The organism is Pseudomonas sp. H11T01 (assembly GCF_048515765.1).
Classification (GTDB): Bacteria; Pseudomonadota; Gammaproteobacteria; order Pseudomonadales; family Pseudomonadaceae; genus Aquipseudomonas.
In genome coordinates this window covers 1-50,918 of the sequence record NZ_JBLYED010000041.1, presented here as the reverse complement: position 1 = coordinate 50,918, position 50,918 = coordinate 1, and the positions used below count along the sequence as shown (strand labels likewise).

53 protein-coding genes and 1 pseudogene are annotated in these 50,918 nt (G+C 58.9%); 20 read left to right on the top strand and 34 right to left on the bottom strand.

What is annotated here, in order from left to right:
* Nucleotides 1-308: 308 nt before the first annotated feature.
* Entirely contained in the window at nt 309-1,031 is a 723-nt protein-coding gene (locus ACN1C3_RS31585; RefSeq protein ID WP_419119648.1) for a lysophospholipid acyltransferase family protein, read from the top strand.
* Nucleotides 1,032-1,092: 61 nt separating this feature from the next.
* Here the strand turns inward: ACN1C3_RS31585 and ACN1C3_RS31580 are convergent, their stop codons facing one another.
* The gene (locus tag ACN1C3_RS31580; protein ID WP_419119647.1) at nt 1,093-1,464 is read right to left on the bottom strand and encodes a hypothetical protein; all 372 of its coding nucleotides are present in this window, start codon (nt 1,462-1,464) and stop codon (nt 1,093-1,095) included.
* Between the two features lie 234 nt (nt 1,465-1,698).
* Here ACN1C3_RS31580 and ACN1C3_RS31575 point away from each other — a divergent pair, with 234 nt between their 5' ends.
* Both ACN1C3_RS31575 and ACN1C3_RS31570 read left to right on the top strand, forming a co-directional pair.
* A complete protein-coding gene (locus ACN1C3_RS31575) occupies nt 1,699-2,997 on the top strand; it encodes a serine/threonine protein kinase (protein ID WP_419119646.1) in 1,299 nt (432 codons plus the stop codon).
* Complete coding sequence (locus ACN1C3_RS31570) at nt 2,990-3,778, top strand: VacJ family lipoprotein (RefSeq protein WP_419119645.1); 789 nt, start codon at nt 2,990-2,992, stop codon at nt 3,776-3,778. The genes ACN1C3_RS31575 and ACN1C3_RS31570 overlap by 8 nt, the downstream gene beginning before the upstream one ends.
* 97 nt (nt 3,779-3,875) lie before the next feature.
* Here the strand turns inward: ACN1C3_RS31570 and ACN1C3_RS31565 are convergent, their stop codons facing one another.
* On the bottom strand, nt 3,876-4,790 hold the full coding sequence (locus ACN1C3_RS31565) for a DUF808 domain-containing protein (RefSeq protein WP_419119644.1): 915 nt from the start codon (nt 4,788-4,790) through the stop codon (nt 3,876-3,878).
* A 134-nt stretch (nt 4,791-4,924) separates the two neighbouring features.
* Between ACN1C3_RS31565 and ACN1C3_RS31560 the strand changes: the two genes are divergently transcribed.
* Nucleotides 4,925-5,530 (top strand): TetR/AcrR family transcriptional regulator, encoded by a 606-nt coding sequence (locus ACN1C3_RS31560; protein WP_419119643.1) that lies wholly within the window; start codon nt 4,925-4,927, stop codon nt 5,528-5,530.
* Nucleotides 5,531-5,661: 131 nt separating this feature from the next.
* Here ACN1C3_RS31560 and ACN1C3_RS31555 read toward each other — a convergent pair whose 3' ends face one another.
* Both ACN1C3_RS31555 and ACN1C3_RS31550 read right to left on the bottom strand, forming a co-directional pair.
* Nucleotides 5,662-6,120, bottom strand: a complete 459-nt coding sequence (locus ACN1C3_RS31555) for an REP-associated tyrosine transposase (RefSeq protein ID WP_419119642.1) — start codon at nt 6,118-6,120, stop codon at nt 5,662-5,664.
* A gap of 211 nt (nt 6,121-6,331) precedes the next feature.
* The gene (locus tag ACN1C3_RS31550; RefSeq protein WP_419119641.1) at nt 6,332-6,772 is read right to left on the bottom strand and encodes a GlcG/HbpS family heme-binding protein; all 441 of its coding nucleotides are present in this window, start codon (nt 6,770-6,772) and stop codon (nt 6,332-6,334) included.
* 265 nt (nt 6,773-7,037) lie between these two features.
* On the opposite strand from ACN1C3_RS31550, the gene gcl reads away from it, so the two are divergent.
* From gcl to ACN1C3_RS31510, 8 genes are all read left to right on the top strand, one after another.
* Entirely contained in the window at nt 7,038-8,813 is a 1,776-nt protein-coding gene (gcl, locus tag ACN1C3_RS31545; protein ID WP_419119640.1) for a glyoxylate carboligase, read from the top strand.
* 136 nt (nt 8,814-8,949) lie between these two features.
* On the top strand, nt 8,950-9,765 hold the full coding sequence (hyi, locus tag ACN1C3_RS31540; RefSeq protein ID WP_419119639.1) for a hydroxypyruvate isomerase: 816 nt from the start codon (nt 8,950-8,952) through the stop codon (nt 9,763-9,765).
* 88 nt (nt 9,766-9,853) lie between these two features.
* A complete protein-coding gene (locus ACN1C3_RS31535) occupies nt 9,854-10,744 on the top strand; it encodes a 2-hydroxy-3-oxopropionate reductase (protein ID WP_419119638.1) in 891 nt (296 codons plus the stop codon).
* A gap of 154 nt (nt 10,745-10,898) precedes the next feature.
* Nucleotides 10,899-12,179, top strand: coding sequence for a glycerate kinase type-2 family protein (locus ACN1C3_RS31530; protein WP_419119637.1), 1,281 nt, complete (start codon nt 10,899-10,901; stop codon nt 12,177-12,179).
* Entirely contained in the window at nt 12,169-13,584 is a 1,416-nt protein-coding gene (gene pyk / locus ACN1C3_RS31525) for a pyruvate kinase (RefSeq protein WP_419119636.1), read from the top strand. The genes ACN1C3_RS31530 and pyk overlap by 11 nt, the downstream gene beginning before the upstream one ends.
* 155 nt (nt 13,585-13,739) lie before the next feature.
* Complete coding sequence (locus tag ACN1C3_RS31520) at nt 13,740-14,660, top strand: urea transporter (RefSeq protein WP_419119635.1); 921 nt, start codon at nt 13,740-13,742, stop codon at nt 14,658-14,660.
* 21 nt (nt 14,661-14,681) lie between these two features.
* A complete protein-coding gene (locus ACN1C3_RS31515) occupies nt 14,682-15,506 on the top strand; it encodes an ion transporter (RefSeq protein WP_419119634.1) in 825 nt (274 codons plus the stop codon).
* A 90-nt stretch (nt 15,507-15,596) separates the two neighbouring features.
* Complete coding sequence (locus ACN1C3_RS31510; RefSeq protein ID WP_419119633.1) at nt 15,597-16,595, top strand: sulfate ABC transporter substrate-binding protein; 999 nt, start codon at nt 15,597-15,599, stop codon at nt 16,593-16,595.
* Nucleotides 16,596-16,655: 60 nt separating this feature from the next.
* Here the strand turns inward: ACN1C3_RS31510 and ACN1C3_RS31505 are convergent, their stop codons facing one another.
* From ACN1C3_RS31505 to ACN1C3_RS31495, 3 genes are all read right to left on the bottom strand, one after another.
* Nucleotides 16,656-17,273, bottom strand: a complete 618-nt coding sequence (locus tag ACN1C3_RS31505; protein WP_419119650.1) for a DUF5666 domain-containing protein — start codon at nt 17,271-17,273, stop codon at nt 16,656-16,658.
* A 78-nt stretch (nt 17,274-17,351) separates the two neighbouring features.
* Nucleotides 17,352-18,110, bottom strand: a complete 759-nt coding sequence (locus ACN1C3_RS31500) for a molybdopterin-dependent oxidoreductase (RefSeq protein WP_419119632.1) — start codon at nt 18,108-18,110, stop codon at nt 17,352-17,354.
* Nucleotides 18,103-18,711 (bottom strand): cytochrome b/b6 domain-containing protein, encoded by a 609-nt coding sequence (locus tag ACN1C3_RS31495; RefSeq protein WP_419119649.1) that lies wholly within the window; start codon nt 18,709-18,711, stop codon nt 18,103-18,105. Before ACN1C3_RS31495 ends, ACN1C3_RS31500 begins: the two co-directional genes overlap by 8 nt.
* A 222-nt stretch (nt 18,712-18,933) precedes the next feature.
* On the opposite strand from ACN1C3_RS31495, the gene ACN1C3_RS31490 reads away from it, so the two are divergent.
* Nucleotides 18,934-20,142 carry an MFS transporter gene (locus ACN1C3_RS31490; RefSeq protein WP_419119631.1) on the top strand — a complete coding sequence of 403 codons (1,209 nt, stop codon included), beginning with the start codon at nt 18,934-18,936 and terminating at the stop codon, nt 20,140-20,142.
* A 106-nt stretch (nt 20,143-20,248) separates the two neighbouring features.
* Here ACN1C3_RS31490 and ACN1C3_RS31485 read toward each other — a convergent pair whose 3' ends face one another.
* Nucleotides 20,249-20,653: a type II toxin-antitoxin system HicB family antitoxin gene (locus ACN1C3_RS31485; protein ID WP_419119630.1), complete on the bottom strand. Its 405-nt coding sequence runs from the start codon at nt 20,651-20,653 to the stop codon at nt 20,249-20,251.
* A gap of 249 nt (nt 20,654-20,902) precedes the next feature.
* Between ACN1C3_RS31485 and ACN1C3_RS31480 the strand changes: the two genes are divergently transcribed.
* Nucleotides 20,903-21,559, top strand: a complete 657-nt coding sequence (locus tag ACN1C3_RS31480) for a peroxiredoxin-like family protein (protein WP_419119629.1) — start codon at nt 20,903-20,905, stop codon at nt 21,557-21,559.
* Between the two features lie 40 nt (nt 21,560-21,599).
* Nucleotides 21,600-22,487 carry a LysR family transcriptional regulator gene (locus ACN1C3_RS31475; protein ID WP_419119628.1) on the top strand — a complete coding sequence of 296 codons (888 nt, stop codon included), beginning with the start codon at nt 21,600-21,602 and terminating at the stop codon, nt 22,485-22,487.
* Between the two features lie 156 nt (nt 22,488-22,643).
* Here ACN1C3_RS31475 and ACN1C3_RS31470 read toward each other — a convergent pair.
* From ACN1C3_RS31470 to ccmA, 12 genes and pseudogenes are all read right to left on the bottom strand, one after another.
* A pseudogene (locus ACN1C3_RS31470) lies at nt 22,644-22,874 on the bottom strand (hypothetical protein); the annotation flags it as partial.
* A gap of 290 nt (nt 22,875-23,164) precedes the next feature.
* Complete coding sequence (locus ACN1C3_RS31465; RefSeq protein ID WP_419119627.1) at nt 23,165-23,566, bottom strand: RidA family protein; 402 nt, start codon at nt 23,564-23,566, stop codon at nt 23,165-23,167.
* A gap of 191 nt (nt 23,567-23,757) precedes the next feature.
* Complete coding sequence (locus ACN1C3_RS31460) at nt 23,758-24,162, bottom strand: hypothetical protein (RefSeq protein WP_419119626.1); 405 nt, start codon at nt 24,160-24,162, stop codon at nt 23,758-23,760.
* A 14-nt stretch (nt 24,163-24,176) separates the two neighbouring features.
* Nucleotides 24,177-25,385 carry a c-type cytochrome biogenesis protein CcmI gene (ccmI, locus tag ACN1C3_RS31455; RefSeq protein ID WP_419119625.1) on the bottom strand — a complete coding sequence of 403 codons (1,209 nt, stop codon included), beginning with the start codon at nt 25,383-25,385 and terminating at the stop codon, nt 24,177-24,179.
* Nucleotides 25,378-25,851: a cytochrome c-type biogenesis protein gene (locus tag ACN1C3_RS31450; protein ID WP_419119624.1), complete on the bottom strand. Its 474-nt coding sequence runs from the start codon at nt 25,849-25,851 to the stop codon at nt 25,378-25,380. The genes ccmI and ACN1C3_RS31450 overlap by 8 nt, the downstream gene beginning before the upstream one ends.
* Nucleotides 25,848-26,384, bottom strand: a complete 537-nt coding sequence (locus ACN1C3_RS31445) for a DsbE family thiol:disulfide interchange protein (protein ID WP_419119623.1) — start codon at nt 26,382-26,384, stop codon at nt 25,848-25,850. The genes ACN1C3_RS31450 and ACN1C3_RS31445 overlap by 4 nt, the downstream gene beginning before the upstream one ends.
* Nucleotides 26,381-28,369: a heme lyase CcmF/NrfE family subunit gene (locus ACN1C3_RS31440; protein WP_419119622.1), complete on the bottom strand. Its 1,989-nt coding sequence runs from the start codon at nt 28,367-28,369 to the stop codon at nt 26,381-26,383. The genes ACN1C3_RS31445 and ACN1C3_RS31440 overlap by 4 nt, the downstream gene beginning before the upstream one ends.
* 3 nt (nt 28,370-28,372) lie before the next feature.
* Nucleotides 28,373-28,828 (bottom strand): cytochrome c maturation protein CcmE, encoded by a 456-nt coding sequence (gene ccmE, locus ACN1C3_RS31435; RefSeq protein WP_419119621.1) that lies wholly within the window; start codon nt 28,826-28,828, stop codon nt 28,373-28,375.
* Entirely contained in the window at nt 28,825-29,001 is a 177-nt protein-coding gene (gene ccmD / locus ACN1C3_RS31430) for a heme exporter protein CcmD (protein WP_419119620.1), read from the bottom strand. Before ccmD ends, ccmE begins: the two co-directional genes overlap by 4 nt.
* On the bottom strand, nt 28,998-29,753 hold the full coding sequence (locus ACN1C3_RS31425; RefSeq protein ID WP_419119619.1) for a heme ABC transporter permease: 756 nt from the start codon (nt 29,751-29,753) through the stop codon (nt 28,998-29,000). Before ACN1C3_RS31425 ends, ccmD begins: the two co-directional genes overlap by 4 nt.
* A 76-nt stretch (nt 29,754-29,829) precedes the next feature.
* The gene (gene ccmB / locus ACN1C3_RS31420; RefSeq protein WP_419119618.1) at nt 29,830-30,498 is read right to left on the bottom strand and encodes a heme exporter protein CcmB; all 669 of its coding nucleotides are present in this window, start codon (nt 30,496-30,498) and stop codon (nt 29,830-29,832) included.
* Nucleotides 30,495-31,076, bottom strand: coding sequence for a cytochrome c biogenesis heme-transporting ATPase CcmA (gene ccmA / locus ACN1C3_RS31415; protein WP_419119617.1), 582 nt, complete (start codon nt 31,074-31,076; stop codon nt 30,495-30,497). The genes ccmB and ccmA overlap by 4 nt, the downstream gene beginning before the upstream one ends.
* A gap of 249 nt (nt 31,077-31,325) precedes the next feature.
* Between ccmA and ACN1C3_RS31410 the strand changes: the two genes are divergently transcribed.
* Together ACN1C3_RS31410 and ACN1C3_RS31405 are read left to right on the top strand one after the other, a co-directional pair.
* Nucleotides 31,326-32,897, top strand: coding sequence for a flagellar hook-length control protein FliK (locus tag ACN1C3_RS31410; RefSeq protein WP_419119616.1), 1,572 nt, complete (start codon nt 31,326-31,328; stop codon nt 32,895-32,897).
* Nucleotides 32,894-33,223, top strand: a complete 330-nt coding sequence (locus ACN1C3_RS31405) for an EscU/YscU/HrcU family type III secretion system export apparatus switch protein (RefSeq protein WP_419119615.1) — start codon at nt 32,894-32,896, stop codon at nt 33,221-33,223. Before ACN1C3_RS31410 ends, ACN1C3_RS31405 begins: the two co-directional genes overlap by 4 nt.
* Nucleotides 33,224-33,520: 297 nt before the next feature.
* On the opposite strand, the gene ACN1C3_RS31400 is transcribed toward ACN1C3_RS31405, so the two are convergent.
* From ACN1C3_RS31400 to flhA, 14 genes are all read right to left on the bottom strand, one after another.
* Nucleotides 33,521-33,913, bottom strand: coding sequence for a DUF2802 domain-containing protein (locus ACN1C3_RS31400; protein ID WP_419119614.1), 393 nt, complete (start codon nt 33,911-33,913; stop codon nt 33,521-33,523).
* Nucleotides 33,914-34,396: a chemotaxis protein CheW gene (locus tag ACN1C3_RS31395; RefSeq protein WP_419119613.1), complete on the bottom strand. Its 483-nt coding sequence runs from the start codon at nt 34,394-34,396 to the stop codon at nt 33,914-33,916.
* Between the two features lie 77 nt (nt 34,397-34,473).
* Nucleotides 34,474-35,349, bottom strand: coding sequence for a CheW domain-containing protein (locus ACN1C3_RS31390; RefSeq protein WP_419119612.1), 876 nt, complete (start codon nt 35,347-35,349; stop codon nt 34,474-34,476).
* A 34-nt stretch (nt 35,350-35,383) separates the two neighbouring features.
* Nucleotides 35,384-36,172, bottom strand: a complete 789-nt coding sequence (locus tag ACN1C3_RS31385) for a ParA family protein (protein ID WP_419119611.1) — start codon at nt 36,170-36,172, stop codon at nt 35,384-35,386.
* 50 nt (nt 36,173-36,222) lie between these two features.
* Nucleotides 36,223-37,110, bottom strand: a complete 888-nt coding sequence (gene motD / locus ACN1C3_RS31380; RefSeq protein WP_419119610.1) for a flagellar motor protein MotD — start codon at nt 37,108-37,110, stop codon at nt 36,223-36,225.
* Between the two features lie 15 nt (nt 37,111-37,125).
* A complete protein-coding gene (locus tag ACN1C3_RS31375; RefSeq protein WP_419119609.1) occupies nt 37,126-37,866 on the bottom strand; it encodes a flagellar motor protein in 741 nt (246 codons plus the stop codon).
* Nucleotides 37,866-38,993: a protein-glutamate methylesterase/protein-glutamine glutaminase gene (locus ACN1C3_RS31370; RefSeq protein WP_419119608.1), complete on the bottom strand. Its 1,128-nt coding sequence runs from the start codon at nt 38,991-38,993 to the stop codon at nt 37,866-37,868. Before ACN1C3_RS31370 ends, ACN1C3_RS31375 begins: the two co-directional genes overlap by 1 nt.
* A gap of 49 nt (nt 38,994-39,042) precedes the next feature.
* Complete coding sequence (locus tag ACN1C3_RS31365) at nt 39,043-41,283, bottom strand: chemotaxis protein CheA (protein WP_419119607.1); 2,241 nt, start codon at nt 41,281-41,283, stop codon at nt 39,043-39,045.
* A gap of 27 nt (nt 41,284-41,310) precedes the next feature.
* A complete protein-coding gene (locus ACN1C3_RS31360) occupies nt 41,311-42,099 on the bottom strand; it encodes a protein phosphatase CheZ (protein WP_419119606.1) in 789 nt (262 codons plus the stop codon).
* Between the two features lie 22 nt (nt 42,100-42,121).
* Nucleotides 42,122-42,493, bottom strand: coding sequence for a chemotaxis response regulator CheY (locus tag ACN1C3_RS31355; RefSeq protein WP_003183998.1), 372 nt, complete (start codon nt 42,491-42,493; stop codon nt 42,122-42,124).
* A 169-nt stretch (nt 42,494-42,662) separates the two neighbouring features.
* A complete protein-coding gene (fliA, locus tag ACN1C3_RS31350; RefSeq protein WP_419119605.1) occupies nt 42,663-43,403 on the bottom strand; it encodes an RNA polymerase sigma factor FliA in 741 nt (246 codons plus the stop codon).
* Nucleotides 43,400-44,230 carry a flagellar synthesis regulator FleN gene (gene fleN / locus ACN1C3_RS31345; protein ID WP_419119604.1) on the bottom strand — a complete coding sequence of 277 codons (831 nt, stop codon included), beginning with the start codon at nt 44,228-44,230 and terminating at the stop codon, nt 43,400-43,402. Before fleN ends, fliA begins: the two co-directional genes overlap by 4 nt.
* A 119-nt stretch (nt 44,231-44,349) precedes the next feature.
* Complete coding sequence (flhF, locus tag ACN1C3_RS31340) at nt 44,350-45,669, bottom strand: flagellar biosynthesis protein FlhF (RefSeq protein ID WP_419119603.1); 1,320 nt, start codon at nt 45,667-45,669, stop codon at nt 44,350-44,352.
* An 11-nt stretch (nt 45,670-45,680) separates the two neighbouring features.
* Nucleotides 45,681-47,810, bottom strand: coding sequence for a flagellar biosynthesis protein FlhA (flhA, locus tag ACN1C3_RS31335; RefSeq protein ID WP_419119602.1), 2,130 nt, complete (start codon nt 47,808-47,810; stop codon nt 45,681-45,683).
* Nucleotides 47,811-48,390: 580 nt separating this feature from the next.
* Here flhA and ACN1C3_RS31330 point away from each other — a divergent pair.
* The 3 genes from ACN1C3_RS31330 to ACN1C3_RS31320 all read left to right on the top strand — a co-directional run.
* Nucleotides 48,391-48,660 carry a DUF6124 family protein gene (locus ACN1C3_RS31330; RefSeq protein WP_419119601.1) on the top strand — a complete coding sequence of 90 codons (270 nt, stop codon included), beginning with the start codon at nt 48,391-48,393 and terminating at the stop codon, nt 48,658-48,660.
* Between the two features lie 391 nt (nt 48,661-49,051).
* Nucleotides 49,052-50,059, top strand: coding sequence for an RHS repeat-associated core domain-containing protein (locus ACN1C3_RS31325; RefSeq protein ID WP_419119600.1), 1,008 nt, complete (start codon nt 49,052-49,054; stop codon nt 50,057-50,059).
* A gap of 678 nt (nt 50,060-50,737) precedes the next feature.
* Nucleotides 50,738-50,918, top strand: a 181-nt coding sequence (locus ACN1C3_RS31320; RefSeq protein ID WP_419119599.1) for a hypothetical protein, incomplete at its 3' end; no start/stop codon positions are given.

The following is a 50,918-nucleotide window of genomic DNA, read 5'->3' as shown; positions in this document are numbered from 1 at the left end:
CTGGAAACAGTGCCCCCTGGCAGCGATCTTCACCTTGGATATAGCGCATAAGAAAAATGCCCGCATCTTGCGATGCGGGCATTTTCTTGAACCGGAGAGCAGATTGCTAGGTTTTCACACAATCTGCTTGAGTCGGGCTTTTTCTTGGGCTTTCGTTTAACCCCCCTCGGCCGCTCTAAACCGCATCTGACGCTCCGGGTCGGAAACATGCGCTCAAACATCGGCTATCTCCCGCCTCTATACAGCTAATTGCCGAATACAGTGCACATCCGTACACTGCGCCACCTTTTATCCCGGCGGGCCTGTAAATGCTGTATCTGTTTCGTATGTTATTGATGAGCCTGCATTTTATTGCTGCGGGAGTGCTCGGGGTGGTGCTGGGGCTATGTCGGCCGTTCAATCCGGATAACAGCCGTTTGTGCGCACGCCTCTATGCCTGGCCGGCCATGTGCATTTTGCGTCTGCGAGTAAAGGCCGAGGTCGGCCCGCTGATGGACAAACCACCAGGCTGCGTGATCATTGCCAATCACCAGTCCAACTATGATTTGTTCGTGCTCGGCAATGTGGTGCCACGGCGCACGGTGTGCATCGGCAAGAAGAGTCTGAAATGGGTGCCGCTGTTCGGGCAATTGTTTTGGCTCGCCGGCAACGTGTTGATTGACCGAGGCAATGCGCACAAGGCACGCCAATCAATGCTGACCACCACACACACCTTGCGACACAAGGACACGTCGATCTGGGTATTCCCTGAAGGCACGCGCAACCTTGGTGAAGCGTTGCTGCCGTTCAAGAAAGGCGCGTTTCAGATGGCGATTGCCGCCGGGGTGCCGATCGTTCCGGTGTGCGTCAGCAGCTACATCAAGCATATGCGCCTGAACCGCTGGCGCAGTGGCGAAATTCTGATCCGCTCGCTGCCGGCAATCCCTACCGCCGGGTTGAGCCTGGACGATATGCCGATGCTGATGGCTCAGTGTCGCGAGCAGATGCGTCAGTGCATCGAGTCGATGGATCGACAGTTGCAACCGGCCTGACAGGCCGAAGCAAGACGGCGGGGAGCACATCCCGCCTCCTCCGCTATCTCGCGATTTGTGCTCAAGCAGCGACGCGCGGCGCCCTGACCAACCGCAGTGCCGCAATTACTACCGCAAACACCGCAAGACTGACGTTATAAAACGCCAACGCCGGAAAGCCGATCAACAGCGCCAGCACCGCCAGCCTCCATCCGGCCCGCCCCGGCACCAGGAACGCGATGATTGCCGCCGACAGCGCTGCCCAGCCCATGACTTTGAAATGAATCAGAAGCCCCAGCGTCGAGCGCGCCTGGCACTCCCAACGGCTGGCCTCATCGACACAGATGCCAACCCATTGGGCATCCTCCATCAATCCGTAACGCACGCCATAAACGGCAGCCAGCCATAACGGCAAAACAATGAGCAGCAAAATCACGGGCAGGCGGCGGGACATGAAGTACTCCGATAAACGAAAACGGCGCACAGCTTAATCGCCCGACGACGGTATGCAAGGGTGTTGCACAGATAACTGTTCACGAAATGGCCGCAAAGTGTATCGTCCAGCTACTATTATCCCGATTATGGCTGTTTGAACCGACTTTTTGTGCCGATGCATGGCACTTTGGTTACAGCACGGTGGTCATAGCCTGCGTACCTCACTCGGCACCTTCCTCTCAGGGATTTAGTCATGTTCCGTTCCTTGCGCTTCGCTGCCTTGTTTGGCGGCCTTATCTTGAGTGCGTCCGCACTGGCAGTCGATGTCGACGCGGTCAGTTATGGCTACCCGCTGACCAATCCGTTCGAGGCGACCATTGCCACGACACCACCGGATCTACGGCCAGAGCTGCCGGCCGATGAGGATATCAACCAAGGGGACTACACCCTGACGTTGCGCCCGGAGCGTGAGTTCAACCTGCCGGACAACTTCTGGGCAGTGAAAAAGCTCACCTACCGCATGGCCAAACAGGATCATCCCGCACCGCTGATTTTCCTGATTTCCGGTACGGGTGCGCCCTACAACAGCAGCATCAACGAATACCTGAAAAAGCTCTATTACAAAGCCGGCTACCATGTGGTGCAACTGTCGTCGCCGACCAGTTTCGACTTCATGAGCGCCGCCTCGCGCTTTGCCACACCTGGCGTGACCAAGGACGACGCCGAGGACCTGTACCGCGTCATGCAAGCCGTACGTGCGCAAAACCCGAAACTGCCGATCACCGAGTTCTACCTCACCGGTTATAGCCTGGGCGCTTTGGATGCGGCGTTTGTCAGCAAGCTGGATGAAACCCGGCGCAGCTTCAACTTCAAGAAAGTCTTGCTGCTCAATCCACCGGTCAATCTCTACACCTCGATCACCAACCTGGACAAGCTGGTACAAACGGAAGTCAAGGGCATCAACAACAGCACCACGTTTTATGAATTGGTGCTGAACAAACTGACCCGCTACTTCCAGCAAAAAGGCTATATCGACCTCAACGACGCCCTGGTCTACGACTTTCAACAGTCCAAACAGCATCTGAGCAATGAGCAGATGGCCATGCTGATCGGCACCTCGTTCCGCTTCTCGGCGGCCGACATTGCCTTCACCTCGGACCTGATCAACCGTCGTGGCCTGATTACCCCGCCCAAGTACCCGATCACTGAAGGCACCAGCCTTACACCGTTCCTCAAGCGCGCCTTGCAATGCGACTTCGATTGTTACATCACCGAGCAGTTGATCCCGATGTGGCGCGCCCGCACCGATGGCGGCAGCGTGCTGCAACTGATTGACCAAGTCAGTCTGTACGCGCTCAAGGACTATCTGCACGACAGTCCGAAGATCGCCGTGATGCACAACGCTGACGATCTGATTCTCGGCCCGGGCGACCTCGGTTTTCTGCGTAAAACCTTCGGCGACCGTCTGACCGTTTACCCTCACGGCGGCCATTGCGGCAACCTCAACTACCGCGTCAACAGCGACGCCATGCTGGAGTTCTTCCGTGGTTAAACCTCTCCTGCTAATCGCTGCGTTACTCTGCGCAGGCTATGCCAACGCCGACAACAGCAAGGCCAACACCACCACCGTGGTCGATCAGGACGGCTTCACCGAGCCCATGACCAAACTCAAGTTCAACCCGGGGCTGGACCAACGCGAATTCGAACGCTCGACTTTGAACGCGCTGAATGTCTATGACCCGCTGGAGTCGTGGAACCGCCGGGTCTATCACTTCAACTACCGCTTTGATCAGTGGGTGTTCCTGCCGGTGGTCGATGGCTATCGCTACATCACCCCAGGCTTCCTGCGCAGCGGGGTCAGCAACTTCTTCAACAACCTTGGGGATGTGCCCAACCTGGTGAACAGCCTGCTGCAGCTCAAAGGCAAGCGCTCCATGGAGACCACCGGCCGCCTGCTGCTCAACACCACCATCGGCATCGCCGGTTTGTGGGACCCGGCAACCATGATGGGCCTGCCACGCCAGAACGAAGACTTCGGCCAGACCCTGGGCTTCTATGGCGTCCCAGGTGGTGCCTACATTGTCCTGCCGATCCTCGGCCCGTCGAACCTGCGTGATACCGGCGGCCTGGTGTTCGACTTCACGGCAGAATCGCAGATCAACTTCTTGAACGTCTCGCAGGTCAGCGGGAATCATCCGGAGATCTGGGTCCTGCGCGGCATCGACAAGCGCTATCAGACCAGATTCCGCTATGGGCAGACGAACTCGCCGTTCGAGTACGAAAAAGTGCGTTACGTCTACACCGAGGCGCGCAAGCTGCAGATTGCCGAGTAACGCGATCTGCGGGACAAGGGTAAAGAAAAAGGCCATTCGACTAAACCGAATGGCCTTTTTTGTTTCGAGACCGCTTACGTGTATTGATCCGCAATCTTCAAGCCTTCGCCACCCGCCAGACCTCGCCGACCGCCATCACCCCCATCAAAACCACCGCCCCGGCAATAATCCCGGCCACCGCATTAAGCAGTGTCGGCACGATCAGCGAAAAGCCGCCTGTGCTCTGGCTCACGCTTTCGATCCAGTGATGAACCGCCGGCACGCCGTGGGTCAGAATCCCGCCGCCGACCATGAACATCGCCGCAGTACCGATCACCGACAGGCTTTTCATCATGTACGGCGCGGCACGCAGGATGGCGCCGCCGATGCTTTTGGCCATCTGCCCCGGCTTCTGGGTCAGCCATAGCCCGAGGTCGTCGAGTTTGACGATGCCGCCCACCAGACCATAGACGCCGACGGTCATAACGATGGCGATGCCCGACAGCACGATGACTTGCTGCATCAGCGGCGCATCGGCCACGATGCCCAGCGTGATGGCGATAATTTCCGCCGAAAGAATAAAGTCGGTGCGCACAGCGCCTTTGATCTTGTCCTTCTCGAAGGCCACCAGATCGGTCTTGGGATCGGCCACGGCTTCGATCAACTGATCGTGCTCGGCCTGATCTTCGGCTTTGCTATGCAGGAACTTATGGGCGAGCTTTTCAAAACCTTCGAAACACAGGTACGCCCCGCCGAGCATCAACAGCGGCGTCACCAGCCACGGTGCGAAGGCGCTGATGGCCAGCGCGGCAGGAACGAGGATCAACTTGTTGCGAAACGAACCCTTGGCAACCGCCCAGACTACCGGCAATTCTCGCTCGGCGCGTACACCCGACACCTGCTGGGCATTGAGTGCCAGATCGTCACCCAGGACGCCGGCGGTCTTTTTCGCCGCCATCTTGGTCATCAAGGCGACATCGTCGAGCACGGCGGCGATGTCGTCGATCAGCACCAGCAAACTGCTTCCTGCCATGGGTCAGGCTTCCTTCGGTCATAAATTTTGCCGAGCATAACGCGGCATAACGCGCCGTGGGGCATTCTTGAGCCCCGCGCAAAGCCGGTGCTACCATGCGCAACCGCCAGAACAGGCAAGGAATCACCTGGTTTATGAGCACCATCCGCGAGCGCAATAAAGAACTGATCCTGCGTGCAGCCAGTGAAGAGTTTGCCGACAAAGGCTTCGCTGCGACCAAAACCAGTGACATCGCGGCCAAGGCGGGGTTGCCCAAGCCCAACGTTTACTACTACTTCAAGTCCAAGGAAAACCTCTATCGCGAGGTGTTGGAAAGTATCATCGAGCCGATCCTGCAGGCCTCGACGCCGTTTAATGCCGACGGCGTGCCCAGCGAAGTGCTGAGTGGCTATATCCGCTCGAAAATTCGCATCTCCCGCGATCTGCCGTTTGCTTCCAAGGTGTTCGCCAGCGAAATCATGCATGGCGCACCGCACCTGAGCCCTGATCAGGTCGAGCAGCTCAACGCTCAGGCCAAACATAATATCGACTGCATCCAGACCTGGATCGACCGCGGCCAGATCGCCCCGATCGACCCCAATCACCTGATGTTCAGCATCTGGGCCGCGACCCAGACTTACGCCGACTTCGACTGGCAAATCTCAGCCGTCACCGGCAAAGCCAAGCTCGATGAAGCCGATTATGAAGCGGCGGCGCAGACGATTATCCGGCTGGTGCTCAAGGGGTGTGAGCCAGACTGATAGACCGTGGTGCGGCGATTCGCGAGCAAGCCCGCTCCCACACGGGATCTTCGGCGTACACAAATCCAGTGAACACCAGAGACCCAATGTGGGAGCGGGCTTGCTCGCGAAGGGGGCAACTCGGTTTCGGATCAAATCCAAATCGCATCCCACAGTGGATAGTCGCCAAGCCGCTTTACCAACCCTGCCCGCAAAGGGTTAGCCACGACATACCGGGCAACTCTGACCAAGCTTTCTTCTTGCCGCAATGAATGATCATGATACCCCTGCTGCCAGAGGCTGCCTGTCCTGCCAGCCGCTGCATTGACTGTTCGAGCACTCAAGGATTTGGTCTGGCACATCAATTCACCCAGTGACCCTTTTTGCAATTGCACAAGCCAGTGAAAATGATCAGGCATGACTACCCACGCCAAGGAGTCGGCAAAACCCTGGTCCTGTGCTTGCTTAAACTGGTGTACCACCATCCTGCCAAGGGTGAAATCCCTGAAAACCGGCTCCCGCTTAAGGGGGTTGGCCGTCAGGAGATAGATCCGGTTTTGCTCCGCATAGCGACCAATGCGCAAGCGATGTGAAGCTGACAGCTCAAGCATTCCTTTGCCCTCTTATGATGAACTCATGAAAAGGCTAGACCTGCGAATGCCGAATGGTAGAGCAGACTTTTAGCTGGATGTGTCTGGAAGATTGCTTTCGCGAGCAAGCCCGCGCCCACATTTGGTCTCTGGCGTTCACAAAATTTGTGTACTCAGGAGATCCCTGTGGGAGCGAGCTTGCTCGCGATAGCGGTAGATCAGTCAGCTCAGATCAAGCGGTTACCCCCGCATCCGCCTGCAACCCCTGCGCTTCGATGGCGCTGATTGCGCATTGCTCGTCGATGTCTGAAGTATCGCCGCTGATGCCGATGGCGCCGATCACCACGCCCTCCTGATCGCGAATCAACACCCCGCCCGGTGCTGGCACCACGCTGCCCTGCCCCAGACTATTGAGGGCTGCGATAAACGCCGGCCGCTGTTGCGCATCCAGCGCCAACAGGCGTGAACCCTTGCCCAGCGCGATCGCGCCCCAGGCTTTGCCGATAGCGATCTGCGGCCGTAGCAGGCTCGCGCCGTCTTCACGCTGCAAGGTGACTAGATGCCCGCCGGCATCAAGTACTGCGATGGTCAGCGGTGCCGCGGCGATCTTGCGCCCCGCGACTATGGCTCGACCGGTCAGGCTGACTGCGACTTTCAAGGTTAAAGCGCTCATGGGTGCCGTCCTTATTTTGTTATGGGGAAAGCCTTTGGAATTCGGCAAAGCGAAATCCGATACGACAAATAGAACACAATGAGTTATTTTTTTGTATACAATAATTCTCGAAAAGCTGCTCATGCGACGAAAAGCCACAGTACTTCAGGCTTCTGACGAATGAAACAGCCGCTTGAGAAAATGGATTGACCTGCGCCGTCCGCCGTGAATACACTCTGCGCAAAGCCACTTGTATACAATTACAAAACGTAAGAGGCACAAAACCATGAGCAAAATGAGAGCAATCGAAGCCGCCGTTCTGGTGATGCGCCGTGAAGGGGTTGATACCGCTTTTGGCATCCCTGGTGCAGCCATCAACCCGCTGTACTCCGCCCTGCAGAAGGTCGGCGGCATAGATCACGTCCTCGCTCGCCACGTTGAAGGCGCCTCGCACATGGCCGAGGGCTACACCCGCACTAAAGCCGGCAACATCGGCGTGTGCATCGGTACTTCCGGGCCAGCCGGTACCGACATGGTCACCGGGCTCTACAGCGCCTCGGCCGACTCGATTCCGATCCTTTGCATCACTGGCCAGGCACCCCGGGCCCGTATGCACAAGGAAGACTTCCAGGCTGTCGACATCACCAGCATCGTCAAGCCAGTGACCAAGTGGGCGACCACCGTTCTGGAGCCGGGCCAGGTGCCTTACGCCTTCCAGAAAGCCTTTTTCGAAATGCGCTCCGGCCGTCCTGGCCCAGTGCTGATCGACCTGCCGTTCGACGTACAAATGGCAGAAATCGAATTCGACATCGACGCCTACGAACCACTGCCGCTGGCCAAGCCAACGGCTAATCGGGTGCAGGTCGAGAAAGCCCTGGCCATGCTCGATCAGGCTGAACGTCCGTTGCTGGTCGCCGGTGGCGGCATCATCAATGCCGACGCCAGTGACTTGCTGGTGGAGTTCGCTGAGCTGACCGGTATCCCGGTCATTCCGACCCTGATGGGCTGGGGCACCATTCCTGACGATCACCCGCTGATGGTCGGCATGGTTGGTCTGCAAACCTCGCACCGTTATGGCAACGCGACCATGCTCAAATCCGACGTGGTGCTGGGTGTTGGTAACCGTTGGGCTAACCGTCACACCGGCTCGGTGGACGTTTACACCGAAGGTCGTCGCTTCATTCACGTCGACATTGAACCGACTCAAATCGGCCGCGTATTCACCCCTGACCTGGGCATCGTTTCCGACGCGGGCCTGGCACTGAAAGTGTTCATCGAAGTTGCCCGCGAGTGGAAAGCCGCCGGCAAACTGAAGGACCGCAGTGCCTGGCTGAAAGACTGCCAGCAGCGTAAAGCCAGCCTGCACCGCAAGACTCACTTCGACAACGTGCCGGTCAAACCGCAACGCGTGTACGAAGAGATGAACCAGGTGTTCGGCAAAGATACCTGCTACGTCAGCACCATCGGTCTGTCGCAGATTGCCGGCGCGCAATTCCTGCACGTCTACAAGCCGCGTCACTGGATCAACTGCGGTCAGGCCGGCCCCTTGGGCTGGACCATTCCGGCGGCGTTGGGCGTGGTCAAGGCTGACCCGAGCCGCAAGGTCGTTGCCTTGTCCGGCGACTACGACTTCCAGTTCATGATCGAAGAGCTGGCGGTGGGCGCGCAGTTCAAACTGCCGTACATCCACGTGGTGGTGAACAACTCGTACCTGGGGCTGATCCGTCAGGCGCAGCGCGGTTTCGACATGGACTTCTGCGTGCAGCTGTCCTTCGACAACCTCAACGCCCCGGAGCTGAACGGTTACGGCGTCGACCACGTCGCGGTTGCCGAAGGCCTGGGTTGCAAGGCCCTGCGGGTCTTCGAACCGGCGCAGATCCAGCCGGCACTGCGCAAGGCTCAGGAAATGATCGAAGAGTTCAAGGTTCCGGTGATCGTCGAGATCATTCTGGAGCGCGTGACCAACATTTCCATGGGCACCGAGATCAACGCCGTCAACGAATTCGAAGACCTGGCGCTGGTCGGCAGCGATGCGCCGACGGCGATTTCGCTGCTGGATTAACTATTGATCGCACCCCTGTGGGAGCGAGCCTGCTCGCGAAGGCGGTTTTACATCCGACAAAGATGTTGGCCGACACACCGCTTTCGCGAGCAGGCTCGCTCCCACAGGAGGCCTCACACATATACAGGAGACCACCATGCCGCGTTTCGCAGCCAACCTGTCCATGCTGTTTACCGAGCAGGATTTTCTTGCCCGCTTCGAAGCTGCCGCCAAGGCCGGCTTCAGTGGTGTCGAATACCTGTTCCCCTACGACTTCAGCTCCGCCGAGATCAAGGCCCAGCTCGATGCCCACGGCCTGACCCAGGTGCTGTTCAACCTGCCGGCCGGTGACTGGGCCAAGGGCGAACGCGGTATCGCGTGCCTGCCGGATCGGGTTGAAGAGTTCCGTGCCGGGGTCGACCTGGCGATTGCCTACGCACACGTTCTGGGCAACACCCAGATCAACTGCCTGGCCGGCATCCGCCCACAAGGCGTCGACGATGCCATCGTGGAAAAAACCTTCGTCGACAACCTCAAGTACGCCGCCGACAAGCTGCAAGCAGCGGGTATCAAACTGGTGATGGAAGCGATCAACACCCGCGACATCCCGGGCTTCTACCTGAACAACACCGCTCAGGCTCTGTCGATTCGCGAACAAGTGGGCAGCGCCAACCTGTTCCTGCAATACGACATCTACCACATGCAAATCATGGAGGGCGATCTGGCCCGGACCATGGCCAACCATCTGGACGAGATCAATCACATCCAGCTCGCCGACAACCCGGGGCGCAATGAGCCGGGCACTGGCGAGATCAACTACCGCTTCCTGTTCGAACACCTGGACCGCATCGGTTACCAGGGCTGGGTCGGCTGCGAATACAAGCCGCTGACCACGACTGAAGCAGGTCTGGGCTGGTTGAAAACCCATGTGGGAGCGGGCTTGCCCGCGAAAGCCACACCTCAGTGTGCCTGACTCACCCCAGTGTCTAATTCGCGGGCAAGCCCGCTCCCACATAAAGCCTCATCGCCTGCTAATAGCATAAAAACAAGAGGATTTTCTCATGGCTAAAATCGGATTCATCGGCACCGGCATCATGGGCCACCCAATGGCGTTGAACCTGCAAAAAGCCGGTCACAGCCTGTTCCTGTCGGCGCACCACGATCCTGCCCCTGCTGACTTGGTGGCCGCGGGTGCGATCGCTCTGGCGACCCCGAAAGAAGTCGCTCAGGAAGCCGAGTTCATCATCGTCATGGTTCCGGATACCCCGCAGGTCGAAGACGTGCTGTTCCGCGCCGACGGCGTGGCTGCCGGTGTCGGCCCAGGCAAGATCGTGATCGACATGAGCTCGATTTCGCCGACCGCAACCAAAGCCTTCGCTGCGAAAATCAACGAAAAAGGCGCGCAATACCTCGACGCCCCGGTGTCCGGTGGTGAAGTCGGCGCCAAGGCTGCCACCTTGAGCATCATGATCGGCGGCGACAGCCAGGCCTTCGAACGCGCTCTGCCGCTGTTCCAGAGCATGGGCAAGAACATCACCCTGGTCGGTGGCAATGGCGACGGTCAAACCGCCAAAGTGGCGAACCAGATCATCGTCGCGCTGAACATCCAGGCCGTTGCTGAAGCCCTGCTGTTCGCTTCGAAAAACGGTGCCGATCCAGCCAAGGTCCGTGAAGCGCTGATGGGTGGTTTCGCTTCGTCGAAGATCCTCGAAGTCCACGGCGAACGCATGATCAAAGGCACCTTCGATCCAGGTTTCCGCATCAGCCTGCACCAGAAGGACCTCAACCTGGCCCTGGCCGGCGCTCGCGAGCTGGGCATCAACTTGCCCAACACCGCCAACACCCAGCAAGTGTTCAGCACCTGCGCGGCCATCGGCGGCAGCAACTGGGACCACTCGGCGCTGATCAAAGGCCTCGAGCACATGGCGAACTTCTCGATTCGCGATAAGTAACATCACGGATCGTTCCCACGCTCTGCGTGGGAATGCAGCCCGTGACGCTCCGCGTCACAAAAGCGGACGCAGAGCGTCCAGTGAGGCATTCCCACGCGGAGCGTGGGAACGATCATGTAGCCCTACCCAATAACAAGAAACTCGGGAGCCCGCCATGTCGGTCGATCCGCAACAATTCCTGCGTGAGCTGTTCGCCACAGCCATCGATGCCGCCCATCCGCAGCAAGTCCTTGAAGCGCATTTACCCAGTGATCGCAGCGGTCGAGTGATCGTCATCGGCGCTGGCAAAGCGGCGGCGGCCATGGCACAAGTGGTCGAGCGTTGCTGGCACGGCGACGTCTCGGGACTGGTCGTGACCCGCTACGGCCACGGTGCCCCTTGCAACAAAATCGAAGTGGTCGAGGCCGCCCACCCGGTGCCTGATGCTGCCGGCCTGGCCGTGGCGAAACGGGTACTTGAACTGGTCAGCAACCTGAGCGAAGACGACCGGGTGATCTTCCTGCTCTCGGGCGGTGGCTCGGCATTGCTGGCACTGCCAGCGGCCGGCATCACCCTTGCCGACAAACAGTCGATCAACAAAGCCCTACTCAAATCCGGCGCCACCATCGGCGAGATGAACTGCGTACGCAAACACCTCTCGGCGATCAAGGGCGGCCGTCTGGCGAAGGCCTGCTGGCCAGCCACTGTCTACACCTATGCGATTTCCGATGTACCGGGCGACCTCGCGACCGTGATCGCTTCCGGTCCGACCGTGGCTGACCCGAGTACCTCGGCCGAAGCCCTGGCCATTCTCAAACGTTACGCCATTGAGGTGCCGGCGACGGTGCGCAGCTGGCTGCAAAGCGCGGAATCGGAGACGGTCAAACCCGGTGATCCGAGCCTCGCCCGCAGTCACTTCCAGCTGATCGCTCGCCCCCAGCAATCCCTGGAAGCGGCGGCGGTGAAAGCTCGTCAGGCGGGTTTCAGCCCATTGATTCTCGGCGATCTGGAAGGCGAGTCCCGCGAGGTGGCCAAGGTCCACGCGGGCATCGCCCGTCAGGTGGTCTTGCACGGTCAGCCACTGGCTGCACCTTGCGTGATTCTCTCGGGCGGTGAAACCACCGTCACCGTACGCGGCACGGGTCGCGGCGGACGCAACGCCGAGTTCCTCTTGAGCCTCACCGACAGCCTCAAGGGGCTGCCGGGCGTTTATGCACTGGCCGGCGACACCGACGGTATCGACGGCTCCGAAGACAACGCCGGCGCCATCATGACCCCGGACAGCTACGCCCGCGCCGCCGCCCTGGGCCTGAGCGCCAGCGATGAGCTGGATAACAACAACGGTTATGGCTACTTCGCCGCGCTGGATGGGTTGATCGTCACCGAACCGACCCGCACCAACGTCAACGACTTCCGCGCCATCCTGATCCTCGAGAGCCCTAAACATGACGCCTGACAAGAAAGTCAAAATCCTCGCCACCCTCGGCCCTGCCGCAGACGGGATCGACGCTATCCGTGAGCTGGTCGAAGCCGGGGTGAACATCTTTCGCCTCAATTTCAGCCATGGCGATCACGCCGACCACGCTCAGCGTTACCAGTGGATTCGTGAAGTCGAGAAACAGCTGAATTACCCGCTGGGGATTCTGATGGACCTGCAAGGCCCGAAACTGCGGGTCGGGAAATTTGCCCAGGGCAAGGTTCAACTGGTGCGCGGTCAAGCGTTGCGTCTGGACCTGGACGCGACACTTGGTGACCAACGCCGGGTCAACCTGCCCCACCCGGAAATCATCGCCGCGCTGGAACCGGGCATGGACCTGCTGCTGGACGATGGCAAGCTGCGCCTGCGGGTAACCGCCAAACACGCCGACGCCATCGACACCACCGTGCTCAACGGCGGCGAGCTGTCTGACCGCAAGGGCGTCAACGTCCCGCAAGCCTTGCTCGAACTAAGCCCGTTGACCGCCAAGGACCGCCGTGACCTGAGCTTCGGCCTGGAACTGGGTGTGGACTGGGTCGCGCTGTCGTTTGTGCAGCGTCCGGCAGACATCCTCGAAGCCCGCGAGCTGATCGGCGACAAAGCCTTTCTGATGGCGAAAATCGAGAAGCCGTCGGCCGTCGAACACTTGCGCGAAATCGCCGAGCTGAGCGACGCGATCATGGTTGCCCGGGGTGACCTGGGCGTGGAAGTCCCGGCCGAAAGCGTGCCGCAGATTCAGAAGAACATCATCAGCATCTGCCGCCAGCTCGGCAAACCGGTGGTGGTGGCGACGCAGATGCTCGAGTCGATGCGCTTCTCCCCGGCACCCACTCGCGCTGAAGTCACCGACGTCGCCAACGCCGTGGCCGAAGGTGCCGATGCGGTGATGCTTTCGGCAGAAACCGCCTCTGGAGATTACCCACTGGAAGCCGTGCAGATGATGAGCAAGATCATCCGCCAGGTCGAAAATGGCCCGGATTATCAAGCGCAACTGGACGTCAGCCGACCACAGGCCGAAGCCACGGTGTCGGACGCCATCAGCTGCGCGATCCGCCGCATCAGCAGCATTCTGCCGGTGGCCGTGCTGGTGAACTACAGCGAATCCGGCAGCTCCAGTTTGCGGGCTGCGCGGGAACGACCAACAGTGCCGATTCTCAACCTGACGCCAAACCTGCAAACCGCCCGCCGCCTGACCGTGGCCTGGGGTGTGCACTCGGTGGTCAATGATCGGCTGCGTCAGGTTGATGAGGTCTGCTCCACCGCCCTGGAAATCGCCCAGGCACAAGGCATGGCCAAGCGTGGCGATACCTTATTAATCACTGCGGGTGTGCCTTTTGGTCAGCCTGGGTCGACCAATTCGCTACGGATCGAGACGTTAATTTAGCGCCTGCACTGGCCCCATCGCGAGCAGGCTCGCTCCCACATTGAATTCCTACTGTTCACAATATTTGCGTGCACAGGAGATCTAATGTGGGAGCGAGCCTGCTCGCGATGGGGACACCGCGGTTTATCAGGCATCCCCCTTTCACAGACACCACCATGTCCACACACCACTTCAACACTCACTGCCCCGACTGGGCCACAGCCCTGCTCAACGGCTTCAGCCAGATTTTCCTTCAGCGCGATCCGCTGTGCGGCCTGCTGTGTCTGTTGGCGATTCTGCTCACGGCCCCGACGCTGTTGGGCGGTGCATTACTGGGCGGTGTCGCCGGCTTGCTCACCGCGCAACGTCGCGGCTATGCCAAGGTCGATCGACAGGCCGGACTCTTCAGTTACAACGGCGTCTTGCTCGGCTTGCTGCTGAGCCAGCAATTCGCCTGGTCAGCCATGCTGCCGCTGCTGATCATCGCCAGTGGTGGTCTCAGTGCGATCCTCACCCAGCAATGGCTCAAACGCACCCGCACCCCTCATTGTCTGCCGGCTTACACCGCACCTTTCGTGGGTTTGAGCTGGTTGCTGCTCAGCTTCGCAGCTCCCCATCAGACCGCGCCCCTCCAGTTACCCGAACTCAATACCCTCAACCTGCTCAGCGCCGAGTTCAAAGGGCTGGGGCAGATCATGCTGCTCGATAACCCGTTGGCCGGTGCATTGATCGCTGCCGGACTGATGATTGCCAACCGTCGCGCCGCCGCTTGGGCGCTGGTGGGCGCAGGTGCCGGATTGACGTGCGCTTTACTGCTTAACGAGTCTTCAACCGCGCTGCTTGGTTTGAACGGCTATAACCCGGCATTGGCCGCCCTCGCTTTCAGCCAGCAACGTCGCCAACCCTGGTTGCCTGTGTTCGGCATTGCGCTGGCCATCCTGCTGACACCCGGCTTCAACGCGCTGGGTCTATCGGCCCTCACCGCCCCCTTCATCCTCGCCTGCTGGCTGGTCCGTGCCGGCACTCGAGTGTTGCGCCAGGCCGCCGTGGACAGTGCGCCTTGCACTATCAGGGAGAATCCCCCTAGGCTTCGCTGATCATTGGTTCAGGCGCTCCCCATGAACAGCAGCAACAACTGGCGTGAACAGCTTTACGTCATGATTTTCCAGACTGACACGGTGGCCGGGCGACGTTTCGACAGCGCACTGCTGTTGATCATTCTCGCCAGCCTGGTGATTGTGATCCTCGACAGCATCGACAGCGTTCACCAGAACTACGCCAACGTTCTGGCCTATATCGAATGGGCCTTTACCGTGGTCTTTGTTATCGAGTACGGCCTGCGCCTGTACTGCTCGCCCAAGCCAATGCGCTATGCCTTCAGTTTCTACGGGCTGGTGGACCTGCTGGCGATTGTCCCGGGGATCCTTGCGCTGTATTACGCCGATGCCCAATTCCTGCTGATCATCCGCATCATCCGGATGCTGCGGATCTTCCGCGTACTCAAGCTCAGCCCGTACCTCAAGCAAGCCAACTATTTGATGTCAGCCTTGCGCGGCAGCAAACAAAAAATCATCGTATTCCTGCTCACCGTGTCGACCCTGGTCACGGTATTCGGGACCTTGATGTACGTGGTCGAAGGCCCCGAGCACGGGTTCACCAGCATTCCCAAGGGCATTTATTGGGCGATCGTCACCCTGACCACCGTCGGCTTCGGCGACATCGTGCCCAAAACGCCACTGGGCCAGGTCATTTCATCACTGGTGATGATCACCGGTTACTCGATCATCGCCGTGCCCACCGGGATCTTCACCGCCGAACTGGCCAACGCCATGCGTGGCGAACAACTGCAGCACGACTGCCCGGTGTGCAAGAAAAACAGTCACGAACATGGCGCGGCATTTTGCTCGCGCTGCGGCAATGTACTGTTTAAGAAAATAGAATAAGCACAGTACTTTTTAATCTTTAAAGAGATATGCAGCCACGGCTATAGTCGCTGGCAAATTGCCCACTTTTACTAGAACAAGGATTGCGCAGTGAAAAAACTCTTTAGCGCCTCACTTTTGGCCGCTGGCCTGGCCTTGAGCAGCGTGGCTCAGGCCGCACCGACCCTGCTTAACGTTTCCTACGACGTGATGCGAGATTTCTATAAGGACTACAACACTGCCTTCCAGAAACACTGGCAAGCCGAGCACAACGAAAACATCATCCTGCAGATGTCCTTCGGCGGCTCCAGTAAACAAGCCCGTTCGGTCATCGACGGCCTGCCGGCTGATGTCATCACCATGAACATGGCCACCGACATCAACGCCCTCGCCGACAACGGCAAACTGGTTCCCGAAAACTGGGTCACTCGCCTGCCGGACCACAGCGCGCCGTTCACCTCGGCCACCGTGTTCATCGTCCGTAAGGGCAACCCGAAAGCCCTGAAAGACTGGCCGGACCTGCTCAAGGACGGCGTGCAAGTCATCGTGCCAAACCCGAAAACCTCCGGTAACGGTCGCTATACCTACCTGTCGGCCTGGGGCTACGTGCTGAAAAACGGCGGTGACGAGAACAAGGCCAAAGACTTCGTCGGCAAGCTGTTCAAGCAAGCGCCGGTACTCGACACCGGTGGCCGCGCCGCCACCACGACCTTCATGACCAACCAGATTGGCGACGTGCTGGTGACCTTCGAAAACGAAGCCGAAATGATCGCCCGCGAATTCGGTCGCGATCAGTTCGAAGTGATCTACCCAAGCGTCTCCGCCGAAGCCGAACCGCCGGTGAGCGTGGTCGACAAAGTCGTCGACAAGAAAGGCACCCGCGCCGTGGCCGAGGAATACCTGAAATACCTCTGGTCTCCAGAAGGCCAGGAAATCGCCGCCGCCAACTACCTGCGTCCGCGTGACCCTGCTGTGCTGGCCAAATACACCGACCGCTTCCCGAAAGTCGACTTCCTCTCGGTAGAGAAAACCTTCGGTGACTGGCGCACCGTGCAAAAAACCCACTTCAATGATGGTGGGATTTTTGATCAGATTTACAGCGGGCAATAAGCGCTGGGCTCAAATGAATAAGGCGACCTTCAGGTCGCCTTTTTTATGCCGGATAGATACTCACATTGGCGGCGTCATGCCATCCTTGCCGGCCGAGATGAATTGCGCCGTCAGGCTGCCATCCGCAGCTTTTTGGGCGAATAATACGACTTTAACGCCGGGCTTGAGCAGGCTGCGGTCGCCGGCCACCAGATTGACGATCGGTACGTCGTCCGGCACCACGATGGTTTTTTTGCCGCCCTTGTAGTTGACGGTCATGGTTCGGCCGTTGCTGGTCACCAGATCGCCGACGCTGCCGTTGGTCATGCTGCTGTCCTTGGTCAGATCAAACGGACGGTGGCCGTCGCCGGTACCGGCCATGTCTGGCGGGAACACGTGGACTTCCAACGCCTTCAAGGTGCCATCGGGCAGCGGCACGGCAGCCGAACCGACGTAGCTGCCGGGCTTGATGTCAGAGATTTGCGCCAACGTCACGCCGCGAACCTGAGTGTCCTGGGTCAGGTTGACGGTCACGTCGCCGTCGCGGTTGGTGTGGACTTTCATCACGTCACCGTCCAGTGCGGTGATCGCTCCACGCACACCGATACGCTGTGCTGGCGCGTCTTGCGCCTGAGCCGTGCCGATGGCCATCAGGGCTGTAACGGCGATGGCTGAAGCCAATACGCTGACACGCGACATCTTGCCAAAAATCGAAGTCATTTAAGGGGTTTTCCTGTGCTGAGGTGCTGAGGTGCTGGGCATCGAACCGATGCTTATTTAAATTCCGCTGAACCAGTTATAGCCCTGATCTTCCCAGTAACCTCCCGGGTATTCATTGGTGACGACGATGGCGCCAATGTGTTTGGGATTTTTGAAACCCAGTTTGGTCGGCACCCGCAGGCGCAACGGATAACCGTATTGGGGTGGCAGTGCGACCTTGCCAAAGTCCAGCGCCAGCAGCGTCTGCGGATGCAAAGCGGTTGGCATGTCGATACTGGAGTAATACCGATCGGCGCATTTGAAGGCGACGTACTTGGCCGTCAGGTCAGCACCGATGTGTTCCAGGAAGGTGCGCAACGGCACGCCGCCCCACTGACCGATGGCGCTCCAGCCTTCAACACAGATCAAGCGGGTGATATCGCTGCGTTGTGGCAGCCGACGCAGGTCTTCGAGGGTCCAGTTCTGTTTATCGCGGACCAGTCCCGAGACCTCGACCCGGTAATCGCTGAGATCGATGTCGGGAACATCGGTTTCTTCGTAATAGGCATTGAACGGAAACGGCCGGGTCAGCTTCGCTTCACTATAGACCGGCGCCAGCCGCTGACCGCTGAAGAGCCAGGCCTGAACCTTGTCGTTCCAGCGCGACATGGCCCACAACACTTTGTCGACTTGATCGCCGTCCTCCAGGTTACAGCCGCTGAGCATAGACATCGCGCCAATGGTCAGCCCCGAGCGCAGGAACAGCCGTCGCTGCACATCGACCAATTGCGTGCGCTGCGCGGGCTCGAGTTTCACCGGTGGTTTGCGCTCACTCATGGGAATTCTCCCGGGTGCGGCCAGTAATCATCGGCAACAAGGTCCGCGGCACCAGCACCACCAGCACAATATGGATCACCACAAACAGACCGATCCCGCTCATGGCGAAGAAATGCACGTAGCGCGCCATGTCGTAACCCCCCATCAATTGCACCAGATCCTGCAGCTGCACCGGTTTCCAGATCGCCAGCCCGGAAAGCACCACCAGTACACCCAACAGCAGCACCAACCAATACAACACGCGCTGAACGGCGTTGTAATGCCCCAAGTGGTGAGTGAGCTTAAGGTGCAGCGCATCGCTCAGGTCCTGCTTGATGGCGGGCACCGAAATGGGCAATAACTGACGGCGGAAATGCCGACTGACCAGGCCATACGCCAGATAAATCAGGCCGTTGACGACCAGCAGCCACATGACCGCTAGATGCACGGCAATCGAGCCTCCGAGCCAGCCGCCGAGGGTTGACCAGTGCGGGAACCGGAAGGCGAACAAGGGCGAGGCGTTGTAGATCCCCCAGCCGCTCATGATCATGCAGGGCATGCCCACCGCATTGATCCAATGGGTGAGCCGGACGGGCAATGGATGAACGCGACGAGTGTTGATAACGGACTCCTTACGAGGCAACGCACTCGCTGAGGCAGTAGATATCAGTAAAGTTATCATCAAGCTTTCACGCAAGGTTTCACGTTTTCGTGATCTTTTCGATCAGTACCGCTCACTCATTCCTATTGGGCATAAAAGCTATCGCCTCGGGTTACCTACTGTGTTGGCGGCCATTCCTTTAGCCTCACTCGCATCCTCCCCTTGTTCGAACGAGAATTGCCAATGAACGCCAAAACCCCAGGGCCGCCCACCGGCACGGCCACCATGACCCGAGGCATGGTGCTGTTGTTTGCATTCTGCTGCGGCGCGATCGTCGCCAATATTTACTACGCGCAACCGATCATCGAACTGATCGCGCCGGACATCGGCTTGTCCAGCACCATGGCCAGCCTGATTGTGTCACTGACGCAGATTGGCTATGCCCTCGGCTTGTTCTTTCTAGTGCCGCTGGGCGACCTGCTGGAAAACCGCCGGTTGATGATCATCACCACTGTGATCGCCATCGCCAGCCTGCTGGGCGCGGCATTCATCGATCAACCTAACGCGTTTTTGCTAATTTCACTGCTGATTGGCTTCAGTTCGGTGTCGGTGCAAATCCTGATTCCATTGGCTGCACACCTGGCGCCGGCCGAGTCTCGCGGGCGCGTGGTAGGCGGGATCATGGGCGGTTTGCTGCTGGGGATTCTGCTGGCTCGCCCGGTATCCAGCGTGGTGGCCGACCATTTCGGCTGGCGCGCCATGTTCATCGCAGCGGCCCTGTTGATGGCGGCGATCAGCATCGTACTTGCTGTCACCGTGCCCAAGCGTCAGCCCGACCATAGCGCGACCTATGGCCAGTTGCTGCGTTCCTTGGGCACGTTATTGAGCCAACAACCGATACTGCGTCAGCGGGCGTTTTATCAGGGCTGCATGTTTGCCACCTTCAGCCTGTTCTGGACCGCCGTACCGCTGGAACTGGCGCGCAATCATGCGCTGTCACAAACCCAAATCGCCCTCTTCGCCCTGGTCGGTACCATTGGTGCCATCGCAGCGCCCATCAGCGGACGCCTGGCCGACGCTGGCCACACGCGCATCGCGTCGCTGCTGGCGATGCTGTTTGCCGCGCTGAGTTTCCTGCCTGCGTTAGTCCATCCGGCCTACAGCGTGATCGGCCTGGCGGTGACCGGCGTGGTGCTGGATTTCTGCGTACAAATGAACATGGTGCTCGGCCAACGCGCGGTCTACGCCCTCGACGCCGCCAGTCGCAGCCGCCTCAACGCGCTGTACATGACCAGCATCTTCATCGGCGGCGCCTTTGGTTCATCGATTGCCAGTGCGCTGTACGAACAGGGCGGCTGGCTGTGGATCGTGATCGTTGGCAGCGCGTTTCCGTTGCTGGCACTGATGCGGTTTTTGAGTGTTTCAGAGAAGGGAGTGCTGGTGACTGTGTGAATCTCAAAAGCTTCGCGGGCAAGCCCGCTCCCATAAGGTTTTCCGCAACCTGTGGGAGCGAGGCTTGCCCGCGAAAGCGATTTTTCTGACGATCTAAACGCTGCACCTAGTGCCGAACCAACTTCTCCATCGCCGCATCTGCCAAAAATGAGGAGCGGCTTTTAACGTTGTGCTCACGCACATAACGATCGATGCGCTGAATGACGAAGCCTGGCAGCGTCACGTTTACCTTCTCGGTTTTGCCGAGATAAGGCGCGATATCAAGCTCCAGCATTCCCCAACCCATGTCGGCGAAATCGGGATTACCACGGTGCGCCGCTGCCGAAGTCGGCATAGGAATGGCCTGTCCGTCAGCGGCAATCTCTTGCAGCATGATGTGCGCGATCTCGACCGCCGCGTTGTAGGCCTCTTCGAATGTATCGCCTGCGGTCACGGCACCCGGTATATCGGGGATCTGAATACCGATAGCAGTGTTTTCGTCGCCCCATTCGATACAGATTGGATATTGCATTGCGGTTCTCCTGCGAAACTACAGCCTTGCTAGACAAGCCCAGCTCGCCTCCTATAACCCTGGAGTTATTTTTATTCAAGCACAAAGAACCGATCCATGACTTCCTGTTGTTTTACCGGGTGTTGAACAAGCGATGAGCTCATTCCCCGCGAGCATGAATCCTATGCTCCCCACCTGCGTTCCAAGCCATTCCCTCCCCGGTCATCATTCGTCTCAGCCACTCGGCTCCTCTCTTTAAGGAATACGACGATGACACTTCAAGTAAAACTCGACGCCTTCAAGGCCGACTTCAAAGCCGGTAAACCTCCCTACAACGCCCCGGCCGAAATCCATCCCGTCATGGAGCGCGCCACCGCCGAGTTGATCGCATCGGGCGCCGCCGAGCGGGCACTCAAAGTCGGTGACAAAGCGCCGCTGTTCACCCTCAAGGATCCCGATGGCAACGCGGTATCCTCCGCCGAACTGCTGGCCAAAGGGCCGCTGGTCCTGACCTTCTATCGCGGTGTCTGGTGCCCTTACTGCAACTTGGAGTTGCAAGCCTTGCAGGCATTCCTGCCAACCTTGCAGGAAGCGGGAGCGAGTCTGCTGGCAATCTCTCCGCAAATCGCCGCCAACAGCCGCAAGTCGGTTCGCACTAATGGCCTGGAGTTTCCGATTCTCAGCGATACTCACAATGACGTCGCGGCAGCCTTCGGCTTGCGCTTCGAGTTGCCGGACTACTTGATTGATCTGTACAAGAATCTGCGCAACGACCTGCCGACCTTCAACGACGATCCGTCCTGGACGCTACCGATGCCAGCGCGCTACGTGATCGGTCAGGACGGGGTGATTCGCTACGCCGAGGTCAACCCGGATTACACTCAACGCCCAGAGCCCGAAGCGATGCTGGCCTCCATTGGCGGCTAAACCGCTCTGACGCATCACATCCACTGCATAAGGAAACTCGATGGACCGTCTGGCGACGATGGAAACTTTTGTCTGTGTGGTGGAAACCGGCTCGTTCTCCGCCGCCGCCCGGCGCTTGAATATCGGTCAGCCTGCCGTGTCAAAAACCATCGCGCAGCTAGAGGCGCGATTGGCGGTTCGCCTGTTGCTGCGCTCGACCCGCGGGCTGACGCCGACCGAGGCCGGGTTGGCGTTTTTCGAGCGAGCCAAGCGTTCCATCGAAGAAGCCAACGAAGCCGATTTCGCCGCACGCGGTGCAGGTACCGGGCTTACCGGGAATTTGCGTATTTGCGCGGCAGTGACCTTCGCCCGGCTGCACATCGTTCCGCATCTGGGGCCGTTTCTCGATCAGCATCCGGATCTGAACATCGATGTGATGCTGGACGACCGCAATATCAATCTGGTGGAAGAAGGCATCGACGTCGCCCTGCGTATGGGCACGTTGAGTGATTCAGGCCTGACCGCACGCAAGATCAGCGAATGCCGCCGAGTGGTGCTCGGCACAACGGCGTATTTCGAAAAGCATGGCGAGCCCACATCGCCGTCTGACCTGATGAAACATCAGGCGATCGTCTACACCTTGGGGGGTGGCGCCAATTGGCAATTCACCCAAAGTGACAGCGAGCAGTCGGTGATTATCAATGGACGAGTGCGGGTCAATGCTGCCGAAGGTTTGCGTGAGGCCGTGCTGGCCCATCAGGGGCTGACCATGGCTTCGCAGTGGATGTTCGCTCCGGAGCTGGCCAGTGGCGAGGTCAAGGAAGTGATGACCGATTGGCATCTGCCGAGCCTGGACCTGTGGGCAGTGTTCCCCACCGGGCGCATGGCCAGTGCCAAGGCGCGGGCGTTTGTGGATTATGTGGAGCAGTTGTTGGTGCGCAAGGGTTAGCAAAGATCAATGAGCGAGTGCACCGCAAAAAGATCGTCCGAACGCGGCCCGAACCATCGGCAGCTCTTACAGGGGGTACCGCGTGCACCCGCAATTCCAGGTGTGCGCTAATCCGTAGCTGCAGCAGGCTGCGATCTTTTCACAGGCGCAGCAGATTCAATTGTGATACTGACGCCCCAACCCCGACGGCACGCCATGAATATCCGTCTCTTCCCAAGGCCCGTTCGGGCTGACGGAGCGGCTCCAGCCGTTGTTCCAGCGGTAGTAGGTGCGTTGGCGGTAGAAGGTGTCGGTCTGGTCGTCGAGGACGTAGACGCCCAACTTTGCATCCCAATGGCTATTGCCGCCCGGTGGCGGAGCGAAACTCGCGGAGGTGCGCGGCAGCGGCAATCTCTTGCAGCCGGCAAGTCTTTCTTGGGATGGGGTATGGGTATCTGTTTTACAGAGTGTTGAATGACTATGGCGCCAACTTTGCAGAAAGCTGGAGCGAGTCTGCTGGTGAGCTGTAAGCGGTGTTCCCTTGAGATTTATTCTGAATGTTCCGACGCCTTCGCGGGCAAGCCACGCTCCCACAGGTACTGCGCTATTTCTGTAGAAGAGAGGCTTGCCCGCGAAGAGGCCCGATCAGCCAAGGCAAATTCTGATCGATTGCCTCAACCAGCCATCACTCAATGACGTCAGTCGGCAAGCACCGCTTCGGCCTCGATCTCGATCAACCACTCCGGTAGCGACAATCCACTGACGATGATCCAGGAGGATGGCGGCGGATTGTCAGGGAACCGCTCGCGCAACACCTTGACGATAGATTCCTGCTCGTTGCGAGCCGATTCGGCGATGTAGATCCGCAACATGATCACATGGCTTAAATTCCCTCCCCGCTCAGCCAACAGCTTCTCGATGTTATCGATGGCCGTGCAGCTTTGCTCGAACAGGCCAGGCCCAACCGTGCGCTCGTTGGCATCGACACCGACCTGACCGGAAAGGAGCAATCGGCGACCCCCACGCACCTCTAGCGCTTGACTGAACCCGTACTGCAGCGAGTTGAAAACCGAGGACGGATTGATCGCGGGCCTCTGCATGTTGCCTCCTGAAAATGGGGTGACCGCAAACCCTAGCCGAATACAGTTCGCAGTCCTACTCGAAGAAGGTCGACTGCAAAATCTGGAAATACATCCTGACATTCCACGGAGAGCGCCTTTGGTAAAGGCGTTGAAAGCCTCTTGATCTGCGGCTGAAAAAAAACGGCGATCTCGATAGATCGCCGTTTTCTTCACTGCTGGTATTGACGCCCCAACCCCGATGGCACGCCATGAATATCCGTCTCTTCCCAAGGCCCGTTCGGGCTGACGGAGCGGCTCCAGCCGTTATTCCAGCGATAGTAGGTGCGTTGGCGGTAGAAGGTGTCGGTCTGATCGTCGAGGACGTAGACGCCCAGCTTCGAATCCCAATGGCTATTACCGCCCGGTGGCGGGGCGAAACTCGCGGAGGTGCGTGGCAGCGGCTTGGCGGGCTTGGTTGGAGTGGTCGGTTTACCAGGCGTCGTAGACGGAACCGGTTTGGTGCTCGGCCCCGAAGGCGGGATGGGTGGCAAGGTGGTTGGCGCCGGGTGTTGGACCGCACAGGCGCTTAACCCCAGGACCAGACTAAGCAGGGTGATACGAGCAATGGCGGTCATAGGTGACTTCTCTGTTATTTATCCGGGCTGTCGATGGTCAATTGCTGCGGCGCGGTGGTGCCGCTGGCCAGGGGCTGGCTGCGACCGATCCACTCGCCGGCAGTCGGTTGGCCGGCGCGCGAAATGCGTGCAACCAGTTGGACTTCGGGGAAGTTCGACAGTTTCAACTGCGGCATCATCGCGTCGCTATCACCCAGCTCGACGGTCGCGGGCAAATCAGCAACGGTCAGACGCTTGGCGGCAAGTGGCGCGGGTGGGCCCGAGGTGGCGCGGGCGAAGATGAATACACTGTCACCCGGCTGGACCTTGGCTTTCAGATCCGCCGCCAGGTCAACGCGAACCTTGAGCAGTGCTGCGGTTTTCGCCGCGACGACCGGCGCTTGAGCGACTTTGCCGCCACTGGCCTGCAGTTTTTCACTGGCCCGGGCGATGCCGCCTTGCAGCGCGGTACGGGAGTTATCGTCCGGCGGCAGTTGCGCCAGCAAACGATTCCAGTAGTCGATGGCGTCCTGATAACGCTCGCCCTCGAAGGCGACAATGCCCAGTAGACCAAGGCTGGTGACTTCTTTCGGATCAGCCTTCAACGCTTCATCGGTCAGGGCTTGAACCTTGTCCGACCATTGCTTGTTGTCGGCGAAATATTGCGCCTGAGCCCATTGGCCGAGCAGTTCCGGCTGACGATCGGCCAGCGCCACGGTGCGCTCAAAGATCTTCGCCGCATCCGCCGGGCGATTCTGGGCCATGTAGGCTCGACCGAGGAAATACAGAGCTTCAGCCGAATCCGGCTGCGCGGCCACAGCGCGCTCAAGACGACGGGTCATCTCTTCCATCGATTGTGGTGCCTGGGCGAATTCGCGGGTCAGCTCGACCTTGTCGCTGGCACCGAAATGCAGGTACAGACCAAGGCCCAACACCGGCACCAGTATCGCCGCCAGCAATGGCAGCGGCTTGCCCAAACGCGAAACCCGCGCGGTATCGGCGCCTTCGGTGTCGGTCAGCAGTTCACGGGCCGCTTCCGCGCGGCCGGTGTCCATTTGCACTGGAGTGAGTACGCCCTCTTCCTGCTGAGTTTGCAACTCAGCCACGCGCTCTTGGTAAAGCGCCACGTTCAGCGCGGTACGGTCCTCTTCACGCTGGGCACGGCGGCCGCGTAAAACAGGAATGAGCAGAAAACTCAGGGCAACTAATAAGAGCAGACCTGCAGCGAGCCAGAAATCAATCATTCTTATCTTTATCCAAAAGTTGATCGAGGCGCTTGCTCTCATCAAAGGAAAGCGTATCCGGGGTATCAGTGCGCTGTACGCGACGCCGGCGGATGATCACGCCAATGATCACCACACCACCGAGCAACAGCCCGGCCGGACCGAACCAGAGCACCGCGGTTTTCGAGGTCAGGGCCGGTTTGTAGCGCACGAAGTCGCCATAGCGGTCGACCATGAAGTCGATGATCTGCTGATTGTCTTTGCCCTCGCCGAGCATGCGGAAAATCTCTTTGCGCAAATCAGCGGCAATCGGTGCGTTGGAATCAGCGATGTCCTGATTCTGGCACTTGGGGCAACGCAGCTCTTTGGTCAGCTCGCGAAAACGCTCGCGGTCGCCATCATTGGCGAACTCGTAAGTGTCGATCGCGGCGTGAGCCACACCGGCGATGCTCAGGCCGAGAACAGCCGCGGCGATCCAGCGCTTCATGGCTTGGCCTCATCGACCAGTGCCTGATACTTGGCGGCCAGTTTTTCGCGCCAGACCGCTTCGTCGATCACACCCACGTACTTGTCGCGGATGATGCCTTTGCTGTCGACGAAGAAGGTTTCCGGCGCGCCATACACACCGAGGTTCAGGCCCAGAGAGCCCTCCCCGTCATGGATATTCAACTGGTACGGGTTGTGAAACTCGCTCAGCCACTTCAAGGCCGCGGCATTGTCGTCCTTGTAGTTGATGCCGTAGATCAGCACGCCCTGTTGGGCCAGTTTGTTCAGCACCGGGTGTTCGACCCGGCAGGAAATGCACCAGGTGGCCCAGACGTTGACCAACGCCGGTTTACCGATTAGATCGGCCTGGGTCAGGGTCTTGCCGTCTTGCACAGACTGCAACGAGAACGCCGGGAATGGCTTGTCAATCATCGCCGACGGCAGCTCGGCCGGGTCCAGGTACAGCCCTCGGTAGAGGAACACCGCCAGCACCAGAAACAACGCCAGCGGCAACAACATTATCCAACGCTTCATGCAGTGGCTCCCGACATGCCCAGTGCTTCCCGCACACGGCTTTTCACCTTAACCCGATAACGCCGATCCAGCGCCGCCAGCAAGCCACCCAGACCAGTGAGCAAGCCACCGAACCAAATCCAGCGCACGAACGGTTTGACGTGCACGCGGACCGCCCAGGCGCCATCGCCCAATGGCTCGCCCAGGGCAACGTACAGGTCACGAGTGAAACCAGCGTCGATCCCGGCTTCGGTCATCACCGAGTTCTGCACCGTGTAGAGACGTTTTTCCGGGTGCAACACGCTGACTTCCTTGCCGTCGCGAATGACACGAATAGTGCCTTTGTCGGAGGTGAAGTTCGGGCCTTCGAAGTGCTTGGCGCCTTCGAAGATGAAGTGGTAACCGGCCAGGTCCATGGATTCGCCCGGCGCCAGACGCAAGTCACGCTCAGCACTGTTCTGGCTGGAAAGCACCACGCCCAAGGCGCAGACCGCGATCCCAAGGTGCGCCACCTGCATGCCCCAATAGCTACGGGTCAGGGTTGGCAGACCTTTGATCAGGCCTTTGTGGCGAGTTTTGTCGAAGATGTCGCGCACACCGGCCAACAACACCCAGGCAGCGAGCATGAAGGTGGCCAGCACGGCCCAGTTGAAGTCGCCATATGCGATGCCGGCCACCACGGCCAGCGCAGCACTGCCGAGCAGCACCGGGGTGAGCATGTTCGCCAGCCATTTGACCGGGGTATCTTTCCAGCGCACCAGCATGCCAACCGCCATCACCACCATCAGCAGCGCCATCAACGGAATGAACAACGCATTGAAGTACGGCGGGCCGACCGACAACTTGGCGCCGGTCAGGGCATCGAGCACCAGCGGGTACAAGGTGCCGAGCAGAATCATTGACGCGACGACGACCAGTACCAGGTTGTTGCCCAGTAGCAGGGTTTCCCGCGACCACAGGTTGAAGCCGACATGGCTCTTGACCACCGGTGCACGTAAAGCGAACAACGTCAGCGAACCGCCGACCACGAACAGCAAGAAGATCAGGATGAACACGCCGCGCGCAGGATCAGAGGCGAAGGCATGCACCGAAGTCAGCACACCGGAACGCACCAGGAAGGTTCCCAGCAGGCTCAGGGAGAATGCGGCAATGGCTAACAGCACGGTCCAGCTTTTGAACACGCCACGTTTTTCGGTAACAGCCAGCGAGTGAATCAACGCGGTACCGACCAGCCAAGGCATGAAAGACGCGTTTTCCACCGGGTCCCAGAACCACCAGCCACCCCAGCCGAGTTCGTAGTAGGCCCACCAGGAGCCGAGGGTGATGCCAACACCAAGGAAGGCCCAGGCGACGATGGTCCAAGGACGCGACCAGCGCGCCCATGCCGCATCAAGACGACCGCCAAGCAAGGCGGCGATGGCAAAGGCGAACGCCACGGAGAAACCGACATAACCCATGTAGAGCATTGGCGGGTGAACGATCAAACCAATGTCTTGCAACAACGGGTTGAGGTCGCGACCGTCGGTAGGAATCTGTGGCAGGATGCGCGCGAACGGGTTGGAGGTGAGGATCAGGAACAGCAGGAAGCCAGTGCTGATCATGCCCATCACTGCCAGCACCCGTGCCAGCATCACTTGCGGCAACTGCCGGGAGAACACCGACACCGCGAAGGTCCAGCCACCGAGGATCAGCGCCCAGAGCAGCAACGAACCTTCGTGGGCACCCCATACGGCGCTGAACTTGTAGTACCAGGGCAAGGAGCTGTTGGAGTTACTGGCGACATAGCCGACAGAGAAGTCATCGGTCATGAAGGCGTAGGTCAGGCAGCCGAAAGCGAATACCAGAAAGGTAAACTGCCCCCAGGCGGCCGGCTGTGCCAGGCTCATCCACAGCCGATCACCGCGCCAGGCACCGAGCAGCGGCACGATGGCCTGAACGATGGCAAAGCACAGGGCCAGGATCATCGCCAGATGGCCCAGCTCGGGAATAAAGAGTGCAGAAGTCATCGGTTAACCCTCTTTGGCTGGTGTAGGCGCCGACTGGCCGCTGTCTTTCAGGGCCTTGGTCACTTCCGGCGGCATGTACTTCTCGTCGTGCTTGGCCAGCACTTCGTCGGCCACCACCACGCCATCACCATTGAGCTTGCCGAGGGCGACAATGCCCTGCCCTTCGCGGAACAAATCCGGGAGGATGCCGCGATAGGTGATAGTTACGGATTTGTTGAAGTCAGTGACGATGAATTTCACGTCCAGGGAATCCCCGGAGCGTTGCAGCGAACCCTTCTCGACCATACCGCCGGCACGAATGCGGGTGTCTTGCGGCGCTTCGCCGTTGGCGATCTGGGTCGGGGTGTAGAACAGATTGATATTCTGCTGCAAGGCGCTCAAGGCCAGGCCAACGGCAGCGCCGACCCCTACCAGGATCGCGAGGATGATCAATAGACGCTTTTTACGCAGCGGATTCACTTGCCGTTCTCCCGGCGCAAACGACGCGCCTCTTGTTGCAGATAACGCTTGCGGGCCAGGATCGGCGCCGCGACGTTGAGGGCCAGCACTGCAAAGCAGATGCCATAGGCTGACCAGACATATAAACCATGATGACCCATGGCGAGGAAGTCGCCGAAGGAAGCAAAATTCATTGTGCGGCCTCCAGAGTGTTCAGCACCTGGGCCTTGACCCAGGTGCTGCGGGCTTCTCGCTTGAGCACTTCAAGGCGCATGCGCAGCAACAGCACGGCGCCGAAGAAACAGTAGAAACCCAGTACCGTCAGCAGCAGCGGCAGCCACATTTCGGCGGGCATGGCCGGTTTCTCAGTGAGACTGAATGTCGCACCTTGATGCAGTGTGTTCCACCACTGCACCGAGTATTTGATGATCGGGATGTTGATCACACCGACAATCGCCAGCACCGCGCAGGCTTTGGCCGCACTGTCACGATTACTGATGGCGTTGCCCAGCGCAATGAGACCCAAGTACAGAAACAGCAAAATCAGCATGGACGTTAGTCGTGCATCCCAGACCCACCACGAGCCCCAGGTCGGCTTGCCCCAGATCGCCCCGGTGACCAGCGCCACGGCGGTCATCCAGGCACCGATCGGTGCCGCGCATTGCAGCGCGACATCGGCCAGTTTCATCTTCCACACCAGTCCGACGATGCCGCACACCGCCAGCATCACATAGCAGGACTGCGCCAGCATGGCGGCCGGGACGTGGATGTAGATGATCCGAAAGCTGTTGCCTTGCTGGTAGTCCGGCGGCGCGAACGCCAGGCCCCAGACCACACCGACGCCGATCAGCAGCAACGCCGCAACGCTCAGCCAAGGCAGCAGTTTGCCGCTGGTGCCGTAAAACCACTTGGGCGAGCCGAGCTTATGAAACCAAGTCCAGTTCATTACTGTTTCCATCACGGTTGCTGCTCGCCATTACGAGCCGCCAGGGTCTTTACTGATCAAAACTGACCAGACCTCATTATTCGCCGACGCTGATCTTCAGACTAGCGGCTATTGCAAAGGGTGTCAGGGTTATTGCCAAGGCAGTCAGGCTACCAAGCCACAGCAGATACCCGGTCGCCGGCATGCCCTGCAATGCCGCCTGCAAGGCGCCACTGCCAAGAATCAATACCGGGATGTACAACGGTAGAATCAACAGTGCCAGCAGGAGTCCACCACGCTTCAACCCGACTGTCAGTGCCGCGCCCACCGCACCGAGCAGGCTCAGTACCGGTGTACCCAGCAACAGGGAAAGCAGCAACACCGGCAGACAAGCGGTAGGCAAACCGAGCATCAAGGCTAGTAACGGTGCCAGCAAAACCAGTGCCAGGCCGGAAAACGCCCAGTGTGCCAGTACCTTGGCCAAAACCAGAAGAGACAGGGGGTGCGGCGAAAGGACCCACTGCTCCAGTGATCCATCCTCGAAATCACTGCGGAAAAGCCCGTCCAGCGAGAGCAGGACGGACAATAAGGCCGCTACCCAGACCAGTCCCGGAGACAAGGTTTGCAACAATTGAGTCTCAGGACCGACCGCCAATGGAAACAATGCGATGACGATTGCGAAGAAAACCAGAGGATTGGCCAGTTCGGCTGGACGGCGAAACAACAACCGCGCCTCGCGGGCAACCAGTAGTCCGAAAACACTCATACGGCCCAGCACCCCAAATCGATGTCGCGGTAACTGGCTGGCATGCGGCTCAAGGTGTGGTGAGTGGTCAAGACCACCATGCCACCTGTCTCACAATGAATGGCCAAATGCTCTTCGAGCTGCGCCACACCTTGTTTGTCGAGGGCAGTGAAAGGTTCGTCGAGGACCCACAGCTTCGGGCTGTCCAGATAGAGCCGCGCCAGAGCCACGCGGCGACGTTGACCCGCGGACAAGGTGTGACACGGCACATCCTCGAAACCACGCAAACCTACAGAATCCAGCGCTTTCCAGATGGCCTCATGGCTGGCAGGCCGATGCAGGGCGCAGAGCCATCTGAGGTTTTCTTCCGGGGTCAGCAAATCCTTGATCCCGGCGGCGTGGCCGATCCACAGCAGGTTGCGCGCCAGTTCGCTGCGCTGTGCAGTCAACGGCTGGCCATCGAGCAGGACCTGGCCGCTGGTCGGATGCATCAACCCGGCGAGCAGTCGCAGCAGGCTGGTCTTGCCGCTGCCGTTGGGGCCGCTGATCTGCAACATGTCGCCGCCCGCCAGACGAAATTCGAGGTTTTCGAAGAGCATCCGCCAGTCTCGCTCACAGGCGAGCGCTACGGCTTCTAGAAGAGGGCTGGTCAAGAGATCGCGGGCCTTTACGGTTCAAGTCGGCGGTGGAACGGCCGTTATAGTGATGCAGAATAGATGTATTAGCGGCCTGTACTAGAGAGCTGCGTCAAAAACTTGTGATGTTTTCAGCGCTCCCTTGATAACGGGGCCGCATTATACATGCCATGTCCCGCTCTCAAGAGGGCAATTTCGACAGGTTGTGACCCGATGACAGGCGAAATGAACATCCTCCCGCTGCCGCAGCCAACCCCCGGCACTGCCCGCCCGGCTGCCGTGAGTGGCGAATTGCTCAAGCTGCTGCAACCGCTGGAAGGCCTGATCGTCGCAGGGCAAACCGCCAAGGCTGAAGTGCTGTCGCTAAAGCAGACGGATCAGACTTTCCAGTTTCTGCTCAAGGTCACCCTCGACAGTGGCCGCCAGACCACGGTTCAAGCCACCAGCAACCAACCGCTTCCGCAAGGCACCAATCTAACGGTGAGCCAGCCGTCGGCCGGCAATCTGGCGATCACGGTGCAGCAGGCCATCGCGTCTAACGTCGCCACCCTCACCCGCCTGGATACCTCGCAATTGCCGGTCGGAACTTTGTTGCAAGGCAAGGTACTGACCACCCAACTGATGCCGCAAGCCACCGGCCAACCGGCGGTTTATCGCTCGCTGGTGAGCTTGCTCAATACCGCGTTGAGCGGCAGCACGTTGAGCATCGACAGCCCGCAGCCGCTGCGCATTGGCAGTCTGCTCAGCGCCATGGTCCAGGGTTCACACTCGCTGAGCTTTGTGCCCCTGAGCGGTCGTCAGGAGCAACTGGCCGTGGCGCAACAACTGATTACACAACAGAGCCGTCAGGGCTCGCTGGACGGGCTGATCAATGCCCTGCAAAACCAGACACCGTCCGACGCGACCTCGGCCGACTTGCGTGCCGCGGTCGACAAGCTGCTGGCCGGGCTGCCGGACGTTCAACAACTGAGCACACCAAAGGGCCTGGCCCAGGCGCTGGCCAACAGCGGTCTGTTCCTTGAAGCGAAATTGCTCGCTGGTCAGAACCCGTCGCTGACACCGGACATGAAAGGCAATCTGCTGCGATTGATTGCGCAAATCACCCCTGGTCTGCCGGGCAACACCAGTTTCAACGCAATCATTGCCGCCAATACCCTGGCCCAGGTTCTGCCGAGTTTTGTACGCAGCGCCCTTGGCACCCTAGGTCAAGTCAGCGCCAAACCCCAGCCCACCAGCTTTCCCCTGCCCTCACGCTTGCTGCAAAGCCTTGAGGGCGAAGGTGATCTGGAACACTTGCTGCGTCTGGCCGCTGCGGCCGTTTCGCGCCTGCAAAGCCATCAGCTGTCGAGCCTGGAGCAGACCGGCACCACCGCCGATGGCAATCTGCAAAGCACCTGGCAGCTGGAAATCCCCATGCGCAACCTACAAGACATCGTGCCGTTGCAGGTCAAGTTTCAGCGTGAGGAAACACCCGAGAAAGAACAGAGCGAGAAGAAGGAAGAACGCGAACCCAAGCAGCAGTTGTGGCGGGTTGAGCTGGCGTTCGATATGGAACCGCTAGGGCCATTGCAGGTTCAGGCGCAGCTGGTTCAGGGCCAGCTGTCCAGCCAGTTATGGGCCGAGCGACCGTACACTGCCAGCCTGATTGAAAGTCACTTGAGCGGGCTGCGTGAGCGTCTGGTAGCGTCCGGCCTGAACGTCGGCGATCTGAACTGCCACCTCGGCACACCGCCTCAAGGTGCACACACCCGCCTCGAACAACGCTGGGTCGACGAAACCGCATGAAAAACCCTAACCCGCCACGCCAGGCCATCGCCCTCAAATACGATGGCCAGCACGCCCCGACCCTCACCGCCAAAGGCGACGATGAACTGGCCGAAGCCATTCTGAAGATTGCCCGCGACTGTGAAGTGCCAATCTATGAAAACGCTGAGTTGGTGAAACTGCTGGCGAGAATGGAACTGGGCGACAGCATCCCGGAGGAGCTGTACCGGACCATCGCCGAGATCATCGCTTTTGCCTGGAACCTGAAAGGCAAGTTCCCCGAAGGCCATGACCCGCAGGCGCCAAGGGTGGAGCGGGATGTGACGGATCGTGGGGAGGATTACTAGTCGAGAGGGATGCTGGCTTTAGGCCGTCTTCGCGGGCAAGCCCGCTCCCACAAGGTAATATGTTGCTCTTGCGGGAGCGGACTTTCCCGCGAAAACTATGACGCGGTGCACCAGGGATACAGAGGACCCTGTGGCGAGGGAGCTTGCTCCCGCCGGCCGGTCCGCGCTCGGGCGCAGCAGTCGCAAAGCGGCTGATTCAGTTTTTCTGAAAGAATGCGGTTGCAGGTTTTAGGGCCGCTTCGCAGCCCAGCGGGAGCAAGCTCCCTCGCCACAATTGTTCATCGCCAGCCGCTTGCTTCAGCTTTTGTGCAACTTGCTCATCAACTCGGCTTCAGCCTGGGTCAGGCCGCAGGACTGGGTCAGCTCGTCGACGCTGGCGCCCATTCCGACCAGGCGCGCGGCCTGGGCGAATGACAGGCTGGTCGGGTCGCGCTGCTCCAGTTGAATGAGCTTGTCCGGCAACGGCGCAACCACCGCGCGCAGTTCGTGCAACGCATCGCCCATGCGCACATTACCGTTCTGGTAGTCGTCGACGCGCTTGGCCAGGTCCTTGATGCGCTGATCACGCAGCGCTTCGCCCTGGGCCTGCTGCGCCGCGATCAGACGCTGGCTGCGTATGTACGCCAGGAACATCGCCAGCGTGCCTGCCCAGAAGACAAACAGGACAATCACAGCAACCTCAAGAATCAATCAGATTTGCTCCAGGTCCGACCATTCTTCTTCGCTCATCATCTTGTCCAGTTCGACCAGAATCAGCAGCTCATTGTTCTTGTTGCACACGCCCTGGATGAACTTGGCCGACTCTTCGTTACCGACGTTAGGCGCGGTTTCGATTTCCGACTGACGCAGGTAAACCACTTCGGCCACGCTGTCGACCATGATCCCGACTACTTGCTTGTCGGCTTCGATGATCACGATACGGGTGTTGTCGCTGATCTCGGCGTTCATCAGGCCAAAGCGCTGACGGGTGTCGATCACAGTGACCACGTTGCCGCGCAAGTTAATGATGCCCAGCACGTAGCTTGGTGCACCCGGCACAGGGGCGATTTCGGTGTAACGCAGAACTTCCTGAACGCGCATCACATTGATGCCGTAGGTTTCATTGTCCAGTTTGAAGGTTACCCATTGCAGGATCGGATCTTCGGAACTCTGTAGAGACGACGACTTATTCATACCCCTGACCCCTCAAAAAACCGTTGAAAACGGTGTGTGTTCTGTCTGGCCGCACCCAAGGCGCCGCCTAGTGTTTGTTATGCAGGTTTGTTGGTCGGCTTGCTGCTGAGCATCTGCTTCGCCCCACCGCTGGCAATCAGCTCAGCCAGCTCGGACACATCCAGCAGCGCGCACATGTGTTCAATCACCGTGCCGGCGAGCCACGGACGTTGACCACGGTGAGTGCGCCATTTGATTTCGTTCGGGTCCAGGCGCAAGGAACGGCTGACCTGATGCACCGCCAGCCCCCATTCATAGCCCTGAACCGAGATCACGTATTGCAGGCCCTGGCGGAAATCATCGCGGTAACGATCCGGCATGACCCAGCGCGCGGTATCCAACACCTTCAGGTTGCCGGCCTGGCTCGGCAGAATCCCGAGGAACCACTCCGGCTGACCGAACAGCGGCGTCAGCTCGTGCCCGGCCAGGGAATAGATCGAGCCCAGGCACACCAGCGGCACTGCCAGCGTCAGACCGGCCACATCGAACAGCAGGCACTCGAACGGCTCGGCAGCCCATGAAGGACGACCATCGCTTTCCACTGGCGGCGGTGTGTTGCTTGGCGGCAGATGGACTTCGACCACCGGCGTGACCAAGGCTTGCAGCATGGGTGCGGCCGGTTCCACCTGCGCGAGAATCGGTGCAGGCGCTTCCAGCACCGGCGGGGCAATCGGCGCCGAGGCCTCTATGACAACCGCTACAACCGGGGCGACCACCGGGTGCTGTTGAGCATCGCGAGTCCGCTCTTCAAGCACGGCGGCTTCAAATTCATCCAGCGTGTCCAGCAGGTCCACGACCTCAGGCAGCGCTTCGGGTATTAGCTCAAGCTCTTCGGTCGCCTCCTGCAACAACGCGCTCAGATAAGACTGCAGCGCCAGTTGCGGGCGAGAAGTGATTTTTACCGGCCGGTTCATTGGAACACTCTCCCCCGCAGAAATAAGCGTCATCTCAAGCCACCTGCGGAACGAGTTGCTGCGAAAGCAGGTGTTTGAGCAACGTCCGATAGGCCAGAACCCCACGACTTTTGCCGTCGAACTGAGAAGGCGTCAGCCCTGCCCGACTGGCATCGCGCAAGCGCGTATCGACCGGAATGTAGCCTTGCCAGATGTCCTCGGGGTACATGTCGCGCAGCACCCGCAAGGTGCCCAGGGAAGCCTGGGTCCGACGGTCGAACAAGGTCGGCACGATGCTGAATGGCAATGCTTGCTTACGCGAACGGTTGATCATCGCCAGGGTGTTGACCATGCGCTCCAGGCCTTTGACCGCCAGGTGCTCGGTCTGCACCGGAATGACCAACTGCTGGCTGGCCGCCAAGGCATTGACCATTAGCACGCCGAGCAATGGAGGGCTGTCGATCACCGCGTAATCAAAATCCTGCCACAACTGCGCAAGGCTCTTGGCGATCACCAGGCCCAGGCCGCTCTGCCCTGGCGACTGACGCTCAAGGGTGGCCAGCGCGGTGCTGGAAGGCAGCAGGGAAATACGTTCGTCACTGGTGGGCAGCAGCAGTTGACCGGGCAACCCCGCCGGCACGCTGCCCTTGTGCAGGAACAGGTCGTAGCTGCTGTGTTCCAGGTTGTCGGGGTCGTAGCCGAAGTAACTGGTCATCGAGCCGTGGGGGTCGAGATCGACCACAACCACGCGCTTGCCCGCCTCAGCCAGTAAACCGGCTAAAGCGATGGACGTAGTGGTTTTACCAACACCACCCTTTTGATTGGCGACTGCCCAGACTCTCATTCAGATTGTTCCTCCCGGTCGAGCAGGCTCAACCGAGAAATAGCACTAAGTTATAGGGCGGGCGACGGAGAATTGACGGCGCGCTCTCGTCCCGGCGTCTTTACAGGCGTCGGTGCAGTTTGTGTGCCAGCACGCTTCAATGCGGCATCGGGTTTGGCATTAGCCGTTCCGGTGCCGGTCAGGCTACGGCGCACATCAAGGTTGCGCGACACCACCAGCACCACGCGGCGATTGCGCGCACGGCCTTCGACGGTCGCGTTATTGGCCACCGGCTGAAATTCGCCATAGCCGACCGAGGCCAAACGGCCTGGGTTCACACCTTCCATCGCGAGCATGCGCACAATACTGGCCGAGCGGGCTGACGACAGTTCCCAGTTGGTCGGGTATTGCGAAGTACGGATCGGCTGATCGTCGGTAAACCCTTCAACGTGAACCGGGTTGTCGAAGGGTTTCAGAATCTTCGCCACTTTATCGATGATATTGAACGCGATATCGCTGGGCATGGCGTCACCGCTGCCGAACAGCAGGCTGGAGTTCAATTCGATTTCGACCCACAACTCGTTACCGCGAACAGTCATCTGATTGGAACTGATCAAGTCACCGAACGCGGCGCTGATGTCATCGGCAATGGACTTCAGTGGATCGTTACTTGCCTGAGCAATGCCTGCGTCAATCTGCTCGCTGTCCTTGACCAAGGGCTTGGCCGGCGTGACGGTCTTCGGACGTTCCTCACCGACAGGAATCGGCTTGAGGGTGCGCTCCGGGTTGTTGAACACGCCGATCAGGGCCTGGGAAATCTCTTTGTATTTGCCTTCATTGATCGACGAGATCGAATACATCACCACAAAAAACGCGAACAGCAGCGTGATGAAGTCGGCGTAAGACACCAGCCACCGTTCGTGGTTGACGTGTTCTTCAGGTTGGCGACGACGAGCCATGGTCCATTGCCTCCATTAGTCCATGAAGCCCTGAAGTTTCAATTCAATAGAACGAGGGTTCTCACCTTCGGCAATCGACAGAATGCCTTCGAGCAACATTTCGCGATAACGCGACTGGCGCATGGCGATCGACTTGAGTTTGCTGGCAATCGGCAACAGCACCAGGTTGGCGCTGGCAACACCGTAGATGGTCGCGACGAACGCCACGGCGATCCCGCTGCCCAGTTGCGAAGGGTCACCCAGGTTGCCCATGACATGGATCAGGCCCATGACCGCACCGATGATGCCGATGGTCGGCGCGTAACCGCCCATGCTTTCAAAGACTTTGGCGGCGTCGACGTCGCGGCTTTCCTGGGTGTAGAAGTCCACCTCAAGAATGCTACGGATCGATTCCGGTTCGGCGCCGTCGACCAGCAGTTGCAGGCCTTTGCGCGCATAGTTGTCGGGCTCGGCATCGGCCACGCCTTCAAGCCCCAGCAAACCTTCCTTGCGGGCGGTCAGGCTCCAGTTCACCACGCGATCGATGCCACCGGCCAGATCGACACGGGGCGGAAACAGAATCCAGCCAAGGATCTGCATGGCACGCTTGAAGGCGCTCATGGGCGACTGCAACAACGCAGCACCGACGGTACCGCCCAACACAATCAGCGCCGCCGGGCCGTTGGCCAGTGCGGCGAGATGACCACCCTCCAGGTAGTTACCACCAATGATGGCAACAAACGCCATGATGATCCCGATAAGGCTTAAAACATCCATCAGATACACGCCTCGACCAGATGCTTGCCAATCTCGTCCAGGCCGTACACGGCATCCGCCAGATCAGCTTTGACGATGGCCATCGGCATGCCGTAGATCACGCAGCTTGCCTCGTCCTGGGCCCAGATCGCACTGCCGCCCTGCTTGAGCAGACGCGCGCCTTCGCGACCGTCAGCGCCCATGCCGGTGAGCACCACCGCCAGAACTTTGTCACCGTAGGATTTGGCGGCCGAACCGAAGGTGATGTCCACGCTCGGCTTGTAGTTCAGACGCTCGTCGCCCGGGAGGATTTTCACCGCGCCACGGCCGTCGATCATCATTTGCTTGCCACCTGGCGCCAGCAGGGCCAGACCTGGACGCAGGATATCGCCGTCCTCGGCTTCCTTGACGCTGATGCGGCAAAGCTTGTCCAGACGCTCGGCAAACGCCTTGGTGAAGGCCGCCGGCATGTGCTGAATCAGCACGATCGGCGCCGGGAAATTGGCCGGCAACTGAGTCAGCACGCGCTGCAACGCGACCGGGCCGCCCGTAGACGTGCCGATGGCGACCAGTTTGTAGGCTTTGCGTTTCGGTGCCGGCGAGCTTGGGCTGGAAGCCTGCGTACGGGCAGGAATCGGTACCGGAGCCGGACGTGCAGGCGCATTGCTGCCCAAACTGCTGACAGCGGGTGTCGGTGCGGGCGCAGCGACAGGCTGCGGCGCCTGGGCACTGTAAGCACTGAAACGACGGTTACTGCGCGAAATGGAATGAACCTTCTCGCACAGCAGTTGCTTGACCTTCTCGGGGTTGCGCGAGATGTCTTCGAAATTCTTCGGCAGGAAGTCCACCGCGCCGGCATCCAGCGCGTCGAGGGTTACCCGGGCGCCTTCATGGGTCAGCGAGGAGAACATCAATACCGGAGTCGGACAGCGCTGCATGATGTGCCGCACCGCCGTGATGCCATCCATCATCGGCATCTCGTAGTCCATGGTGATCACGTCTGGCTTGAGGGCCAGTGCCTGATCGATCGCCTCTTTACCGTTGGTCGCCGTACCGACGACCTGGATATTCGAATCCGCTGAAAGAATTTCCGAGACGCGGCGGCGGAAAAAACCTGAATCATCCACCACCAGGACCTTGACTACCATAAACACTCCGTTAGGCAGGGCGGGGCAAAACCGCCCCGCACCACCAGAATCAAATACGCCGTGCGGCGTAACGCTTGAGCATGCTCGGGACATCGAGAATCAAGGCGATGCGGCCGTCACCGGTAATGGTGGCGCCGGACATGCCCGGGGTTCCCTGAAGCATTTTGCCCAATGGCTTGATGACCACTTCTTCCTGACCGACCAGTTGATCGACAACAAAGCCGATCCGCTGGGTGCCCACCGAAAGGATTACCACATGGCCTTCTCGCTGCTCTTCGTGAGCGGCGGAGGCGACCAGCCAGCGCTTGAGGTAGAACAGCGGTAGCGCCTTGTCGCGCACGATGACCACTTCCTGGCCGTCGACCACGTTGGTGCGCGACAGGTCGAGGTGGAAAATCTCGTTGACGTTGACCAGCGGGAAAGCAAAGGCCTGGTTGCCAAGCATGACCATCAGCGTTGGCATGATCGCCAGGGTCAACGGGACCTTGATGACGATCTTCGAACCCTGGCCCTTGGTCGAGTAGATGTTAATCGAACCGTTGAGCTGGGAAATCTTGGTTTTCACCACGTCCATGCCCACGCCACGACCGGACACATCGGAAATCTCGGTTTTGGTCGAGAAACCCGGTGCAAAAATCAGGTTGTAGCATTCGGTGTCGCTCAGACGATCAGCGGCATCCTTGTCCATCACGCCGCGTTTCACGGCGATGGAACGCAGGACATTAGGGTCCATGCCTTTGCCGTCATCAGAGATCGACAGCAGGATGTGGTCGCCTTCCTGTTCGGCCGCCAGAATCACCTTGCCGCCACGGGACTTGCCCGAAGCTTCGCGCTCTTCCGGGGACTCGATACCGTGATCGACCGCGTTGCGCACCAAGTGGACCAGCGGGTCGGCCAGAGCCTCGACGAGGTTCTTGTCGAGGTCGGTTTCTTCGCCAACCAACTCCAGGTTGATCTCTTTCTTCAACTGGCGAGCCAGGTCACGAACCAGTCGCGGGAAGCGACCGAAGACTTTCTTGATCGGCTGCATCCGGGTTTTCATCACCGCGGTCTGCAAGTCGGCCGTCACCACATCGAGGTTCGACACGGCTTTGGACATGGCTTCATCGCCGCTGTTGAGGCCCAGACGGACCAAGCGGTTACGCACCAGTACCAACTCGCCGACCATGTTCATGATCTCGTCCAGCCGCGCGGTATCAACCCGCACGGTGGTCTCGGCTTCACTGGCCGGTTTTTCTGCGGGCGCAGCCGCAGGCGCCCTGGCCGCAGCCGGTGCAGGAACGGCAGCAGGAGCCGCCGGTTTTGGCGCTTCAGCCTTGGCTTCAGGTGCTTTTGCAACAGGCTTGGCCACCGCTTTGACGACAGGCGCCGCCACTGCCGCAGTAGCAGCGCCAGGCACTTCGGTGAACTTGCCTTTGCCGTGCAATTCGTCGAGCAACGACTCGAATTCGTGATCGGAAATCAGATCACTGCCAGCCGCCTTGGCACTTGGCGCTGCGGCTGCCGGTACCGCTGCGATAGCCGACTCCAGCGCATCGACCGCAAACGTACCTTTGCCATGCAACTGATCGAGCAATGCCTCGAATTCGTCATCGGTAATTTCGTTGCTGGCCGCAGCAGCCTTGGGTACCGCAGGCTCAGCCGGTGCGACCACTGCGTCAACGGCAAACTGACCCTTGCCGTGCAGCTGATCGAGCAACGACTCGAACTCGGCATCGGTGATTTCATCGCTGCCAGCCGCGGCTGGAGCTGCCGCAACCACCGCAGGCGCTTCGGCCTGGGCTTTGACCGCATTGAGCGAGTCGAGCAGCAGTTCGAACTCGTTGTCGGTGACATCGCCCGAATCGCTCTCGGCGACCGGCTCCACACTCACTTCGACCTCCGCTGCAACATCGGCAGTGGCAGGCTCGGCCAAACGAGCCAAGGCGGCCAACAATTCCGGCGTTGCGGCGGTGATCGCGGTGCGTTCGCGGACTTCGGTGAACATGCCGTTCACCGCATCCAGCGCTTCCAGAACCACGTCCATCAGTTCCGAGTCGACGCGACGTTCACCCTTGCGCAGGATGTCGAAAACGTTCTCGGCGATGTGACAGCACTCCACCAGCTCATTGAGCTGGAGGAAGCCGGCGCCCCCTTTTACAGTGTGAAAACCGCGAAAAATTGCATTGAGCAGGTCCGCATCATCGGGTCGGCTTTCAAGCTCGACCAGTTGTTCGGACAGTTGCTCAAGAATCTCGCCGGCCTCAACCAGGAAATCCTGAAGGATCTCTTCATCGGCGCCGAAGCTCATGTGTATGGGTGCTCCTACTAGGTCGGCCTAAAATCCAAGGCTGGAAAGCAAATCGTCAACATCGTCCTGACCGGACATAACGTCTTCACGTTTATCGGCATGAATCTGCGGACCTTCACCCTGAGACAGATGTTTTTCCGGATCTTTTTCAGCGAGGATCGATTCACGGTCATGTTCAATGCCCGCAAAGCGGTCGACCTGACTGGCCATCAGCACGAGTTTGAGCAGGTTGCTTTCGACTTCCGTGACCAATTGAGTCACGCGTTTGATCACCTGCCCCGTGAGGTCCTGGTAATCCTGAGCCAGCAGAATGTCGTTGAGATTGCTCGACACGACGCGAGTTTCTTGCTCGCTACGCGTCAGAAAACCCTCTACCCGCCGGGCCAGTTCGCGGAACTCTTCGGCTCCGACTTCCCGGCGCATGAACCGCCCCCAGTCCACACTCAAGGCCTGAGCTTCGCTGCTCAGGCCATTGACCAAGGGAGTGCTGTTCTCGACCAGATCCATAGTGCGGTTGGCCGCAGCCTCGGTCAGCCTGACCACATAGGACAGGCGCTCAGTGGCATCCGTGATCTGTGAAACTTCCTCGGCTTGCGGCATATTCGGGTCAATTTGAAAATTGACGATTGCGCTATGCAGCTCGCGGGTGAGCTTGCCGACTTCCTGGTACAGGCCACGATCACGGGTCTGGTTGAGCTCATGGATCAGTTGTACGGCGTCGCCGAATTTGCCTTTTTCAAGGCTGTCGACCAATTCGCGGGCATGTTTTTTCAGGGTCGATTCAAAATCGCCCTGTGAAGTTTCGTATTGCTCCATAGCTCCCCCGTGGCGGACGTCATCAACCGATGCGTTCGAAGATTTTTTCAATCTTTTCTTTTAACGCCTGAGCCGTGAATGGTTTGACCACATAGCCGTTCACACCGGCCTGAGCGGCTTCGATGATTTGCTCGCGCTTGGCTTCGGCCGTGACCATCAACACCGGCAGGTGCTTGAGCTTTTCATCGGCACGCACGTGGCGCAGCAGGTCGATACCCGTCATGCCGGGCATGTTCCAGTCTGTTACCAGAAAGTCGATGCTCCCGCTGTTGAGGACCGGAATCGCGGTAGTACCGTCATCCGCCTCGACCGTGTTGGTGAACCCAAGGTCACGCAACAGGTTTTTTATGATCCGCCGCATCGTTGAGAAGTCATCAACGATGAGGATTTTCATGTTCTTGTCCAATTCGACCTCCAAGCAGTCTTAAAACGCGCCCAGCACCTGGACACGCCATTCAATCAATTCGGCGTAACACTCAACGGTTGTATGGATTACAACGGGCCGTGATCGGTGCAGCAACAACGCCGTACCAACCTCGTTCGCAGTGTCCCCACACTGCCAGTCAACGCGCTCGCCACTCCCCCAAACGCCCCCGCAAGCGGGCTGCGCACTGGCTGTGTAACTGGCTGACCCGCGATTCGCTGACCCCCAGGACCTCACCGATTTCCTTGAGGTTCAGCTCTTCGTCGTAGTACAGCGCCAACACCAGTCGCTCACGCTCCGGCAAATTGGCAATCGCGTCCGCCAACGCAGCCTGGAAGCGTTCATCTTCCAGGTCACGCGACGGCTCGAGATGAGCACTCGCGCCATCCTCATGCAGCCCTTCATGCTCGCCGTCCTGTAACAGATCGTCGAAGCTGAACAACCGGCTGCCCAAGGTGTCGTTCAAAATCCCGTAATAATCGTCGAGACTCAATTGGAGTTCGGCCGCAACCTCGTGATCTTTAGCGTCACGACCGGTTTTAGCTTCAATTGAGCGGATTGCGTCACTGACCATTCGGGTATTGCGGTGTACCGAACGTGGAGCCCAGTCACCTTTACGCACTTCATCGAGCATCGCGCCACGAATGCGAATACCTGCATACGTCTCGAAACTCGCACCCTTGCTGGCATCGTATTTGGTCGACACTTCCAGCAAGCCGATCATCCCGGCCTGGATCAGATCCTCGACCTGAACACTGGCCGGCAGGCGTGCCAGCAAGTGGTAGGCAATACGTTTGACCAGTGGCGCATAGCGCTCGATCAGTTCGTACTGGCTGTCACGTGCAGAGGCTTTGTAAAGGTTGTAACCGCTGGCTGTCATAGAACAGGACCCGCCGTTTGATGCACGAGTCGCTCGACGAAAAATTCCAGATGCCCGCGTGGATTGGCAGGCAGCGGCCAGGTATCGACTTTCTGAGCAATGGCTTTGAACGCCAGTGCGCACTTCGAACGCGGGAAGGCCTCATAGACTGCACGCTGCTTTTGCACAGCCTTGCGCACACATTCGTCATAGGGAACCGCACCGACGTATTGTAAGGCCACGTCCAGGAAGCGATCCGTGACCTTGGTCAACTTGGCGAACAGATTGCGCCCTTCCTGCGGGCTCTGCGCCATGTTGGCGAGCACACGGAAGCGGTTCATGCCGTAATCGCGATTGAGCAATTTGATCAGCGCGTAGGCATCCGTGATCGAGGTCGGCTCGTCGCAGACCACCAACAGTACTTCCTGGGCTGCGCGAACGAAACTGACCACTGACTCGCCGATACCGGCGGCGGTGTCGATCACCAGCACGTCGAGGTTGTCGCCAATGTCGCTGAAGGCCTGGATCAGCCCGGCATGTTGAGCCGGACTCAGATGCACCATGCTCTGCGTGCCGGACGCCGCCGGGACGATACGAATCCCTCCGGGGCCCTGCAGCAATACATCGCGCAGTTCACAGCGCCCCTCGACCACATCGGCCAGAGTGCGCTTGGGTGTCAGCCCTAATAGAACGTCGACGTTCGCCAGCCCCAGATCGGCATCCAGCAGCATGACGCGCCGGCCGAGCTCAGCCAGAGCCAGGGACAAGTTCACTGACACGTTAGTCTTCCCGACGCCACCTTTGCCGCCGGTCACCGCAATCACCTGTACGGGATGCATGCTGCCCATGTTCGTTCTTTACCTTGTCTTACTTAGACGGAGGCCACATAACTGGCTGCGCGTTCACCATTGGAACAATGCATGGCAGACCATCGATGTAGGTACACTGCAATCTATTCATTGTTACCTCAGCCGACCCGCTTGGTCGGACTGTGGTAGAGGTCAGCGAACATATCAGCCATGGCTTCTTCGCTGGGTTCTTCCTGCATCTGCACACTCACGGCGCGACTGACCAATTGATGGCGTCGCGGCAAGTGCAGATCATCCGGAATCCGTGGCCCATCGGTCAGATAGGCAACGGGTAACTCGTGACTGATCGCCAGGCTCAACACTTCGCCCAGACTCGCCGTTTCATCCAGTTTAGTCAGGATGCAGCCGGCCAGCCCACAACGTTTGTAACTGTGATAAGCGGCGGTTAGAACCTGTTTCTGGCTGGTTGTTGCCAACACCAGATAATTTTTTGATTTGATCCCGCGACCAGCCAGGCTTTCCAGCTGCATGCGCAGTGCCGGATCGCTGGCCTGAAGGCCGGCGGTATCGATCAACACCACACGCTTGCGCAGCAGCGGATCGAGCGCCTGCGCCAGGGACTGGCCCGGGTCGACATGGGTTACGGAGACATTGAGGATACGCCCCAACGTCTTGAGTTGTTCCTGAGCCCCGATCCGGTAGCTGTCCATGCTCACCAGCGCGATATTCTGCGCGCCGTACTTGAGCACATAACGCGCCGCCAGTTTGGCCAGTGTAGTGGTCTTGCCCATTCCGGCCGGGCCGACCATAGCAATCACACCGCCCTCTTCCAGCGGCTCGATCTCGGGTGTTGCGATCATCCGCGCCAGGTGCGCCAGCAGCATGCGCCAGGCCTGGCGAGGCTCTTCGATTTCAGCCGTCAGTGCCAGCAGATCGCGCGACAGCGGACCGGACAAACCGATGCGTTGCAGGCGACGCCAGAGGTTGGCCTGCTGTGGTTTGCTGCCTTGCAACTGGTTCCAGGCCAGCGAGCCCAACTGCACTTCCAGCAGTTCACGCAAACCGTTGAGCTCGAAACGCATCGAGTCAAAAACGCGTTGATCCACCGAAGGCGCAGCGGCGGGTGCCGGTGCTGGACGACGGGGTTCAGCGAGCGTCGGCTCGATCAAGGGTTCGGCAGCCGTCAACGGCAAACCGGCGAACAACTGGCGATTAATGGTTGAATCACCGTCACCGCGCAGGCTCAGTTCCGCCTGGGCCGTGACGATCCGCGATTGGGTTTTGCGCAACTCGTCTTCGAGCTCGATGTTTGGCACACGCGGTGCCAGCGCGGACAGCTTGTAATCCAGGGCAGCCGTCAGCTCGACACCGCCGGCGATCCGACGATTACCGATAATGGCAGCATCAGCGCCCAGCTCATCGCGAACCAGCTTCATGGCCTGGCGCATATCGGCGGCGAAAAAACGCTTAACTTGCATAAACCACTACCTCAGCCGTTGGGCCCTACTGTCGCAACGATGGTCACTTGCTTGTTGTCAGGAATTTCCTGATACGCCAACACGTGCAAACCCGGGACTGCCAGACGTCCGAACCGCGAGAGCATCGCGCGTACCGGACCGGCTACCAGCAGAATCACCGGTTGACCTTGCATTTCCTGACGCTGCGCCGCATCGATCAACGAACGTTGCAGCTTCTCGGCCATGCTTGGCTCCAACAGAACGCCCTCTTCCTGGCCTTGTCCTGCCTTCTGCAAACTATTGAGCAATATCTGTTCCAACCTTGGCTCCAAGGTGATCACAGGCAGCTCGGACTCAAGCCCCACAATGCTTTGGACGATGGCACGCGACAATCCGACGCGCACCGCAGCGACCAACGCGGCGGTATCTTGACTCTTGGCAGCATTGTTCGCGACGGCTTCGGCAATGCTGCGGATGTCGCGTACCGGCACCTGCTCAGCCAACAACGCCTGCAACACTTTGAGCAGTTGCGACAGAGAAAGAATACCCGGCACCAGCTCTTCCGCCAGTTTTGGCGAGCCTTTGGCCAGCAACTGCATGAGTTGCTGAACTTCTTCGTGGCCAATCAGCTCACTGGAGTGCTTGTAGAGAATCTGGTTAAGGTGCGTGGCGACCACGGTACTGGCGTCCACCACCGTGTACCCCAGCGATTGCGCCTGGGAGCGCTGACTGATCTCGATCCACACCGCCTCCAGACCAAAGGCCGGATCTTTGGCGGTAATACCATTGAGCGTGCCGTAAACCTGCCCCGGGTTGATCGCCAGCTCGCGATCCGGGTAAATCTCGGCTTCGGCCAGGGTCACACCCATCAAGGTCAGGCGGTAGGCGCTCGGCGCCAGATCGAGGTTGTCACGAATATGCACAGTCGGCATCAGGAAGCCCAGGTCCTGGGAAAGCTTCTTGCGCACACCCTTGATCCGCGCCAGCAACTGACCACCCTGGTTACGGTCCACCAGCGGGATCAGTCGATAGCCGACTTCCAGGCCGATCATGTCGATCGGCGTCACGTCATCCCAGCCCAATTCCTTGGTTTCCTGAGCACGCGACGGTGAAGGCAAGAGGTCCTGCTGACGCTGGACCTCTTGCAGAGCCTGAACCTTGACGATGTTTTGCTTCTTCCACACCAGGTACGCCATACCACCGGCGACAGCGGCTAGGCTGAGGAAGGAGAAATGCGGCATGCCCGGCACCAAACCCATCACCGCCATCAAACCGGCAGCCACCGCCAGGGCCTTGGGCGAGGCGAACATTTGCCGATGGATTTGCTTGCCCATGTCTTCGGAACCGGAAGCACGGGTCACCATGATCGCCGCCGCCGTCGACAGCAACAGTGATGGCAATTGCGCCACCAAACCGTCACCAATGGTCAACAGTGCGTAAACCTTGCCCGCATCGGCGAAGGTCATGCCGTGCTGGAAGATACCGACCGCAATACCACCGATCAGATTGATGAACAGAATCAGCAGACCGGCGATGGCATCACCGCGAACGAATTTGCTGGCACCGTCCATCGAGCCGTAAAACTCAGCCTCTTGCGCCACTTCAAGACGGCGCAACTTGGCTTGCGGCTGATCAATCAGGCCAGCGTTGAGGTCGGCGTCGATCGCCATCTGTTTGCCGGGCATCGCATCGAGGGTGAAACGCGCGCTCACCTCGGAAATACGTCCGGCGCCCTTGGTCACCACAACGAAGTTGATGATCATCAAAATCGCGAAAACCACGATACCGACCACGTAGTTGCCGCCGATCACCACCTCACCAAAGGCCTGAATCACCTTACCGGCCGAGGCATGGCCTTCCTGACCGTGGAGCATCACCACCCGCGTGGAGGCCACGTTCAGCGCCAGTCGCAACAGCGTGGCCACCAGCAGAATGGTCGGAAACACCGCGAAATCCAGTGGCCGCAACGCGTAAACGCAGACCAGCAGCACGACGATCGACAAGGCTATGTTGAAGGTGAAGAACACGTCCAGCAGGAACGCCGGAACCGGCAACATCATCATGGCCAGCATGATCAACAGCAACAGCGGCACACCCAGATTGCCTCGCGAGAGGTCAGCCAGACTGCTGCGAGCGTTGTTGATTAACTGAGAGCGATCCACCGGTTTTCCCCGTCCCTTAAAGCAAACTTTTGACGCCTGAAGCGGCGCAGGGCGGCTATTGCAAGAAGCCTTCCAACTTTTGAGGAGGCGGGAAATAGTGGGGTGATCAGGGATTTGCAGTGCCTGGGAGGACGCTATCGCGAGCAAGCGAACGTCGCCCGGCCCTTCCCACATTTGATCTGCGGTGGTCACAAATACTGTGTTCACAGGAGATCCAGTGTGGGAGCGGGCTTGCTCGCGATGAGGCCGGCACTGCTGGCAACTATCAAAAGCAGGCAACACAAAACAGAATTTTCCGACGGGTTTTGAGGCTTGCTTTGACGAAGGTCGGCGGATAATCTTCGCGGGTCGCTGCAAAATCAGCGATCGGGTCTGCAAGCCCGCCGGAATAACTAGGCGCATAGCGCCTCCATAACAGCTCGGCGCTTTTTTTGTGTCTGTGTTTTATGGTGGCTGTGCGTGGGAGACCTTCGGGTCTGCCGGGTTCCTAGTTTCCCGGTCTTGCAGACCCGCGCACAGCTACCACCCATCATCTGCAAGTGATGCTGGTAGCTCCTTTTGAAAAACTGGGAGCTTAACCATGATCAAAGTCACCCCCGATCCGCCTGAAACCGAAAACCGCCCCCTCCAGATCTTCACCGTCGCCCCCGACATCAACACCCAAGCCTTGCTGGCCTACGCCTACGAAACCTTCTGTTCGGCCACCACCCTGACCCTGGACCTGTCCGACGACCTCGAAGGCAAAGACCGCAACCTCGCCCTGGCCATCCATCAAATGCTGGAACTTGGTTTGTTATTGATCGAAAAGGCGCTGGACAACGAAAATCCGGTGAAGCCGGTGGGAACATAGGGTCAAGCAGTAGAGAGTCTGGTCAGTCAATTCAGCGTTGACTTGAAGACCATTCGCGGGCAAGCCCGGCTCCCACATTCGTCATGTGCCGATCACACAATCGCGAACCAACACAGATCAAATGTGGGAGCGGCGGTGCGGCGATCCGACTTGCCCGCGATGAGGCCGGAACTATCATCACAACGACCAGGTATCGCTACGCAAATCGGCAGGTCATTTACCGCTGAGATTTCGCCGGATACTCAAGGCTCAGGGCTTGTTCACAAAATAGGCGCCAATACCGCCCCTCACACCTGCAACCAGCCAAACCTAGCAGTTCTGCTAGTACCCACCCCTCACAAAACCATCAATACTGAATACCCGCACTTCGGACTTTCAGGGCGTTCATCCCATGCCATCCCAGCGCGAAACCCTGCTCTGCCATTATCACTACGATGCACTGGATCAGCTGATCAGCCATACGCTGGCGGATACTCCCGAGCGCCAACGCTTTTACTGTAAAAGCCGCTTGGCCACCGAGATTCAGGGTGCGTTGCAGTATTCGATAGTCCAACACGGCGACCAACTGCTGGCGCAACAACAGCGCCAAGGCGATGCACTTGACGCCACGTTACTGGCCACCGATCAACAACGCTCGGTGCTGCATACCGTGAACGCCAACACACCCAAAGCCATCGCCTACTCCCCTTACGGCCACCGCACCGCCGAAAGCGGTTTGACCAGTTTGCTGGGCTTCAACGGCGAACGACCGGATTCGGTGACGGGGCATTATTTATTGGGCAATGGGTATCGGGCGTTTAATCCGGTGTTGATGCGGTTTAATAGTCCGGATAATTTGAGTCCGTTTGGGGAGGGGGGAGTGAATTCGTATGCGTATTGTTTGGGAGATCCAGTGAATCGAGAGGATACTACAGGACATATAAGTTTAATACTGCAACACATAAGCAACACCGTTCACCACATTAAAATTACCACACTCACAAGCACAACACTTAGCACACCCATCATTACGATGAAGTCACCAACAACAACATTAAAAACGTCATTCAGAACAACAACAACAACAACAAAACCAACAACAATAACAATTCACGAAACGACCAAAGAGCTTACATTTAAAATATTACCATCAGACATTCCTCCTGCACCAGCCGCTGCGTTTGCAACAATGCAACATACCTCTCTACCACCTACCCAATCTGTAACGCCATCACTCGCAACTCCGCCCCCCTCCACAATTTCAGCACCACTTAGCCGCACATCATCCGCTTCCACCAGCGACCCCAATTATTTTATGGTCGGTATGGCCGTAGGTTCCTTAAACAGGAGAAATCTTTTAATGTTACCAAAGCCGCAACTCCGGCCAAATATAAGGCAGAGCACTCCCCTCCGGCGGTGACCCCCTCTTTTTTGCTTTTACCGCTCGGAGTATTAAAAAAGAAAAAAGGGGACAGCGAAAAAAGCGGAGAGCGATCCACCGGTTTTCCCCGTCCCTTAAAGCAAACTTTTGACGCCTGAAGCGGCGCAGGGGCGGCTACCGCAAGAAGCCTTCCAACTTTTGCGGGGGCAGAAAATAGTGAGTAATTAGAGAGGCATAAGGATCAAGGGTTTGCAGTGCCCGGGAGGACGCTATCGCGAGCAATCGAGCGTCGACCGGCTGCTCCCACAGTGGATCTATACCAGATCGCAATAGCGCGACCGACACAACACCTGTGGGAGCGAGCTTGCTCGCGATGAGGCCAGCACTGCCAACAACCATCAAGAGCGGGCAATACGGCCAGGAATTTTCCGACAGGCTTTTAAGGTTGCCGGTAGGAAATCGCGTGGTTAGTCTTCAGGAGTCGCTGCCAATTCAGCGATCGGATTTGACCGTCCGCATAAATCAAGGCGCATCAGCGCCCAAGACCTATTTCAGGCGCTTTTTTTGTACCTGAGGTATCGTGTCGCGGCAGCTGTGCGTGGGACACCTTCGGGTGTGCCGGGTCCCTTGATTCCCGGTCGGTCAACCCGCGTACAGCTGCCACCCATTCGTTTGACCGCGAATGGTGGCAGCTCCACTTAATCAAGGAGCTTCACCATGACTAAAGTCACCCCCGACCCACCAGAAACACCCAGTGTCTCCCCCTACCAATGTAAGCGCTCCATGAACCCCACCTATTCAAAAATAGGCGGCGCGCTTAGCGAGGCGAGGCGAGCGAGCAGTTCCAAGGCAGCAAGGCTTCGTAATCTTCAACCGAGGTTGCCTGTGGCAGGCGTTC

Excerpts from the sequence above, each read along its gene's own strand:
- ACN1C3_RS31585 (WP_419119648.1), top strand. The coding sequence starts at position 309 with ATGCTGTATCTGTTTCGTATGTTATTGATGAGCCTGCATTTTATTGCT.
- ACN1C3_RS31580 (WP_419119647.1), bottom strand. The coding sequence starts at position 1,464 with ATGTCCCGCCGCCTGCCCGTGATTTTGCTGCTCATTGTTTTGCCGTTA.
- ACN1C3_RS31575 (WP_419119646.1), top strand. The coding sequence starts at position 1,699 with ATGTTCCGTTCCTTGCGCTTCGCTGCCTTGTTTGGCGGCCTTATCTTG.
- ACN1C3_RS31565 (WP_419119644.1), bottom strand. The coding sequence starts at position 4,790 with ATGGCAGGAAGCAGTTTGCTGGTGCTGATCGACGACATCGCCGCCGTG.
- ACN1C3_RS31560 (WP_419119643.1), top strand. The coding sequence starts at position 4,925 with ATGAGCACCATCCGCGAGCGCAATAAAGAACTGATCCTGCGTGCAGCC.
- ACN1C3_RS31555 (WP_419119642.1), bottom strand. The coding sequence starts at position 6,120 with ATGCTTGAGCTGTCAGCTTCACATCGCTTGCGCATTGGTCGCTATGCG.
- ACN1C3_RS31550 (WP_419119641.1), bottom strand. The coding sequence starts at position 6,772 with ATGAGCGCTTTAACCTTGAAAGTCGCAGTCAGCCTGACCGGTCGAGCC.
- gcl (WP_419119640.1), top strand. The coding sequence starts at position 7,038 with ATGAGCAAAATGAGAGCAATCGAAGCCGCCGTTCTGGTGATGCGCCGT.
- hyi (WP_419119639.1), top strand. The coding sequence starts at position 8,950 with ATGCCGCGTTTCGCAGCCAACCTGTCCATGCTGTTTACCGAGCAGGAT.
- ACN1C3_RS31535 (WP_419119638.1), top strand. The coding sequence starts at position 9,854 with ATGGCTAAAATCGGATTCATCGGCACCGGCATCATGGGCCACCCAATG.
- ACN1C3_RS31530 (WP_419119637.1), top strand. The coding sequence starts at position 10,899 with ATGTCGGTCGATCCGCAACAATTCCTGCGTGAGCTGTTCGCCACAGCC.
- pyk (WP_419119636.1), top strand. The coding sequence starts at position 12,169 with ATGACGCCTGACAAGAAAGTCAAAATCCTCGCCACCCTCGGCCCTGCC.
- ACN1C3_RS31520 (WP_419119635.1), top strand. The coding sequence starts at position 13,740 with ATGTCCACACACCACTTCAACACTCACTGCCCCGACTGGGCCACAGCC.
- ACN1C3_RS31515 (WP_419119634.1), top strand. The coding sequence starts at position 14,682 with ATGAACAGCAGCAACAACTGGCGTGAACAGCTTTACGTCATGATTTTC.
- ACN1C3_RS31505 (WP_419119650.1), bottom strand. The coding sequence starts at position 17,273 with ATGTCGCGTGTCAGCGTATTGGCTTCAGCCATCGCCGTTACAGCCCTG.
- ACN1C3_RS31500 (WP_419119632.1), bottom strand. The coding sequence starts at position 18,110 with ATGAGTGAGCGCAAACCACCGGTGAAACTCGAGCCCGCGCAGCGCACG.
- ACN1C3_RS31490 (WP_419119631.1), top strand. The coding sequence starts at position 18,934 with ATGAACGCCAAAACCCCAGGGCCGCCCACCGGCACGGCCACCATGACC.
- ACN1C3_RS31485 (WP_419119630.1), bottom strand. The coding sequence starts at position 20,653 with ATGCAATATCCAATCTGTATCGAATGGGGCGACGAAAACACTGCTATC.
- ACN1C3_RS31480 (WP_419119629.1), top strand. The coding sequence starts at position 20,903 with ATGACACTTCAAGTAAAACTCGACGCCTTCAAGGCCGACTTCAAAGCC.
- ACN1C3_RS31475 (WP_419119628.1), top strand. The coding sequence starts at position 21,600 with ATGGACCGTCTGGCGACGATGGAAACTTTTGTCTGTGTGGTGGAAACC.
- ACN1C3_RS31465 (WP_419119627.1), bottom strand. The coding sequence starts at position 23,566 with ATGCAGAGGCCCGCGATCAATCCGTCCTCGGTTTTCAACTCGCTGCAG.
- ACN1C3_RS31460 (WP_419119626.1), bottom strand. The coding sequence starts at position 24,162 with ATGACCGCCATTGCTCGTATCACCCTGCTTAGTCTGGTCCTGGGGTTA.
- ccmI (WP_419119625.1), bottom strand. The coding sequence starts at position 25,385 with ATGATTGATTTCTGGCTCGCTGCAGGTCTGCTCTTATTAGTTGCCCTG.
- ACN1C3_RS31450 (WP_419119624.1), bottom strand. The coding sequence starts at position 25,851 with ATGAAGCGCTGGATCGCCGCGGCTGTTCTCGGCCTGAGCATCGCCGGT.
- ACN1C3_RS31445 (WP_419119623.1), bottom strand. The coding sequence starts at position 26,384 with ATGAAGCGTTGGATAATGTTGTTGCCGCTGGCGTTGTTTCTGGTGCTG.
- ACN1C3_RS31440 (WP_419119622.1), bottom strand. The coding sequence starts at position 28,369 with ATGACTTCTGCACTCTTTATTCCCGAGCTGGGCCATCTGGCGATGATC.
- ccmD (WP_419119620.1), bottom strand. The coding sequence starts at position 29,001 with ATGAATTTTGCTTCCTTCGGCGACTTCCTCGCCATGGGTCATCATGGT.
- ACN1C3_RS31425 (WP_419119619.1), bottom strand. The coding sequence starts at position 29,753 with ATGAACTGGACTTGGTTTCATAAGCTCGGCTCGCCCAAGTGGTTTTAC.
- ccmB (WP_419119618.1), bottom strand. The coding sequence starts at position 30,498 with ATGAGTGTTTTCGGACTACTGGTTGCCCGCGAGGCGCGGTTGTTGTTT.
- ccmA (WP_419119617.1), bottom strand. The coding sequence starts at position 31,076 with ATGCTCTTCGAAAACCTCGAATTTCGTCTGGCGGGCGGCGACATGTTG.
- ACN1C3_RS31410 (WP_419119616.1), top strand. The coding sequence starts at position 31,326 with ATGACAGGCGAAATGAACATCCTCCCGCTGCCGCAGCCAACCCCCGGC.
- ACN1C3_RS31405 (WP_419119615.1), top strand. The coding sequence starts at position 32,894 with ATGAAAAACCCTAACCCGCCACGCCAGGCCATCGCCCTCAAATACGAT.
- ACN1C3_RS31395 (WP_419119613.1), bottom strand. The coding sequence starts at position 34,396 with ATGAATAAGTCGTCGTCTCTACAGAGTTCCGAAGATCCGATCCTGCAA.
- ACN1C3_RS31390 (WP_419119612.1), bottom strand. The coding sequence starts at position 35,349 with ATGAACCGGCCGGTAAAAATCACTTCTCGCCCGCAACTGGCGCTGCAG.
- ACN1C3_RS31385 (WP_419119611.1), bottom strand. The coding sequence starts at position 36,172 with ATGAGAGTCTGGGCAGTCGCCAATCAAAAGGGTGGTGTTGGTAAAACC.
- motD (WP_419119610.1), bottom strand. The coding sequence starts at position 37,110 with ATGGCTCGTCGTCGCCAACCTGAAGAACACGTCAACCACGAACGGTGG.
- ACN1C3_RS31375 (WP_419119609.1), bottom strand. The coding sequence starts at position 37,866 with ATGGATGTTTTAAGCCTTATCGGGATCATCATGGCGTTTGTTGCCATC.
- ACN1C3_RS31370 (WP_419119608.1), bottom strand. The coding sequence starts at position 38,993 with ATGGTAGTCAAGGTCCTGGTGGTGGATGATTCAGGTTTTTTCCGCCGC.
- ACN1C3_RS31365 (WP_419119607.1), bottom strand. The coding sequence starts at position 41,283 with ATGAGCTTCGGCGCCGATGAAGAGATCCTTCAGGATTTCCTGGTTGAG.
- ACN1C3_RS31360 (WP_419119606.1), bottom strand. The coding sequence starts at position 42,099 with ATGGAGCAATACGAAACTTCACAGGGCGATTTTGAATCGACCCTGAAA.
- ACN1C3_RS31355 (WP_003183998.1), bottom strand. The coding sequence starts at position 42,493 with ATGAAAATCCTCATCGTTGATGACTTCTCAACGATGCGGCGGATCATA.
- fliA (WP_419119605.1), bottom strand. The coding sequence starts at position 43,403 with ATGACAGCCAGCGGTTACAACCTTTACAAAGCCTCTGCACGTGACAGC.
- fleN (WP_419119604.1), bottom strand. The coding sequence starts at position 44,230 with ATGGGCAGCATGCATCCCGTACAGGTGATTGCGGTGACCGGCGGCAAA.
- flhF (WP_419119603.1), bottom strand. The coding sequence starts at position 45,669 with ATGCAAGTTAAGCGTTTTTTCGCCGCCGATATGCGCCAGGCCATGAAG.
- ACN1C3_RS31330 (WP_419119601.1), top strand. The coding sequence starts at position 48,391 with ATGATCAAAGTCACCCCCGATCCGCCTGAAACCGAAAACCGCCCCCTC.
- ACN1C3_RS31325 (WP_419119600.1), top strand. The coding sequence starts at position 49,052 with ATGCCATCCCAGCGCGAAACCCTGCTCTGCCATTATCACTACGATGCA.